Annotated in this window: 46 protein-coding genes and 1 pseudogene (2 of these 47 cut by a window edge); 29 read left to right on the top strand and 18 right to left on the bottom strand. The window is 73.4% G+C overall.

The window, feature by feature from the left end; translation table 11 throughout:
- Positions 1–793, bottom strand: the 5' portion of a protein-coding gene (locus ACFYWM_RS08445) for an SMP-30/gluconolactonase/LRE family protein (protein WP_389910633.1). 95 nt of this gene lie to the left of the window's left edge; only the first 793 of its 888 coding nucleotides appear in the window; its start codon is at positions 791–793; the stop codon falls past the left edge of the window.
- 34 nt (positions 794–827) lie between these two features.
- Between ACFYWM_RS08445 and ACFYWM_RS08440 the strand changes: the two genes are divergently transcribed.
- Positions 828–1,268, top strand: coding sequence for an Lrp/AsnC family transcriptional regulator (locus ACFYWM_RS08440; RefSeq protein WP_389910631.1), 441 nt, complete (start codon positions 828–830; stop codon positions 1,266–1,268).
- 285 nt (positions 1,269–1,553) lie between these two features.
- Here the strand turns inward: ACFYWM_RS08440 and ACFYWM_RS08435 are convergent, their stop codons facing one another.
- Complete coding sequence (locus ACFYWM_RS08435) at positions 1,554–2,210, bottom strand: TetR/AcrR family transcriptional regulator (protein ID WP_389910628.1); 657 nt, start codon at positions 2,208–2,210, stop codon at positions 1,554–1,556.
- Between the two features lie 58 nt (positions 2,211–2,268).
- Between ACFYWM_RS08435 and ACFYWM_RS08430 the strand changes: the two genes are divergently transcribed.
- From ACFYWM_RS08430 to ACFYWM_RS08420, 3 genes are all read left to right on the top strand, one after another.
- Entirely contained in the window at positions 2,269–3,099 is an 831-nt protein-coding gene (locus ACFYWM_RS08430; protein ID WP_389910625.1) for an SDR family NAD(P)-dependent oxidoreductase, read from the top strand.
- Positions 3,100–3,358: 259 nt separating this feature from the next.
- Complete coding sequence (locus ACFYWM_RS08425) at positions 3,359–3,682, top strand: nuclear transport factor 2 family protein (RefSeq protein WP_389910622.1); 324 nt, start codon at positions 3,359–3,361, stop codon at positions 3,680–3,682.
- 156 nt (positions 3,683–3,838) lie between these two features.
- Positions 3,839–4,728, top strand: a protein-coding gene (locus ACFYWM_RS08420; RefSeq protein WP_389911114.1) for an IS5 family transposase whose coding sequence is annotated in 2 segments (ribosomal slippage) — positions 3,839–4,229 and positions 4,229–4,728 — 891 coding nt in all. Because the reading frame shifts where the segments join, the coding sequence is not laid out codon by codon here.
- On the opposite strand, the gene ACFYWM_RS08415 is transcribed toward ACFYWM_RS08420, so the two are convergent.
- Together ACFYWM_RS08415 and ACFYWM_RS08410 are read right to left on the bottom strand one after the other, a co-directional pair.
- A complete protein-coding gene (locus tag ACFYWM_RS08415; RefSeq protein WP_389910620.1) occupies positions 4,725–5,411 on the bottom strand; it encodes a response regulator in 687 nt (228 codons plus the stop codon). The genes ACFYWM_RS08420 and ACFYWM_RS08415 overlap by 4 nt on opposite strands.
- The gene (locus tag ACFYWM_RS08410; protein ID WP_389910616.1) at positions 5,408–6,727 is read right to left on the bottom strand and encodes a sensor histidine kinase; all 1,320 of its coding nucleotides are present in this window, start codon (positions 6,725–6,727) and stop codon (positions 5,408–5,410) included. The genes ACFYWM_RS08415 and ACFYWM_RS08410 overlap by 4 nt, the downstream gene beginning before the upstream one ends.
- A 132-nt stretch (positions 6,728–6,859) precedes the next feature.
- Between ACFYWM_RS08410 and ACFYWM_RS08405 the strand changes: the two genes are divergently transcribed.
- The 3 genes from ACFYWM_RS08405 to ACFYWM_RS08395 all read left to right on the top strand — a co-directional run bounded on the left by ACFYWM_RS08405 (position 6,860) and on the right by ACFYWM_RS08395 (position 9,338).
- Positions 6,860–7,330 (top strand): hypothetical protein, encoded by a 471-nt coding sequence (locus ACFYWM_RS08405; protein WP_389910612.1) that lies wholly within the window; start codon positions 6,860–6,862, stop codon positions 7,328–7,330.
- 207 nt (positions 7,331–7,537) lie between these two features.
- On the top strand, positions 7,538–8,311 hold the full coding sequence (locus tag ACFYWM_RS08400) for a class I SAM-dependent methyltransferase (RefSeq protein WP_389910609.1): 774 nt from the start codon (positions 7,538–7,540) through the stop codon (positions 8,309–8,311).
- A 196-nt stretch (positions 8,312–8,507) separates the two neighbouring features.
- Complete coding sequence (locus tag ACFYWM_RS08395; protein ID WP_389910606.1) at positions 8,508–9,338, top strand: NAD(P)H-binding protein; 831 nt, start codon at positions 8,508–8,510, stop codon at positions 9,336–9,338.
- Between the two features lie 69 nt (positions 9,339–9,407).
- On the opposite strand, the pseudogene ACFYWM_RS08390 reads toward ACFYWM_RS08395, so the two are convergent.
- Both ACFYWM_RS08390 and ACFYWM_RS08385 read right to left on the bottom strand, forming a co-directional pair.
- Positions 9,408–10,376, bottom strand: a pseudogene (locus ACFYWM_RS08390) (RNA polymerase sigma factor); the annotation flags it as partial.
- A gap of 553 nt (positions 10,377–10,929) precedes the next feature.
- On the bottom strand, positions 10,930–11,439 hold the full coding sequence (locus ACFYWM_RS08385; RefSeq protein ID WP_389910603.1) for a hypothetical protein: 510 nt from the start codon (positions 11,437–11,439) through the stop codon (positions 10,930–10,932).
- Positions 11,440–11,635: 196 nt separating this feature from the next.
- Here ACFYWM_RS08385 and ACFYWM_RS08380 point away from each other — a divergent pair, with 196 nt between their 5' ends.
- Both ACFYWM_RS08380 and ACFYWM_RS08375 read left to right on the top strand, forming a co-directional pair.
- The gene (locus tag ACFYWM_RS08380; RefSeq protein ID WP_389910600.1) at positions 11,636–12,925 is read left to right on the top strand and encodes a sensor histidine kinase; all 1,290 of its coding nucleotides are present in this window, start codon (positions 11,636–11,638) and stop codon (positions 12,923–12,925) included.
- Positions 12,916–13,560: a response regulator gene (locus tag ACFYWM_RS08375; RefSeq protein WP_389910597.1), complete on the top strand. Its 645-nt coding sequence runs from the start codon at positions 12,916–12,918 to the stop codon at positions 13,558–13,560. Before ACFYWM_RS08380 ends, ACFYWM_RS08375 begins: the two co-directional genes overlap by 10 nt.
- Here ACFYWM_RS08375 and ACFYWM_RS08370 read toward each other — a convergent pair.
- Positions 13,545–15,152 (bottom strand): serine hydrolase domain-containing protein, encoded by a 1,608-nt coding sequence (locus ACFYWM_RS08370; protein ID WP_389910594.1) that lies wholly within the window; start codon positions 15,150–15,152, stop codon positions 13,545–13,547. The genes ACFYWM_RS08375 and ACFYWM_RS08370 overlap by 16 nt on opposite strands.
- A gap of 448 nt (positions 15,153–15,600) precedes the next feature.
- Between ACFYWM_RS08370 and ACFYWM_RS08365 the strand changes: the two genes are divergently transcribed.
- On the top strand, positions 15,601–17,439 hold the full coding sequence (locus tag ACFYWM_RS08365) for a discoidin domain-containing protein (protein WP_389910591.1): 1,839 nt from the start codon (positions 15,601–15,603) through the stop codon (positions 17,437–17,439).
- Between the two features lie 87 nt (positions 17,440–17,526).
- On the opposite strand, the gene ACFYWM_RS08360 is transcribed toward ACFYWM_RS08365, so the two are convergent.
- The gene (locus ACFYWM_RS08360) at positions 17,527–18,387 is read right to left on the bottom strand and encodes an aldo/keto reductase (RefSeq protein ID WP_389910589.1); all 861 of its coding nucleotides are present in this window, start codon (positions 18,385–18,387) and stop codon (positions 17,527–17,529) included.
- Positions 18,388–18,496: 109 nt separating this feature from the next.
- Here ACFYWM_RS08360 and ACFYWM_RS08355 point away from each other — a divergent pair, with 109 nt between their 5' ends.
- A complete protein-coding gene (locus tag ACFYWM_RS08355; RefSeq protein WP_389910586.1) occupies positions 18,497–19,396 on the top strand; it encodes a LysR family transcriptional regulator in 900 nt (299 codons plus the stop codon).
- Between the two features lie 77 nt (positions 19,397–19,473).
- Here ACFYWM_RS08355 and ACFYWM_RS08350 read toward each other — a convergent pair whose 3' ends face one another.
- Together ACFYWM_RS08350 and ACFYWM_RS08345 are read right to left on the bottom strand one after the other, a co-directional pair.
- On the bottom strand, positions 19,474–21,429 hold the full coding sequence (locus tag ACFYWM_RS08350) for a serine/threonine protein kinase (RefSeq protein ID WP_389910583.1): 1,956 nt from the start codon (positions 21,427–21,429) through the stop codon (positions 19,474–19,476).
- Positions 21,426–23,372, bottom strand: coding sequence for a serine/threonine protein kinase (locus ACFYWM_RS08345; protein ID WP_389910580.1), 1,947 nt, complete (start codon positions 23,370–23,372; stop codon positions 21,426–21,428). Before ACFYWM_RS08345 ends, ACFYWM_RS08350 begins: the two co-directional genes overlap by 4 nt.
- A 230-nt stretch (positions 23,373–23,602) precedes the next feature.
- Between ACFYWM_RS08345 and ACFYWM_RS08340 the strand changes: the two genes are divergently transcribed.
- Entirely contained in the window at positions 23,603–24,490 is an 888-nt protein-coding gene (locus tag ACFYWM_RS08340; protein ID WP_389910577.1) for a helix-turn-helix domain-containing protein, read from the top strand.
- A 171-nt stretch (positions 24,491–24,661) separates the two neighbouring features.
- Here the strand turns inward: ACFYWM_RS08340 and ACFYWM_RS08335 are convergent, their stop codons facing one another.
- Entirely contained in the window at positions 24,662–25,336 is a 675-nt protein-coding gene (locus ACFYWM_RS08335) for a pyridoxamine 5'-phosphate oxidase family protein (RefSeq protein ID WP_389910574.1), read from the bottom strand.
- A gap of 241 nt (positions 25,337–25,577) precedes the next feature.
- Between ACFYWM_RS08335 and ACFYWM_RS08330 the strand changes: the two genes are divergently transcribed.
- The gene (locus ACFYWM_RS08330; RefSeq protein WP_389910571.1) at positions 25,578–26,555 is read left to right on the top strand and encodes a sugar phosphate isomerase/epimerase family protein; all 978 of its coding nucleotides are present in this window, start codon (positions 25,578–25,580) and stop codon (positions 26,553–26,555) included.
- A gap of 104 nt (positions 26,556–26,659) precedes the next feature.
- Here the strand turns inward: ACFYWM_RS08330 and ACFYWM_RS08325 are convergent, their stop codons facing one another.
- A complete protein-coding gene (locus tag ACFYWM_RS08325; RefSeq protein WP_389910568.1) occupies positions 26,660–27,238 on the bottom strand; it encodes an HAD-IA family hydrolase in 579 nt (192 codons plus the stop codon).
- Positions 27,239–27,605: 367 nt separating this feature from the next.
- Here ACFYWM_RS08325 and ACFYWM_RS08320 point away from each other — a divergent pair, with 367 nt between their 5' ends.
- Positions 27,606–28,016: a RidA family protein gene (locus ACFYWM_RS08320; protein ID WP_389910565.1), complete on the top strand. Its 411-nt coding sequence runs from the start codon at positions 27,606–27,608 to the stop codon at positions 28,014–28,016.
- Between the two features lie 60 nt (positions 28,017–28,076).
- On the opposite strand, the gene ACFYWM_RS08315 is transcribed toward ACFYWM_RS08320, so the two are convergent.
- The 4 genes from ACFYWM_RS08315 to ACFYWM_RS08300 all read right to left on the bottom strand — a co-directional run bounded on the left by ACFYWM_RS08315 (position 28,077) and on the right by ACFYWM_RS08300 (position 30,904).
- Entirely contained in the window at positions 28,077–28,619 is a 543-nt protein-coding gene (locus ACFYWM_RS08315; protein ID WP_389910563.1) for a hypothetical protein, read from the bottom strand.
- Between the two features lie 150 nt (positions 28,620–28,769).
- Positions 28,770–28,997 (bottom strand): hypothetical protein, encoded by a 228-nt coding sequence (locus ACFYWM_RS08310; RefSeq protein WP_389910561.1) that lies wholly within the window; start codon positions 28,995–28,997, stop codon positions 28,770–28,772.
- A 73-nt stretch (positions 28,998–29,070) separates the two neighbouring features.
- Positions 29,071–29,670, bottom strand: a complete 600-nt coding sequence (locus tag ACFYWM_RS08305) for a hypothetical protein (RefSeq protein ID WP_389910559.1) — start codon at positions 29,668–29,670, stop codon at positions 29,071–29,073.
- Between the two features lie 352 nt (positions 29,671–30,022).
- Entirely contained in the window at positions 30,023–30,904 is an 882-nt protein-coding gene (locus ACFYWM_RS08300; RefSeq protein ID WP_389910556.1) for a cation diffusion facilitator family transporter, read from the bottom strand.
- A gap of 69 nt (positions 30,905–30,973) precedes the next feature.
- On the opposite strand from ACFYWM_RS08300, the gene ACFYWM_RS08295 reads away from it, so the two are divergent.
- From ACFYWM_RS08295 to ACFYWM_RS08285, 3 genes are all read left to right on the top strand, one after another.
- Positions 30,974–31,627: an ArsR/SmtB family transcription factor gene (locus ACFYWM_RS08295; protein ID WP_389910553.1), complete on the top strand. Its 654-nt coding sequence runs from the start codon at positions 30,974–30,976 to the stop codon at positions 31,625–31,627.
- Positions 31,628–31,727: 100 nt separating this feature from the next.
- On the top strand, positions 31,728–32,525 hold the full coding sequence (locus tag ACFYWM_RS08290) for an ArsR/SmtB family transcription factor (protein WP_389910550.1): 798 nt from the start codon (positions 31,728–31,730) through the stop codon (positions 32,523–32,525).
- A gap of 53 nt (positions 32,526–32,578) precedes the next feature.
- On the top strand, positions 32,579–33,325 hold the full coding sequence (locus tag ACFYWM_RS08285; protein ID WP_389910547.1) for an SRPBCC domain-containing protein: 747 nt from the start codon (positions 32,579–32,581) through the stop codon (positions 33,323–33,325).
- Here the strand turns inward: ACFYWM_RS08285 and ACFYWM_RS08280 are convergent.
- Positions 33,315–33,989: a hypothetical protein gene (locus ACFYWM_RS08280; protein WP_389910544.1), complete on the bottom strand. Its 675-nt coding sequence runs from the start codon at positions 33,987–33,989 to the stop codon at positions 33,315–33,317. The genes ACFYWM_RS08285 and ACFYWM_RS08280 overlap by 11 nt on opposite strands.
- Before the next feature lie 117 nt (positions 33,990–34,106).
- Between ACFYWM_RS08280 and ACFYWM_RS08275 the strand changes: the two genes are divergently transcribed.
- Positions 34,107–35,090, top strand: a complete 984-nt coding sequence (locus ACFYWM_RS08275) for an AraC family transcriptional regulator ligand-binding domain-containing protein (RefSeq protein WP_389910541.1) — start codon at positions 34,107–34,109, stop codon at positions 35,088–35,090.
- Between the two features lie 159 nt (positions 35,091–35,249).
- On the opposite strand, the gene ACFYWM_RS08270 is transcribed toward ACFYWM_RS08275, so the two are convergent.
- Positions 35,250–36,107, bottom strand: coding sequence for an NAD(P)H-binding protein (locus tag ACFYWM_RS08270; protein WP_389910539.1), 858 nt, complete (start codon positions 36,105–36,107; stop codon positions 35,250–35,252).
- 116 nt (positions 36,108–36,223) lie between these two features.
- Between ACFYWM_RS08270 and ACFYWM_RS08265 the strand changes: the two genes are divergently transcribed.
- From ACFYWM_RS08265 to ACFYWM_RS08215, 11 genes are all read left to right on the top strand, one after another.
- Positions 36,224–36,643, top strand: a complete 420-nt coding sequence (locus ACFYWM_RS08265; RefSeq protein ID WP_389910536.1) for a winged helix-turn-helix transcriptional regulator — start codon at positions 36,224–36,226, stop codon at positions 36,641–36,643.
- A gap of 428 nt (positions 36,644–37,071) precedes the next feature.
- Positions 37,072–37,932: a DUF4132 domain-containing protein gene (locus ACFYWM_RS08260; RefSeq protein ID WP_389910532.1), complete on the top strand. Its 861-nt coding sequence runs from the start codon at positions 37,072–37,074 to the stop codon at positions 37,930–37,932.
- On the top strand, positions 37,929–43,079 hold the full coding sequence (locus ACFYWM_RS08255; RefSeq protein WP_389910529.1) for a DNA-binding protein: 5,151 nt from the start codon (positions 37,929–37,931) through the stop codon (positions 43,077–43,079). Before ACFYWM_RS08260 ends, ACFYWM_RS08255 begins: the two co-directional genes overlap by 4 nt.
- Positions 43,080–43,335: 256 nt before the next feature.
- Positions 43,336–44,547 carry an AAA family ATPase gene (locus ACFYWM_RS08250; protein ID WP_389910526.1) on the top strand — a complete coding sequence of 404 codons (1,212 nt, stop codon included), beginning with the start codon at positions 43,336–43,338 and terminating at the stop codon, positions 44,545–44,547.
- Complete coding sequence (locus ACFYWM_RS08245; RefSeq protein ID WP_389910523.1) at positions 44,544–48,587, top strand: DUF5682 family protein; 4,044 nt, start codon at positions 44,544–44,546, stop codon at positions 48,585–48,587. The genes ACFYWM_RS08250 and ACFYWM_RS08245 overlap by 4 nt, the downstream gene beginning before the upstream one ends.
- A complete protein-coding gene (locus tag ACFYWM_RS08240) occupies positions 48,584–50,653 on the top strand; it encodes a hypothetical protein (protein ID WP_389910520.1) in 2,070 nt (689 codons plus the stop codon). Before ACFYWM_RS08245 ends, ACFYWM_RS08240 begins: the two co-directional genes overlap by 4 nt.
- A 125-nt stretch (positions 50,654–50,778) precedes the next feature.
- Positions 50,779–51,207, top strand: a complete 429-nt coding sequence (locus ACFYWM_RS08235; RefSeq protein WP_389910517.1) for a nitroreductase family deazaflavin-dependent oxidoreductase — start codon at positions 50,779–50,781, stop codon at positions 51,205–51,207.
- Positions 51,200–52,309, top strand: a complete 1,110-nt coding sequence (locus ACFYWM_RS08230) for a winged helix DNA-binding domain-containing protein (RefSeq protein WP_389910515.1) — start codon at positions 51,200–51,202, stop codon at positions 52,307–52,309. Before ACFYWM_RS08235 ends, ACFYWM_RS08230 begins: the two co-directional genes overlap by 8 nt.
- 417 nt (positions 52,310–52,726) lie before the next feature.
- Positions 52,727–54,223 carry an FAD-dependent monooxygenase gene (locus tag ACFYWM_RS08225; RefSeq protein ID WP_389910512.1) on the top strand — a complete coding sequence of 499 codons (1,497 nt, stop codon included), beginning with the start codon at positions 52,727–52,729 and terminating at the stop codon, positions 54,221–54,223.
- A gap of 124 nt (positions 54,224–54,347) precedes the next feature.
- The gene (locus ACFYWM_RS08220; protein WP_389910508.1) at positions 54,348–55,757 is read left to right on the top strand and encodes a helix-turn-helix domain-containing protein; all 1,410 of its coding nucleotides are present in this window, start codon (positions 54,348–54,350) and stop codon (positions 55,755–55,757) included.
- A gap of 537 nt (positions 55,758–56,294) precedes the next feature.
- On the top strand, positions 56,295–56,467 hold the beginning of the coding sequence (locus tag ACFYWM_RS08215) for a hypothetical protein (protein ID WP_389910505.1). 3,238 nt of this gene lie beyond the right edge of the window; only the first 173 of its 3,411 coding nucleotides appear in the window; it begins with the start codon at positions 56,295–56,297; its stop codon lies beyond the right edge, outside the window.

The following is a 56,467-nucleotide window of genomic DNA, read 5'->3' as shown; positions in this document are numbered from 1 at the left end:
AGGTCTTCTCCGGAAGCCGGAGCCTGCCGATCAGGGTGCCGTCCGGGGCGAAGCAGTGCAGCCCCTCGTGCGTCGCCGCCCAGATCCGGCCGGTGGTGTCGAGCCTGATCCCGTCGATGCCGCCCGCCGAGCACTCCAGGAGCACCCTGCCGTTCTCCAGCGCGTCGCCGCGCACGTCGAAGACCCGCAGATGCTTGCGCTGGGTGTCGGCGACGTAGAGCAGGGACTCGTCCGGTGAGAAGGCCAGGCCGTTGGGGCGGGCGAAGTCGTCGGCCACCGCCGTGACCTCCCCGGTGGCTGGGTCGAGACGGTAGACCTGGTCGTTGCCGATCTCGCTCTCCGCGCGGTGCCCCTCGTAGTCGCTGAGGATGCCGTAACGGGGGTCGGTGAACCAGACGGAGTCGTCCGACCTGACCACCACGTCGTTGGGGCTGTTGAGACGCTTGCCCTGCCAGCTGTCGGCGAGGACGGTGACGGAACCGTCGTGCTCGGTGCGGGTCACCCGCCGGTTGCCGTGCTCGCAGGAGACCAGGCGGCCCTGCCGGTCGAGGGTGTGACCGTTGGTGTAGCCCGCGGGGGCGCGGAAGGGGCCCACGTTCCCGGTCATCTCATCCCATCGGAGCATCCTGTCGTTGGGGATGTCGCTCCACACCAGATAGCGGCCCGCCGCGACGTAGGCGGGACCCTCGGCCCACCGGCACCCGTGGTGGATCCGCTCGATCCGCTCGTCGCCCCCGACGCCGGCGAACCGCTCGTCGAACGCCTCGAACTCCGCTGCTATAGATTCAGTCACGCAATCCTCCTTGATAACAGAATATGATACGGCGATGGACAGGATTGACAAGATGCTGATCAGCCTCCTTCAGGTTGACGCCGGTCGGCCCTACGCCGAGCTCGGGGCCGCGGTGGGACTGTCGAGCGCCGCCGCGCACGAGCGGGTGCGCAAGCTGCGCGAACGCGGGCTGATCCGGAGGACGACCATCGAGGTCGATCCCGTCGCCGCGGGCCGGGGCGTGCTGTCGTTCGTTCTCGTGGAGGGGAGGGCGTGGATGGGCGCGTCGGGCGAGGCGCTGCTGGCGATTCCCGAGATCGAGGAGGCGCACGTCATCGCGGGCCCGGCGTCCCTGCTGGTGAAGGTGCGCACGGCGAGCACGCGAGAGCTGCAGGAGGTGTTGCGCAGGATCTTCGAGATCGAGGGGGTGGCCGGCACGCGGACCGTCATGGTGCTGGAGAGCTTCTTCGAGCGCGGCCTGCATCTCCCTCACTAGGGTGCCGCGAACACCGGGACGCGCGAACACCGGGACGCGCGGGAGCCGCGAAGGCCGGACGACCGCCCGGTCCGGGGCCGGGAGCGGTGTCGGCTACCAAACCGCGGGCCGGTGCCCCGGCCTTCGGGCCGGGGGTGAAGGCCCGCGCGGGAAGGCCCCCGGGGCCTGAGCGTGCCCTAAGGCCTGTCTGACAATTCAAACCAAGTAGCGCAGCGGCACATCCGGGCGGGGCCGCGCGTCCAGAGCGACGAGGTCGTGCGGCCCCTCCAAGGAACACCGCGTGCGCTAACGGGCCAGGCGGTCCAGCAGCTCGCCGAGCAGCGCGCGTTCGCCAGGGGTGAGGTCGCCCGGGTCGTTGCCGACCAGCGCACGCAACGTCAGTGCGGCGCTCGCACGGGTCGCGGGGGCGTCGGCGGAGGGCGTGTGCAGGACTCCGGCCAGCGCGGCCTCGCGGACGCGTCCGGACAGCCTGAAGTCCGGCTCCGGCTGGCTGATCAAGGTGAGCGTGATGCCCACGTTGGCGGCAAGCACCTGTTCGGCGGCTTCGTCCGCCGGCACCTTGAGCAGGCCCTGGGCGGCGGCGGCGGTCAACCGCTCGCGCAACGCGGCGTGCGCGGGAGCGGTGATGGCGCAGGGCTTTCCCGGCTCGGCGCGGCCGTAAAGCAGCCCGTAGAACGACGGGTGCTCCAGCCCGAACCGCACGTGCCTGTCCCAGCCCTCGCGCAGGTCGTCCAGCGGGTCGCCGGAGCTCTCGACCGCCGTGTACTGGGTGAAGCCGTGGTTCAGCACGGCGTCGATCAGGCCCTGCTTGCTGCCGAAGTGGTGGTACAGCGTCGGGGCCTGCACCCCGGCGCGTTCGCACACCGCCCTCGTGACCACCGTGCCGCCGCTCCCCAGCAACTCCGCCGCGGCGAGCAGGAGTCGATCCCGTGCGTTCTGCATGGTTGCTATAGTAGCTTATATAGCGCTACATTGCCCGCTATAGCGAAAGGAGAAGTCCATGAGGACTTGGTTCGTCACCGGCGGGACACCCGGAGGGTTCGGCCTGGTCTACGCCGAGGCTGCATTGAAACAGGGCGATCAGGTGGTGGTGACAGCGCGTCGACCCTCTGAACTGCAGGAATGGGCTGAACCGCACGGCGACCGCGTGCTGGTTCTCCAGCTCGATGTCACCGATGCCGAGCAGGTGCGTGCGGCGGTCAAGACGGCGGAGGAGCGGTTCGGCGGGATCGACGTGCTCGTCAACAACGCGGGCCGTGGCTGGTTCGGCTCGGTCGAGGGGGCCCCCGACGAGACGATCCGCCGCACGTTCGACCTCAACCTGTTCGCCGTGGTCGAGGTGATACGCGCGGTCCTGCCAGGTATGCGGGCACGCGGCGACGGCTGGATCGTGAACATGTCGTCGGTGGCAGGCCTCGTCGGCGCACAGGGGTTCGGCTACTACTCGGCGGCGAAGTTCGCGCTCGAAGGACTGTCGGAGACGCTGCGCCATGAAGTTGAGCCGTTCGGTGTGCGCGTGCTCGTCGTAGAGCCGGGAGCGTTCCGCACCAAGGCTTTCGCCGGCTTCCAGAACGAGCCCGTCAACGAGACCGTCGACGCCTACGTGCCGATGGTCGAGGGCGTCAAGGCGGCGTTCGTGGAACACAACGGCAAGCAAGAGGGTGACCCTGAACGCGGAGTGCAGGCCGTGATCAGCGCGATGAACGCACCCGTTCCGCCGCAACGGATCGTGCTCGGCAACTCTGGCTACGACGTCGTTGTCGCGATGCACGAGAACGCACTCGCGGAGCTGCGCGCGAACGAGAAGCTCTCGCGCGGCGCGGACTTCTAAGCCTGTCGCCAGAACGTGAGGAGCCTCGCCGGGGTGGATTGAGCTACCACACACAACCGACCCGACGAAGCCTTCATCAGTATGCGCCCCGCGCATGTCTATGCCGACCTGACCCCTGCTCGGCACCTCGAGCCGGTCACCGCGCTGCACGGCCCGTGGCGGGTCGCCGCCCGCATCGTCATCGTGCTGCCGAGGTGCTGCAGGGACATACCAGGACGCGCGCCCGCGTCCTGGCACCCGAGAAGACCGGAGAGCGGAAATGGACGACATCACCCTTCCCAAGGCTGTCGAGAACTTCATCGCGGCCACCAACGCGCACGACGCGAACGCGCTGGCCGCGGTCTTCGGCGACGGGGCCACCGTGCGCGATGACGGGACGACCTACGCCGGCGAGGCCGAGATCCGCGAGTGGATCCAGGGGCACCTGATCAACCCCAAGATCGTGATCACGCCGATCTCATTCGCGGGCGACCGTCTGGTGGCCTCCGGGGACGGTGAGTTCCCCGGCGGGCCTCTGTCCTTCGCGTTCGTGTTCGGCATCAAGGACGGCCAGGTCACCGACCTCGCGATCGCCCCCGTCTGACTCATCACCGGCAGGGGCGGCCTGAGGGCTGCCCCGGCCATGAACAGGGGACCAGCCATGGGCACCATGGACGAACTGATCAGCCCGACAGTGGTGACGCGACTAAGGCCTGCCTGACAAATGATCACGGTGGATGCGGTTGGATAACCGTTCGTGGTGCGACGAGGCGAGCTGACCGGCAAGGCCTGGCAACGGGTCGAGCCCCTGCTGCCCGCGATGGACGGCAGGGGACGCCCTTGGCGTGATCACCGCGAGGTCATCAACGGGATCTTGTGGCGGTTGCGAACCGGATCGCCCTGGCGTGACATCCCCGAACGCTACGGCCCCTGGCAGACCTGCTACGAGCGGTTCAAACGCTGGGACGAGGACGGCACCTGGGCCGGAAACCTGGAAGATCTACAGGTCAAAGACGACTCTCTCGGCACGGTCGAGATGACCGTCAGCATCGACTCCACCATCGCCCGCGCCCACCAGCACGCCGCCGGAGCCCGAAAAAGGGGGACCACGACGAGACGATCGACGCGAAAGCCTCCCAAAGACGACAAGCCCTCGGGCGCTCCCGTGGCGGACTCACCACCAAGCTCCACCTGATCACCGAACCCCGCGGCCTGCCGCTGACCGTGCATCTGACCGGCGGCAATGTCGTGGACTGCACCGCCTTCGAAGCAGTGATGGCCACCTTCCGGCCGCGTCGCCGCATCGGCCGGCCCCGCACCCGCCCCGATCGCCTGCTGGGCGACAAGGGCTACTCCTCCAAGAAGATCCGCCTGTACCTGCGACGGCGTGGTATCCAGGCGGTCATCCCCGAACGCAGAGACCAGATCGCCAACCGCAAGCGCAAGGGCAGCAGGGGAGGCCGCCCTCCCGCCTTCGACGCGATCACCTACAAAGACCGCAACCTGGTCGAGCGGTGCTTCGCCAAGCTCAAGCAGTGGCGAGCCATCGCCACCCGCTTCGACAAGCTCGCCAGCCGCTACCTCGCGGGCGTCACCCTGGCATCCATCATGCTCTGGCTCCGCCACGCCGAATTGTCAGACAGGCCTTAAACCGGGCGGTTTTGCCGCTGGCGGGGGTTCTTCCCGGTGTCGAGCCCGGAGCGGTGGGCGATGACGGCCAGCGCCGTGCGGTCTCGCGCGTCGAGCTTGGTCAGGATCCGGCTGACGTAGGTGCGTACGGTGGCCGGGCTGATGAAGAGCGCGGCGGCGATCCTGTCGTTGGTCTCGGCGTGACCGATGCGGGCCAGGACGGCGAGTTCCCGTTCGGTCAGGGTGGCCAGCCGGGGGTCGGGCTCGGGCGGTTTCGGGGCCTGGGCGAGACGTTCCATCACGCGCCGGGCGATGGAGGGGGAGAGCACGTTCCCGCCCTCCGCGGCCGTGCGCACCGCCTTGCGCAGGTCCTCCGACGGGGTGTCCTTGAGGAGGTAACCGGCGGCGCCCAGGGTGACGGCCTCGACGATGTCCTCCTCGTCGTCGAACGTGGTGAGGATCAGCACCCGCGAGCCCGTCAGGGAGTCGTCGGCGCGGATGGCCGCGGTCGCCTCCAGCCCGTTCATGCCGGGCATGCGGATGTCCATGAGCACGACGTCCGGATGGAGCTCCCGGACGAGGGAGAGCGCGGCCCGTCCCTCCGCGGCCTCGCCGACGACGGTGATGCCCGGATCGTTCTCCAGGAGCGTCCGCAGTCCCGCGCGTACGAGCTCCTGGTCGTCGACGATGACCACGCCGATCATGACGCCCGCTCCAGCGGGAGAACGGCCCGGACCGCGAACCCCTCGGATTCGCGTCCGGCTGTCAGGGTGCCACCAAGGGTCTCGGCCCGCTCGCGCATCCCGGCGATGCCGTGACCTGTACCGATGCCGCGGCCCGGGCCGATGTCATGGCCTGTGCCGATGGGGTGGCCCAGAGCGGCGCCGTGACACAGGCCGACGCCACGACCCGGGCCGACGCCACGACCCAGGTCAGCGCCACGACCTGGGCCGATGCCGTGGTCCCGGTCGCTGTCGCGGCCGTCTCCGGGGCTGTCTCCAGGGCCGTCTCCGGGGCCGTCGTCGACGACGGACAGGCGCAGGACCGACCCGTCGTCGAGGGCGGTGATACGGGCGCGGGTGCCGCGCGAGTGCTTGACGATGTTGGTGACCGCCTCCTGGACGATCCTGAACGCGGAGGCGTCCACCGTCGCGGGAAGCTCGGCGCTGACGCGCATCTCGATGTCGATCTCGATTCCCGCGGCCGCGGCGCTCTCGCGGAGCGCGCCGACGCCCGACAGCGAGACGACCGACCGTGCGCCCTCGTCCGGGGTGCGGAGCAGGGCGACGGTTCCGCGCAGCTCGCTCATCGTACGGGTGGCGGTGGCCTTGATCAGGTCGAGGGCCGCCCGGGTCTGCGACTCGTCGCGGCCGAGGGCCTCGCGGGCGACGTCGGCGTGCAGGGAGATGACGGAGGTCGTGTGGCCGATCGAGTCGTGCAGATCCCGGGCGATGGCCAGGCGCTCGGTGTGAAGCCGGGCGTCCGCCTCCTGCCGGTACCGCTGGGCGGTGAGCTCGGCGATCCGCCTCGCTCCGGCCTGCGCGTTCCGCCGCGATCTCAGGCCGTCTCCCAGGGCGATCGCCGCGGCCATGAGCAGGATGTGCCCGGCAAGCTCGTAACCGACGACGAACGAGAAGTCCTGGCCCTCGACCAGGCGGAAGAACACCGAGACCGTGATCACGACGGCGGCGGTGACGACGGCGTGGGGGAGACGGCCGAACTCGGCCGCCGAGAACAGCGCCGCGGCGACGGGGACGGCGATCCCGACGGCCGGGTAGCCGGCGGCGTAGTAGGCGAACAGTCCCAGGGCGGTGACGGCGAGCACGGTCACCGGGTGGCGCCGCCGGGCGAGCATCAGCGCCCCCAGCCCCACCGCCCACAGGTGGGCGATCGCGTCCGGGCCCTGCCGTCCTCCCTGGCCGGCGGAGATGACGATCGACACGACGAGGGTGACACCCGCTCCGATCAGGGCGTCGACCGCCCAGGGCGGGAGTCTCCTTCGCGCTCGATTCTCGATCATGAGTTCACCCTACGATGTCGCTCCGTCGCGCCGCGTCCCGCGTGAGGCGACGCCGGGAGTCGCCTTTCGACGTACTCGGGCCGAGACCGGACACGGATGTGCCACGCCCGCGACGCTTCCTAGCGTGAGGCCATGACCTCACGAAACACCCGACCGCGCCACCCGGTTCTGGGGCTGCCCATGATCGCCGTGATCGGGCTCGCGCTTCTCGCGGCACCCCGGATCGTGCTTCACGACCTGGACGTCATCCACGAGGGTACCTTCGTGAACGCCCTGTTCGTCTTCGTGCCGCCGATCGTCTGGATCGCGGTCGTCCTCTGGAGACGGGTGCCCAACCCCTTCCTCACCCTCCTCGTCACTGGCCTGTTCTACGGCGTGCTGCTGGCCGTGGGACACCAGTTGCTGTGGGACGCCGCTTTCGGCGACAACCCGCCCAAGATCGGTGGGAACCTGAGCGGCCTCGACCCGACGGCGCAGTCCGTCATCCTGCGCCTCTTCGCCACGATCAGCAGTGTCTTCACCGGCGTCATCGTCGGGGCGATCACCGGCCTCGTCGCCTGGGGGCTCGGCAAGCTCCTTCCCACCGGTTCCCGGACGCCCTGAACGGGAGGCGCCCTTTCCCGCCCGGTCCCTCGGAGACCTTCGGGGTGCCTCGAAGCCGGGTGCCTCGAAGGCTTTTCCGGTGTCCCGAAAGCCTTTCCGATGTCTCGGACGGCCCGTGGCGGACGGCGTCCTCTCCCCGGTCAGGGCACCCCTACCAGCCCGTCAGCGGTCTCCGGTTTCCGAAAGAGCGTGTCTAGACTGGTTCTCATGATCTCTCGGAGCGAGCTGTTCGCGGGTGCCGCCACCTACTACGCGCGTTACCGGCACGGCTACGAGACAGAGATCATCGACTACATCGCGGACACCCTGGACCTCGACGACCGGGCACGGGTGCTGGACCTCGGGTGCGGGCCGGGCACCCTGGCGATCCCCCTCGCGGCACGGGCCGGGGAGATCCTGGCCGTGGACCCCAGCGAGGAGATGCTCGCCGAGGGGGCCCGGTGGGGCACTCCCGGCATCCGCTGGCTGCGCGGCGACTCGTCGACGCTCGCGGAACTGTCTCTCGGCCCGATCGACCACGTCGTCATGGGCCGTTCCTTCCACTGGATGGAGCGCGAGCGGCTGCTGCGACACCTCGACGACGTGCTCCCCGCGCACGGCGCGGTCGTCCTCGCGGGCCCCACCACCGATCCGGTCGATCCGCCCTGGGAGCCGGTGGTGCAGGCCGTACGGCAGGTGTTCGGGCTGGAGTGGCGGGCGAACAGCGAGGAGTACGCCCAGAGCGGGCGGCACCACGACGAGATACTGCGCGAGTCGGCGTTCCACCGGCTGGAGTCCCGGTGTTTCGCCCGTACGGTCCGGCAGTCCGTCGACGACATCGTGGGACTGCAGCTGTCGTTCTCCTACTCCTCGCCCGCGCGCCTCGGCGAGCGCGTGCCCGCCTTCACCGAGGCGGTGCGCGAGGCACTGGCCGAGGCGAACCCGTCGGGGGAGTGGCAGGAGGAGGTCGTCACCGAGATACTCGTCGCGCGCAGGCCCTGACGCGGGTCATGGCGCGTGCGGAATTAAATCCGAGGCGTTCGGTGCGCCTTCGCCGGTACGCTCCCCGGGTGTCTTCCCGCCGTCGGTGACGGCCCGCCCGCGAAGAACCGGTGCGGGACCGGCCCGGAGCCGGTGGGAGACCGCGGGAGGGGCGCGGGAAGGCCGCGAGACGCCGCAGGAGAGAAGAGGAACATCGTTGACCAGGATCGCCGTAACCGGTGTCACGGGCAATCTCGGCCGTCTCGTCGTGGAGGACCTGCTCACCAGGGTCTCTCCCCGCGATCTCGTCGCGCTCGCCCGCACCCCGGAGAAGGCGGGAGACCTGCCGGACCGTGGCGTCGAGGTGCGGCACTGCGACCATGACGACGCCGCGTCCGTCGACACCGCGCTCGCGGGGGCCGACGTCCTGCTCCTGGTGTCCGGGCCGGACCTGACGCCCGGGGTCCGCGTACGGCAGCACCGCACCGTCATCGACGCCGCCGTCCGGGCGGGGGTGCGCCGCGTCGTCTACACCAGCGGCGCGGGCGCGGAGGACGGCCGGGGTCCCGTCGCCGACCACACGGCGACGGAGAAGGCGCTCCACGAGGCCGAGCTCGCCCGCACGGTGTTGCGCAACGCCCTCTACTCCGAGGCGTTCCTGGGGGTCGCGCTGGCGCAGGCGGGGCGGAGCGGTGAGATCACCTCCTCCACCGGTGGGAGGCCGCTCAACACCGCGAGGTTCCGTGACCTGGCGCTGGCGGCGAGCGCGGCCCTGACCGGCTCCGGGCACGAGAACGCGACCTACGAGCTGCGCGGCCCGCTCTGGACCTATCCGGAGCTCGCCGAGGTCCTCACCCGCGTGCTGGGCAGGTCCGTCGAACACCGGGAGATCACCGACGCGGAGGCGGGCTGGCTGGGGGGCGTGTTCCCGGCGGTGCGCGCCGGAGCCCTCGCCGAGACCGGCCCCGACCTCGCGCGCCTGCTGGACCGGCCGCCCTCCGGGCTGGAGGAGACGGTCGGCGCTCTCGTCGCGCGTACGGCCGCCTGAGCGGCACCGACCGGGCGGCGGCAACGGCCGAGCGGTCCGGATGACCACCGGCGGTCGGCCGGGCGCCGATCAGGTCAGATAGTCGCGCAGGGCCCGCGAGCGCGAGGGGTGGCGCAGCTTCGTCATGGTCTTGGACTCGATCTGCCGGATGCGCTCGCGGGTGACCCCGTAGGCGCGCCCGATCTCCTCCAGCGTCTTGGGCCGGCCGTCGCCGAGCCCGAACCGCATGGCCACCACCCCGGCCTCGCGCTCCGACAGCGCCTCCAGGATCGTGTGCAGCTGCTCCTGCAACAGCGCGGAGGCCACCGCGTCCTCGGGGGTGATCGCCTCGGAGTCCTCGATGAGGTCGCCGAACTCGCTGTCGCCCTCGGTGCCTAGCGGGCTGTGCAGGGAGATCGGCTCCCGTCCGTATCCCTGGACCTCGACGACCCGCTCCGGGGTCATCTCCAGCTCCACGGCCAGCTCCTCGGGGGTGGGCTCGCGGCCCAGGTCGGTCGTCATCTGCCGGTGCACGCGCGCCAGCTTGTTGATCACTTCGACCATGTGCACGGGGATGCGGATGGTGCGGGCCTGGTCGGCGAGCGCCCGGGTGATCGCCTGCTTGATCCACCAGGTGGCGTACGTGGAGAACTTGAATCCCTTGGTGTAGTCGAACTTCTCCACGGCGCGGATCAGCCCCAGGTTGCCCTCCTGGATCAGGTCCAGGAACAGCATGCCCCGGCCGGTGTGGCGCTTGGCCAGCGACACCACCAGGCGCAGGTTGGCCTCCAGCAGGTGGTTCTTGGCCCGGTGGCCGTCCTCGGCGAGCCATTCGAGCTCCGCGCGCACGTCGGGCTGGAGCAGGTCGCCGTCGTTGAGCCGTTCGGTGGCGAACAGCCCGGCCTCGATGCGCCTGGCGAGCTCGACCTCCTGCTCGGCGTTGAGGAGGGGGATCCTGCCGATCTGCTTGAGATAGTCCTTGACCGGATCGGTGCTCGCTCCGACGGTCGCCTCCAGGGCTGCGGGCACCTCGTCGTCGTCGGTCAGGACCAGCTCTTCTTCCTCAACCTCGACAACCTCAACGGTGCCTTCCACGGTGGCGGCTTCCATGGCGTTCACACCTTCCCCAGGTCTGGTCAGATACAACAACCCGTGCAGTTCAAGGTACGTCCCGCGACGGTGTGCTGCGGCGCCTGGCTCGCCGTCGCCTCCTTCGCTGGAAGCGGAGAGCCCCGCCATGGGGAACGGACGGCCCGGCCGCCGGAAGCGGAGAGTTCGACCGATGGGAACGGAGAATTCGGCCGTAGGGAGCGGGGAGTTCAACCGTGGGGAGCGGGAAGCGCGGTTGCGGAGGGCCGGGAGCGCGGTTGCAGGGGAGCGGGGAGCGCGGTTGCAGGGGAGCGGGGAGCGCGGTTGCAGGGGGCGGAAAGTCCCGTCGCCGGGGGCTCTCCGGAAGGAGACGGCCGTCCCGCCCCGCCGCCGGGTGGCCTTTCCCAGCTGGGGAAGGCCACCCGGCGGGTCCTCCGGCGACGCTGCGGGCGTTGCCGTGCCGGTGGGCGTACGGGGGAGGGGGAGGGGGACGGGTCCGGGGATCTCGCCGGACCCCCGCGGATCAGGCCGGGAAGTCGTTCGGGTTGACGCCGGTCGTCCGGGCGTTGCCGCCCCTGACGGGGTTGAGGGTGAGGGTCCAGATGGTCGAGCTGGTCGCGGTCGTGGTGAACTTCAGCCGGCTGGTGAAGCGCTGGTAGGAGGGAGAGCTGGTGAACCTGCCCCGGGGGGTGCTGAACCGGTGGCCGGAGGTGAAGAAGATCGTGTAGGTGCCGTCCCTGACGTCGCGGACGGAGGCCGTCGACCGGGCGCGGATGTAGACGCTGATCGCCTTGGACCTGCCACGGACCAGCGTGACGACGGCGTCCCTGCTGGTGCCGTTCTTGACCTTCAGCGTGCCTCGCCCACCGCTGATGCGGTCGTAGAGGATCTTGCCGTTACCCGGTCGCGCGGCCGCCTCGGTCGAGGAGACGGCGACGGTTTCCCTGGTCGAGGCCGCCGCGGGGGCGGCGACGGAGCCGGTCAGCAGGATGGATGTGAGGATCGCTCCCGCGAGGGGACGTAGACGAATCATTGCGCAAATATGTCCAATTCTTGGTGGCCGGTCAACGTGAATTCGTGCCCATGGCAGCCTTCCAGGCGTTTTGCGTAGGTATTCGATTCTCTGGTGATCGCTCGGACTCCAGGCCGCGGGGATCCGTCCGGTTTCGGCGGTCAATACCTTTATTGGGGTTTTCCGGGGCCGAAGAAAGGTCAATACAATTCGTCTGATGTCGACGACACCCAGGACGAACGCCATGCCGGGACCGGTGCCCCGGCCCGCGCGGGCGGGGGCACCGGTCGTTCGAGCAGGGGCACCGGTCGTGCGGGCCGCCCGGCGCGCCGCCGGCCTGGCGGCGGGGGGCGTGACGGCCGTCGTCGAGCTCGGCTTCCTGTGCCTCACGGGCGGGCTTCTCGCGGTCCTGGCGGTGTGGCCCGCGGGCCGCCGCGCCGCCCGGCGGTTCGCGGAGGCCGGAACGGCACGGCTGGTCGCGCTGGAACGCGCCCGGCTGGCGGCGTGGTTCGGCCACGACACCGGCGGGATGGCGGTGTGGCCGACGCGGAGCGGGTACGGCTACCTCGCGCTGCGGGCGACGTTCGGCACGCTCGCGAGCTGCGTGACCTTCGCCGGTCTCTTCCTCGGGCTGCTGTTCCTGTCCGGCGGCGTCGGGGAACTGCTCTCCGGGGAGTCGTCCCCGGTCCCGCTGCGGTACCCCGGCGTGCGCCTGACCGTCGACAGCGGGCCGCTGGGCGCCGCGTACGGGCTGGTCCTGCTGGGACTGTCCGCGCTGTGGGGCGCGGCGACGGTGGCCGCGGAGCGGCGGCTGGCCGCGTACTTCGCCGGTCCCGGGGAGCGGGAGGCGATGCGCCGCCGCATCGCGGAGCTGACCGCCACCCGCAGCGGCATCGTGCGAGCCGTCGACGACGAGCGGCGGCGCATCGAGCGTGACCTGCACGACGGCGTCCAGCAGAGGGGGGTGGCCCTGGGGATGCTGCTGGGCCGGGCCCGGCACGGCACCGACCCGGCCGCGGTCGCCGCCCTCGTGGACCAGGCGTACGCGGAGTCGCGCCGCCTCCTCGACGAGCTGCGCGGCGTGGCCTGGCGGATCTACCCCGCCGCGCTGGACGAGCTGGGCCTGCGCGACGCCCTGGCCGGGGTGGCGGAACAGGCGGGCGTGCGGGTGACCATCCGGTACGGCCTCGCGGAACGCCCGGTGTCCGAGATCGAGACGGCCGTCTACTTCGTGGCCCGCGAGGCCATCGCCAACGCCGCGAAACACGCGGACGCCCGGAGCGTCCTGGTGGTCCTGAGCGAGGACGGGAACATGACGACCGTGGAGATCACCGACGACGGCCGGGGCGGGGCGGATCCCGCCGGTGGCGGGCTGTCCGGGCTGGAGCGGCGGGTCCTGGCGCTGGACGGCGCCTTCGAGGTGGACAGCCCTCCCGGCGGCCCGACCAGGATCACGGCGAGGCTGCCCCGCGGCGGGTCCGGACGCCGGGAGCCGTCATGCGGCTGATCCTCGCCGACGACTCCGTGCTGTTCCGCGAGGGCCTGGTCCGCCTCCTGGAGGAGGCGGGTCACGAGGTGGTGGCGGCGGTGGGCGACTCCCCGGGGCTGCTTCAGGCCGTGGACGAGCACCGGCCCGACGTGGCGATCGTGGACGTGCGCATGCCGCCGGGCCAGGCCGGTGAGGGGCTGCGGGCCGCGCTGACGATCCGGGAGCGCCGCCCGGAGGTGGGCGTGCTCGTGCTGTCGCAGTACGTCGAGACGGCCTACGCCGCACGGCTGCTCGCCGGGACCCCCGAGGGGCTGGGCTACCTGCTCAAGGACCGGGTGACCGAGCTGGGCGAGTTCCTGGAGTCGCTGGAGCGGGTCCGCGCGGGCGGGGCGGTCTTCGACCCGGAGGTGGTCCGGCGGCTGCTCGCCCGCACCACCCGCACCGACCCGCTGGGCAGGCTCACCCGGCGGGAGTCACAGGTGCTGGAGCAGCTGGCCCAGGGGCTCGTCAACGCCGCGATCGCCGAGCGCCTGCACGTGTCGCAGAGCACGGTGGAGAAGCACATCAACGCGATCTTCGACAAGTTCGGGCTGTCCCGCACCCCCGGCTACAGCCGCCGCGTCCTGGCCATCCTGCGCTACCTGGACGGCTGATCCTCGATGCCAGGCTTTCGGCGCGCCCGTACCAGGTGGCCGATCCGGACGAGGACCAGGGCCGCGCAGGCCCCGGTGGCGAGGACGAGCCAGATCATGAAGGACAGGTAGAGGTAGGTCACGTGCAGCCAGGTGGTGTCCTTCCCCCTGGCCAGCACCGCGAAGACGTCGGTGATCGTCAGGCACAGCAGCCCCGGCAGCGCGTACGGCAGCAGCCGCGCCGCCGTGTGCCACGCCGGGCGACCGGCACGCCGCGCCGCCCACCGGCGGGAACGGGCCAGCCCTCGGCCCGCCAGGAGGAGCGTCACGAGGGCGGCCAGGGCCATGGTGACGTCGACGGCCAGGTTCGGGGAGATCGAGGGGGGCGCCTCGGGCTCCTCCCCCTCGGCCATGGCGACCAGCGCGTCCGCGACGGCGTCGCTGTCGGCGTACGCCGTGCCGGTGTTGGCCATGACCACGATGCCGTACCCCGACCGGGGCAGGAGCGTCTGCTGGGCCGTCGCGGTGTGCAGGTCGCCGCCGTGCCCGACGACCGGTGAGCCCTTCCGGGTCGTGCCGATCGCCCAGCCCAGGGCGTAGGAGTCGTTGATCCTGGACGGGGTGCGCATCTCCGCGACGCTCGCGGCGGAGACGACGCGGACGCCGCCGGGACCGGCCCCCTCGCCGTTCTGCATGATCATCCATTGGGCCATGTCCCGCGCGCTGCTGATCACCCCGCCGGAGCCGTTGCCGAACCCCGGGGGCTCGGGAAGGGCGAGCGCGGCGCCGAGCAGGTGGAGGTGGCCCCGCGCGCTCGCGGGGAGGTCGCGCTCGGTGTCGATGGTGGTGCTGTTCCGCATGCCGAGCGGGCCGAACACGTGCGTGCGGAGGTAGGCGGCGAAGGGCATGCCGCTCGCCACCTCGACCAGCCGCGCGGCGACCTGGAAGTTGGTGTTGTGGTAGCTCCACCGCGTGCCGGGGCCGGCGGCCAGCCTCGCCCCCCGCAGCCGCGCGACGGCCTCGCGGAGCGAGCCGGGCCGGGGCTGGCTCCTCTCGGGGAAGGCCTCGTCGGCCATGCCCGAGGTCTGGTCCAGCAGCTGGCGTACGGTGACGCGGGCCGCCCGGGGATCGGCCATCGCGAACTCGGGGAGCCGGACGCGCACCGGCTCGTCGAGCCTGACCGCTCCCTTCTCCACCAGTTGCATGACGGCCAGGGAGGTGAAGGACTTGCTGAGCGACGCGATCGCCATGGGGGTGTCCGCCGTGACGGGATCGCCGGAGGCGGTACGGCCGTAGCCGGCGACGTGGACGACCCGGTCCCCCTTGGTGACGGCGACCGCGACCCCCGGCAGCCCGGTCGCCTCCCGGTAGGCGTTCACGAAACGGTCGACGGAGGCGGGATCGATCTCGCGGATGGCGTGGCCCGCTCCCGCCGATGCCTTAGTCGGCTCCACCGCGAGCGGGGCCGACGCGAGGGACGCCGACGCGAAGGACGCCGACGGGAACGCGATCACCGTCAGGAGGGCCGCCGCGAGCGTGGCGGCGCGGGCCCCCGGGCGGCCGGTGGCGAGGCGCCGGGGGAGCGGACCATTTTTGATCTTGAATTCAGGCACCAGTCGACGTTATGAAGACCGCCCCGCCCGGACCATTGGGAGATCCCTCCGCGTTCCCCTGCGAAAAACCACAGGTTCCCCCGGCGTCGGGGCGCCCCGCCGCGCCGTGCCTCTCGATGGCGGCAGGCGGTCACCGGCGGTGAAACCCCTCGCGGCGGGAAAACATCGGACCGTTCCAGGTGGTGTGTCGGCCAACGGCCTCTGCCCAACCCTGCTGTCGCCCTCTGCCGGTCGATCTATCACGCAAAGCCGCTCGACAGGCATATTTTTGCGAAAAGAAGTAGAAACATTGCGGACACCTGGTTGCCATCTTATGGTGTGCACAACGCCGTTCGCCGATCTCCCCGGTGACGGCGGTAGCCTCTCCGCCCCCCACCCGGCTGGATCGTGATGACCGCATACCCCGCCGGCCGCGGCGATCCGGCCCCGCGTGACGAAGGGTCAGCCGATGAAGACATCCGATCAATCTGCCAGCCGCTTACGCCATACCGGGCGACGCGTCCAGCTCGTCCTCGCGCTCCTGCTGGCCGCCCTGTGCTGGGCCGGAGCCCAGGCGCCGCTCCCGGCGCGCGGCGCGGCCGTCCCCGAGCAGTCTTCCAACGTCCACCTGTTCTACTACTCCTGGTACGGCAACCCCCAGACGAGCGGTGAGTGGCGGCACTGGCAGCAGGGCGGACACACCCCGCCCGACGGCGTGGGCGCCGACCTGTATCCCAGCCTGGGCGCCTACGACTCGGGCGACTACGCGGGCGCCGTCACCCGGCACATGCAGTGGATCAAGCAGGCCGGGGTCGGCGTCATCGTCTACAGCTGGTGGGGCCGCGACAGCTTCGAGGACAGGCTCACCCAGGGCGTGATGGACGCCGCCGCGCAGTACGGCGTGAAGGTCGCCTGGCACCTGGAGCCCTACGGCGGGCGCACGGCGGCCTCCACCGTCGAGGACATCCGCTACATCAACACCCGCTACGGTTCCCACCCCGCCTTCTACCGTGACGCCGAGCACGGTAACAGGGCGGCGTTCTACGTGTTCGAGAGCCTGAGGATCACCGACTGGGCCGCGCTCGACCAGGTCACCGCGGGCAACATCGTGCTCGCCCAGACCACCGACACGTCGAAGATCGCGCACTTCTCCGGCATGTACACCTACGACGGGATCGCCGGCGCCACCGCCCCCGGCTGGGCCAACGCGGGCGCGTACGCCAAGCAGCACAACCTGATCTGGGCGCCCTCGGTGGCCCCCGGCTACATCGACGACCGCGCGGTGCCCGGCAACACCACCCCGACCCTGGGCCGCGCCAACGGCGCCACCTACGACCTGGAGTGGTCCAACGCCCTCGACCCGGCCAAGGGCGGCCTGCCGACCTGGGTCTCCATCACCTCGTTCAACGAGTGGCACGAGGGCAGCTCCATCGAGCCCGCCGACTCCACCCCGCCCGCAGGGTTCGGCTACCAGACGTTCGAGGGCGCGTACGGCAAGACGGGCGCCGCGGCGGAGAACGCGTACCTGGACCGGACGAAGTACTGGGCGACGGAGTTCGAGACCCGCAGGGCCGGCGGCACGCGGGACACCCAGCCCCCGACCGCGCCCGGCGCAGCGCGCGCCGTCCCGGCGTCCGGCACGAGCATCACGGTGGGCTGGAACGCGGCCACCGACAACGTCGGGGTGACCGGCTACGACGTCTACCGCGAGGCGGGCGCCACCGACGTCAGGGTGGGCAGCACCGCGGGGACGTCGTTCACCGTCACCGGTCTCACGCCGTCGACCTCCTACAGCTTCTACGTGGTCGCCAGGGACGCCGCGCAGAACACCTCGCCGCCCTCCGGCACGGTGACCGCGACGACCGGGGCCCCGCCCGGCTGCTCCCCGGGCGTCGGCGACCTGGCGCGGAACAAGGTGGTCACCGCGAGCAGCACCACGCAGAACTACGTGGCGGCCAACACCGTCGACGGCAACGCGAACACCTACTGGGAGAGCGCCAACCACGCCTTCCCCCAGTCGATCACCGTCGACCTCTGCGCGCAGACCCCGGTCGGGCGTCTGGTGCTGAAGCTGCCGCCGTCCAGCGCCTGGGGCACGCGCACCCAGACGCTGTCGGTGCAGGTCTCGCCCGACAACCACTTCGAGACCGTCGTGCCGTCGCGGGGCCACGTCTTCAACCCGGCCACCGGCAACACCGTGACCATCACCTTCCCGGCGACGACGAAGAGGTACGTGCGGCTGAACATCACCGGCAACACGGGCTGGCCCGCCGGGCAGCTCTCCTCGTTCGAGGTCTACTCCTCCTAGCGATCCCCGTATGACGCGCCCGGCCGGCCCGGCACCGAAGCGGTGCCGGGCCGGCCGGAGCGCTTTGAGGTCGGACCGTGTTCGAGGTCAGGCCGCGTCGAGGCGCGACAGCTCCTCGGCCGACAGCTTCACGTCGACCGCGCCGGCCGAGTCGCGGATGGTCTCCGGGCGCGAGGAGCCCGGGATCGGGATCACCACCGGCGCCTTGGCGAGCATCCACGCCAGGCACACCCGCTGCGGGCTCACCCCGTGCTCCCGGGCGACGTCGGCGAACACGGCGTACCGCGAACCCAGCTCGCCGGCCTGCGAGATCCCGCCCAGGGGGCTCCAGGGCAGGAACGCGATGCCCAGCTCCGCGCACAGCTCCAGCTCGGGCTCGCTGGAGCGGAACGAGGGCGAGAACTGGTTCTGCACGCTCACCAGCCGCCCGCCGAGGATCTCGCCGGCCAGCCGGATCTGGTCGGGGTCGGCGTTCGAGACGCCCGCGAAACGGATCTTGCCCGCGTCCAGCAGGTCGCGGATCGCCCCGACCGACTCCGCGTACGGGACCTTCGGGTCCGGCCGGTGGAACTGGTAGAGGCCGATGGCCTCGATGCCGAGGCGCGCGAGCGACGCGTCACAGGCCCGCTTCAGGTGGTCCGGCGAGCCGTCCAGCGTCCAGGAGCCGTCGCCGGGACGCACGTGGCCGCCCTTCGTGGCGATCAGCACGTCGGACGTGTCGCCGCCGTAACCGGCCACCGCGCGGGCGATCAGGGACTCGTTGTGGCCGACCTCGTCCGCGCCCACGTGGTAGGCGTCCGCGGTGTCGATCAGCGTCACGCCCGCCTCCAGCGCGGCGTGGATCGCCGCGACCGAACGCTGCTCGTCGGGGCGCCCCTCGATCGACATCGGCATGCCGCCGAGACCGATCGCACTGACCTGGACGTCGCCGATGCGGCGTGTCTGCATGGGAGTTCCTCCTCGGGGATCGGTTGGTACGGCCTTCACCCTCTCCTGCCCCCGATTAAGCTGTCCAATAGAAGAAACTGATGTCTTTGAGCGGTCCTGGTGATGAATCGTGGAGCTACGCCAGCTGGAGTACTTCGTCGCCGTCGCCGAGGAGTGTCACTTCACGCGGGCGGCCAACCGGCTGCGCGTCGCCCAGTCCGGCCTGTCGGCCTCGATCCGCTCGCTGGAGCGCGAGCTGGGCGCCGCGCTGTTCCTGCGCAGCACCCGGCAGGTCGAGCTGACCCCCGCGGGAAGGGCGCTGCTGGTCGAGGCCCGCCGGGCGCTGTCGGCGACCGACGCGGCCAGGGACGCCGTCGCGGCGGTACGGGGCCTGCTCCGCGGCAGCCTGGCCATCGGCTCGCTGCAGTGCCTGCACGCGGTGCACCTGCCGGCCGTGCTCGCCCGCTTCCTGGCCGCCTACCCCGGCCTGGAGATCCGGCTGCGCCAGGGAGGGTCCGGCGAGCTGGTCGAGCAGGTGCGCGCCGGACGGCTGGACCTGGCGTTCGTCTCCCGGCCGTCCCGCCGCCCCGACGACGTCGTGGTCGGGCCGCTCGCGGACGAGCCGCTCGTGCTCGCCTGCGCGCCCGATCACCCGTTCGCGGCCAGGGAGAAGGTCGAGGTGCCCGAGCTGCGGGCGGAGCGGTTCGTGGACTTCCAGCCAGACTGGGGCACCCGGGACCTGGTCGACGACGTGTTCGCCGCCGCGGGCGTCGAGCGCCACGTCTCGCTGGAGGTGAACGACGTGCACTCGCTGCTCGACCTGGTCACCTTCGGGCTCGGCGTGGCGCTCGTGCCGCGCTCGTTCGCGCTCAAGACCGACCGGGTGCGCTTCGTCGGGCTCGCCGGGGCCGTACCGGCCTGGGAGACCGTCACGGTGACGGGCGATCCGACGAGCGCGGCGGCGGCCGCGCTGCTGCGCGAGGTCCACGCGGCGAGAGGCGGCCCGATCACGGCGGAGGCCGTCAGCTGAGTGCGCGGCGGAACCTGCCACCTGAGTGCGCGGCGGAAGCCGTCACCTGGGGGTACGGGAGGTCGACCGCTCTCCCCTCACTTGAGCGTGTAGTAGAGGCTGACCTTGCTCAGCTCCGTGGTGGGGCCGTCCGCGAGGACGCGCACGACCTTCCCACGCAGGTCCAGCAGGACGACCTTCATGGTCTTCCCCTCGGTCACGGTGCCGAGGAAGTGGCGGTCGCCCATCCAGCCGCTGAAGGTCGTCCCCTTCCGGATCGGGACGACGGCCTCGCGTTTCGCCGTGGCGGCGTCCCACACACAGACGTCCTGGGGCTTCTCATGGCAGCGGGTCGTGAAGACCGTCCCGAGTGGGGTGGCCCGGACGTCGTTGATGACCAGCTTGCCCAGCTTCGGGACCGTCCGCAGCAGCGTGCCGTCCAGGCGGTAGAAGCGGACCGACCCGTCCGGCCCGGCGTGGACGACCGAGGCCGCGTCGGCGCCCCAGATGTAGTCGGAGCGGTGGTCGTCGTCGCGCACCCGGAAGACGCGGGCCGTGCGCGAGGCGGCGTCCACGATCACGAAGCCCCTGGAGCGCTGCTCATCCTCGAATCCCTCGTAGATCGTGAGCAGGATCCGTCTCCCGTCGCGGTCCCAGTGGGGGCTGGAGGTCATCAACGGGGTGTCGACGGTCCTGATCTGGACCTCCGGCTCTCCCTTCGGATCCACCAGCCGGATCAGGTCGAATCCCTCCAGCATGAACTTGTTGTCCGGGTTGACGACGACGCGCGCGCCTCCCGGAGCGGCCACGGCGGTCATGAACGTCCCCAGGAACCTGAACTCCGCGGTGTCGTCCCGGCGGAGGAAGACGGGGGAACCGCCGGCGTTCTCGCGTGAGTCCCGGTAGGTGGTGACATGCTCCGTGTCCGAGGGGTTCTCCCTCAGGGTGATCTTCGTTCCGGGGATTCGCAGGTCGGACGTGGAGGTGGTGGGCATCGTCCCGATCGGCGGTCTCGCGGGCGCGGAGGGGGTGCCCCCCGTACCGCCCGCGACCACCTTCGCGGGCTCCTGCGTCCCCGCCGTCCGGACCGCGAGGACCGCGCCGCCGGAGACCGCCGCGAGCGCGAGCGCGGCGAGGGCGGCGACCACCGGGCGCGAGGCGCGCCGTTGGGCCGGCGGGGGAGCGGCCTGCTTGCGGCCCTCACCGAGCACCTCGTGACCCGATTCGTACGACGGCCGCTCCGCCGGATGGCCCAGCAGCCGCAGCAGCGCGGGCATCGCCGCCGGGCGCGTCCGCGGGTCCTTGGCCAGGCACTCGGTCACCAGCTCGCGCAGCTTCTCGTCCATGGAGTCAGGGGAGCCGAGCGCGGGCTCGGCGTTCAGGATGCGGTGGATCACCGCGGGCACCGGGCTCGTCCCGAAGGGCGGTTCCCCCGTCGCCGCGCACACCACCGTCGACGCCCACGCGAACAGGTCGGCCGCCGACCCCGCCTCGCGCCCGTCGAACTGCTCGGGCGCCATGTACGGAGGGGTGCCGACCAGGTGGTCGGAGGCCGTGGAGACGGCGTCCAGCGCGCGGGAGATGCCGAAGTCGATCACCCGGGGGCCGTCGCGGGCGAGCAGCACGTTCGCGGGCTTGAAGTCGCGGTGCACGACGCCCGCCCGGTGGATGGCGGCCAGCGCGGTGACGGTCCCGACCGCGAGCCTGCGCAGCTCCGCCCCGCGCAGCGGCCCCCGCTCGTCGATGACCTGGGCGAGACTGGGCCCGTCGACGTACTCGCTGACGATGTACGGCATGCCGTCGGCCTCGCCGTGCTCCAGCACCTGCGCGGTGCAGAACGCCTCCACCCGGCGGGCCAGCTCGATCTCGCGGTGGAAGCGCGCCAGGGTCTGCTCGCCGCCGCCCCTGCCGAGCACCTTCACCGCGACCCGGGCCCCGGCGGGGGACTCCGCGAGGTACACCGTCCCCTGCCCGCCGCGGCCGAGCCTGCCGGTGACCCGGTGCGGCCCGATCCGGTCGGGATCGCCCGGAGCCGGAGGAAAGAGCCTGGTCATCCGGCCGTCACGGTGAAGCTCAGGAGGGCGGTGTCGCCCTTCTTGAGGTCGGCGAGCACCCGGACGGACTTGCCGTACAGGTCGAACACCTCGATCTTGGAACCCTTCTTGACGGCGTTCTGGAGGAGCAGGTGGTTGTTGTTGAACCAGCCCACGAAACGGGTCTCCTCCTTGATGTCCATCGTGTAGCGCCGGTGGCCGCTCACCGTGTCCCACACGCACACGGTGTTTCCTTTGGGACATATCGTGGCGAAGAGCGCGCCCGAGGGGGAGAACCAGGTGGTGTTGCGCGGCTGGCCGACCCAGTGCATCGTCCGGGTGGCCTGGCCGTTCGGGCCGTAGAAGTCGACCCCGTGGCTCTTGCCGTCGTAGTATCCCCGCGCGACCGAGCCGTCCGGCGCGAACGTGGCGGGAAGCGTGTCGGAGCCGACGGACTCGGTGCGCACGTGGGTGGCCCTGCGCGCCGCCACGTCCACCACCACGAACCCGTCGGACCGCTCCTTGTCCTTGTCCCGTACCGACAGCAGGATCTTGGAGCCGTCCTTCGACCACACGGGGTATTGCCCTTCCAAGGGCCGTTCGACGGTCGGGACGTCGAACTGGGTGCCGTTCCTCAGGTCGTGGATCCTCAGGAAGTCGAAGGAGGAGTCGGCGAACTTCCCGATCGGGTTCAGCGCCACCAGGTCGCCCTGCGGCGACAACACCGGCTGCAGGGTGCTGGCCACTTGTTTGAACGTCTCCTTCCCCTTCTCCCTGGCGAACGAGGCGAAGGGCGCCTTGATGTTCACGTAGCCGCCCAGCTTGACCGGGTCCTTCGGGTTCTCGTGCAGGGTGATGCCCGTCCCCGGCAGCTCGATGTCCTTGGTGGCCTTCTCCACCGGCTCCCAGGGCGCCGTGGTCACGTTCGGGCTGAGCTGAGGCTGGGGGGTGAAGGCCGGGGCGAGCGCGCCCGGCGCGGTGCTCCGGGCCGGGCGCGGAGCGGCCACCGGCTCCGGGTCCCCCGACAGCGCCAGATAGACCGCGCCACCGGAGACGAGGGCGACGGCGAGCGCGCCCGCGACCAGCAGCACGGGCCGGGCGCGCCGCCCCAGCGGCCGGGTGGAGGGGGTCCCGGGCACGGGGGGATCGGGGGGCGCCTGGTCGGAGGTGAGGAACCCGCCGACCAGGCGGAGCAGGGCGTCGCTCGCGGTCGGCCGCGGCGCGGGATCCTTGGCGAGGCAGGCCGTGACCAGCCCGCGCAGGTCGTCGGGGAGCGCGCCGAGGTCGGGCTCGTCGTTGACGATGCGGTTGACCGTGCCCGACATCGTCCCCGCGTCGAAGGGGGAGCGGCCCGAGGCGGCGAAGACCATCGTCGCCCCCCACGAGAACAGGTCCCCCTCGGGCCCGGGGGAGGTGCCCAGGAGCCGCTCCGGCGAGCTGTAGGCGGGTACGTCGACCTTGCGGGTCGTGCTGGACGCGGTCGCCTCCAGCGCCCGCGCCATACCGAGGTCGATCACCCGGGGCCCGTCGGGGCCGAACACCACGGCGCCGGGACGCAGGTCGCCGTGGACCGTACCCGCCTGGTGCAGGGCGACCAGCGCGGTCATCGTCCCGACGGCCAGCCGGTGCAGCGCGGCCGCCCCCAGCACGCCCTCGGAGGCCACCGCCTCCTCCAGCGTCGGGCCGTCGACGTACTCGCTCACGATGTACGGCCTGTCGCCGTCGGCCCCGCCGTTCAGCCCGCTGTCCAGGACCTGCGCCGTGCAGAAGGCGGGTATCTCGCGCAGCGGCTCCATCGCCTCCCGGAACCGCTCGGGACTCACGTCCGCGGGGAGCAGGCGCACGACCACCCGGTCTCCCGAGGGGGCCGTGGCGAGATAGACGTCCTCCCCGAGGCGCCCCACGATCTGGTACTCGTCCACGCGTTCGGGATCCCCCGCCCGTACGGGGGAGATATCGGGCATGATCTGGCTTCCTCTCCGAGGAGTCCATTTGAGATCACTAATTATGAAGATTTACTCGCCTAAAGTGGAGAACTCTGGAGAAGAGATGCGGACTTCTCCGCTGCCGCACACCGGCTCGCCACGCGGAGTGCGCGTCTCACTGCGAGGAATGACCCGGACGTGAAAAGCTTGCACACTCACAGGCCGGCCGGTCGCGGTTGAAGGGAAAGAACTTGCGCATTGTTCAGGCGATGGGCGAACAAGCCGATGGTCAGAGCCTGGATCACCGGCAGGCCGGGCCCACCGTGGTCCGCATGCTGGTGGGTGCGCAGCTCCGGCGGCTGCGGGAGAACGGTCACATCACACGCGAGGAGGCCGGCGAGGCGATCCGCGCGTCGCATTCGAAGATCAGCCGTCTGGAGCTGGGGCGGACCGGCTTCAAGCAGCGCGACGTGGCCGACCTGCTCACCCTCTACGGGGTCGTCGCAGACGCCGAGCGCGAACCGCTGCTGGCCCTGGCCGCGGAGGCCAACCGGCCCGGCTGGTGGCACGCCTACGGTGACGTGGTCCCCTCCTGGTTCGACGCCTACCTCGGGCTCGAACAGGCCGCCTCCCTCATCCGCGGCTACGGGGTCCAGTTCGTCCCCGAGCTGCTGCAGACCGAGGAGTACGCCCGCGCCCTCATCCGGCCCGCCTGCGCGGGCGCCCCGGAGCCGGAGATCGAGCGGCGCGTCGCCCTGCGGATGGAGCGCCAGCGGCTCCTCACCCGGCGGGAGCCCGCCACCCTGTGGACCGTCGTCGACGAGGCGGTGCTGCGCCGTCCTGTCGGGGGCTCCAAGGTGCTGCGCGCCCAGCTGCGGCGCCTCACGGAGATCGCCGAGCTCGGCCACGTCACCCTCCAGATCATGCCGTTCAGCGCCGGAGCGGCCGCCGCCGCGACGGGCCCCGCGACCATCCTGCGCTTCCCCGAGGGCGGCCTGCCCGACGTGGTCTACCTCGAACAGCTCACCGGCGCCCTCTACCTCGACAAGCTCACCGACGTCGAGCGCTACTGGCGCGTCATGAACCGCCTGGGCATCGAGGCCGAGCAACCGTCCGCGACGACGTCCTTCCTGCACCGCATCCTCAAGGAGACCTGACCTCCCGTGCGCGGGCGCCGCCGCGTTCCCCGAGCGGGAGGAGACGTTCCGGGAAGCTTCGCCGGCGGTACGGAGGAGACGGTCCGCGAAGCTTCGCCGGCGGTACGGAGGAGACGTTCCGGGAAGCTTCGCCGGCGGTACGGAAGAGACCGTCCGGGAGGCTCCGCGACGTCACGGGTTGCGCCGGATGCGACGGCCGGTGATCTCGGTGGCGGCGATCCTCACGTACAGCTCCCGCTCACCTCCCGCCCACGGCCGGACGCCCAGCGCCGCCAGGGCCGCGCGGTCCTCCTCGGAGGAGACGTGGTGGATCCCGCCGCGCACCAGCACGCTCCAGCCCTCGCGGCCGGCGTCGTCGATCCGGTCGACCTCGAAGGCCACCTTGGACTCGACCCCCTGGCCCCCGGTGCGCAGGGCGTCGTCGAGCGGGCCGCCGAAAGCGGTGCGGAAGATCACCGAGGTGCCGTGCAGGGCGTAGTTGACCGGCAGGATCACCGGCCCGCCGATCTCCTCGAAGGCGATCCGCCCCACCCCGCCGGGGGTGATGAGCCGCAGGCACTCGTCGCGGTCCAGCTTCTCCAGCTCGGGCCGGAAGCCCGGCCGGCCCCGGCCGGGCGGCAGGTCGGCGTACCCGCCGAGCAGGTCCTCGGGCCTGGTGTCCAGGGCGGTGGCCACGCGGTTCACCGTGCCGGTGTTCGGCGAGGCCACGGCGTCCTCCAGGTAGGCCAGATAGCCCGGATCGATCCCGGCCCGCCTCGCCAGCTCGTCCCGGGTGAGGCCGAGGTCCTCGCGCCGCCTCGCGATCCGGCGGCCGAGGTCGCCCGGGGCCGATACGCGTCCAGTCATGGCAGTCTCCAGCTGAGAAGATCGATGTCGCTGCGAGTCCGGGGCTCCTCCGGCTCCGCGTCCCTCGATCGGCATCACCTGATGACTCCCCGCAGTCGCGCGCCGCTAATCCGGTGGGGTGGACGGCCCGTTCCATGGCTTCACCTGCGGGAACACCTCGCCTTGGCGCGTGCGGGGTGGCGGGGCGGCTACGATGGACCACCTCGGGAAGCGCTTTCCGAGCAGTGGTGAGGGAGCCTCGATGAAGCTGGCGTTCAGCACGCTCGGCATGCCCGGACAGGGCCTGCGCGAGGCCGTCGCGACGGCCGTGGAGTACGGGTGCGCCGGTCTCGAACTCCGCCTCCACCCCGACACCGGTATCCACGCCGGGCTCTCCCCGGCACGGCGCGCGGAGGTCCGGGCCTTCCTCGCCGGGGCGTCGGAGGGTCACCCGGCAGCCACGGGGGCGCCGGGTGCCCACCGGGGGGACGCCGGTTCGCCGGGCGGCACGTCCGGAAGCGGTGGGTCCGGAAGCGGCGTGCCGCTTGAGAGCAGCGCGTCCAGGAGCGGTGTGTCCGGGAGCGGTGTGTCCGGGAACGGCGTGCCGTTTGAGAGCGGTGCGTCCAGGAGCGGTGCGTTCGGAAGCGCCCGGCCGGAGGTCTCCGCGCTCGCCGGGTATGTCAAGATCGCCATGGCGGGGCCGGACGAACCCGTCGTGCGGGCGCTGCGGGACGACCTGGCGCTCGCCGCCGACCTGGGCGCGCCCGCCGTGCGGGTGTTCCCCGGAGGGGACGACGTCGAGACGGGTGCGCGGAGGCTCCGCGCGGTCGCCGACCTGTGCGTGGAGTCGGGGGTGCGGGTGCTGGTGGAGACCCACGACGCGATGCCGACCGGCGCCGCGGTCGGGCGGCTGCTGGACGCGGCGGGCGTTCCCGAGGCGGCGGGCGCGCTGTGGGACGTGCTGCACCCGTGGCGTCACGGCGAGGAGCCCGCGCGGACCCTGGCGGCGCTCGCCGGCCACCTGGCGTACGTGCAGATCAAGGACGCGGTCTCGGCCGCCGACACGACCCCGGTGCCGATGTGGACGGGCGGGGTTCCCCTCGACGAGTGCGGCGAGCTGCTGCGCGGTTTCGAGGGCTGGGTCTCCCTGGAGTGGGAGCGCACGTGGTACCCGCACGTGGCGCCGGTGGAGGAGATCCTTCCCGGCGCCCGCGAGTGGGTCGCCCGCTTCTCGGCGTGACCGTCCGCCACGTCGTCCCGCCACGTCGTCTCTCGCGATGGACCCGTCGGTTCGGCGTGCCCGTCCCTGTCGAGCCGTCTCTTCCGGTGACCCCGTTGAACCCGTCAGTCCGTGCGAGGGGAGGCGGGCCACTCCGGGTAGAGGAGGGCGTTGATGCCGAGCGCCGCCGCGGCGTCGACGTTGACGGCCCGGTCGTCGAGGAAGGTGACGTCGCCGGGGACTGCGCCGAGGTGGCGCAGGACCTCCTCGAAGATGGCGGGGTCCGGCTTGGACAGGCCCAGGCGGCAGCTGTAGAAGCGATGCTCGAACGCCGCCGCCCAGGGGGCGTCGTCGATGGCCGCCGCCAGCGGCTCGGGGGCGTTGGACAGCAGGGCGAGCCTGTGGCGTCCCGCGAGATCCTCTATGCCGCGCAGGGTCTCCGGGTTCAGGTGGAGCCAGCTCTCGACGTCGGCCGCGTCGAGCTTGGCGACGAGCGGATCGTCGTCGGCGAGCGTCCTGCCGAGAACCGCGCCCCAGTACAGGTGGGAGGCCTGGCCGCGGTCGTAGGCGTCGCGGTGGTGCCAGTAGCGGTTGCGGAAGGTCGCCTCATCATGGCCCATGAGCTCGGCCATGGTCGCCGTCGCGTCGGACGGCTGCGCCACGGAGATGACCTCGCCGTAGTCAAGCAGCATCCAGGTGGTCACGGGCTCTCCTCGGGACGGTCCTGCGCCGACGGCTCCGGTGTCACCCCCGACGCGGCGGGCAAGGCCCCGCTCGCCCGGGCCGGGCGCGTCTCGCGCTCGGTGGAACGAGGGTGATCGACGATCGTTCGGGGCCCTTCCGGAACTCTTTCGTGTTCATTCGATCGTACTTCGTGTTTGATTTCAAGACGTAGATCTCGGCCGCCACGGTGAACCACGGCGAGAACGGGTTCCCGGCCGCGCGTCTCGCCGGTCAGTCGCCGTCGTCCCGGTTCGTCGCGCGCCGGTGGCTCACGGCGCGTCCGGGGGCCGGGGGCGGGAGGATGGGCGCGGTCATGTGACGCACGACGCCGTACGACGAGGAGAACCGATGATCCGCCGCTGGAATCCCCCCGGCCCGGCCGCGCCGCTCGGCCGCTACAGCCACCTGGCCGCCGTGCCCGACGGTCACGAGCTGTTGATGATCTCCGGTCAGGTCGGCGTCCTGGAGGACGGCACCCTCGCGGGCCCGGACGCCGAGTCGCAGGCACGTCAGGTCTTCGCCAACATCGAGAGTCTCCTCCGCTCCGTGGGAGCCGGCCCCGAGCATCTGGTAAAGCTGTTCACCATGCTCTCCGGCACCGAGCACCTGGCGGGCTCACGCGCGGCGCAGGGCGAGGTGTTCGCCAGGTGGTACCCGCGGGGAGACTTTCCCGCGCACTCGCTGATCGTGGTCGCCGCGCTCGCCGCTCCCGGCCTCTTCATCGAGGTCGAGGGCGTCGCCGCCGTCCCGCGAGGCTGATCCCGGGTCGCCCTCCGGCCCGCTCCCACCGTCCGGGCCTCGGGTGCTCCCCGGCCGGTCTCAGGTGGTGGTGATCGTCAGGTCCGCGCGGGCGCGGACGTCGTCGCGGGTGTGGAAACGCTCCTCCTGGGCCGCCCAGCGGTCCCAGTGCGGGGCGTAGAGCTCGCCGTCGCGCTCCAGCGCGCGGGCCTTGCGCACCTCGTCGGCCGCCTCCAGCCACAGCAGGCCGCTCAGGTACGGCGCGGCGGCGAGGGCGCCGGAGCCGGTGCCGTCGAGGACCAGGATCCCCGTGTCGGGGACCTCGTGCCACTCCGCGTGGGCGCCGTCCGCCCAGTCGTAGCGCCGCCACCGCGCGGGCAGGTCCAGGCTGAGCGGCCGCAGGACCTGCTCGACCAGCGCGTCGACCCCTCCCAGCAGGCCGTCCCACCCCGGATAGAGATCGTCCATCCGTACGACGGGCGCGGCCAGTTCCGCGGCCACGGCGGCGGCGAAAGTGGACTTGCCCGCCCCCGAACGCCCCTCGACCGCCAGGACGCGGGTACGGCCCGCACGGGCGGGGCGGGCGAGCAGCCAGCGCGAGACACGCCGCGCGTGGCCGTTCACGTCGGCGTCACGGGAGGCTCCGGGAGGCCCTGCGGCGTGGTCCGGGCGGTCTCGTCGCGTGGTCCGGGCGGCTTCGTCGTGTGATCCAGGAGGTCTTGTCACGTGGTCCGGGCGGCTTCGCCGTGTGGTCCGGGCGGCCGGAGAGCGCGGTCACGCGCTCCGGCGGGTGCGCCAGCGGGTCAGGATCTCGCGGTCGGAGTCGCGCTCCTCGACGTCGCGGCGGCGCTGCTCGTCCTCGTCCTGAGCCAGGGCGAGCCATTCGGAGTACTCGGGGTCGTCGCGGGCTATGTCGCGGGTGCCGTCGATCTTGGTGCCGTTGTCCAGCGTGGTCGTCGCGGGGACGCGGAGGGTGCCTCCCGGCAGCATGGTCACGTTCATGGCGTGGCCTTTCCGTCGTCTCTCTGACCGCTGTTCGCCCAGCATAGCTCCGGGGGTCGTGGCACGCCCACGGTCAGCCGATGCCGTACTGCCCGGACAGCTGGTGGTACACCCGTTCGGCCTCCGCCTCCGCGCCGATCAGGTGGAGCAGCCGGGTCGCCCTGCGGGTGAGCACGCAGGCGAAGGCCTCGGCGAACAGTTCGGTGACGTCGTCGCGGTAGGGCGGCCGGAGATGGACGCGGGTGCGGGCGTGCAGGCCGGTCCAGAACGGGGAGTGCGAGGGCAGCCGGTCCATGTGGTCGGTGGCGTGGCCGATCTCGTGCCCGCACACCGACACCGAGGGCGAGGGGGCGCTCCCCACCCCGATGCGCCGCCACCGGGGGTCGTAGACGCCCGCGCTGCGTTCCCAGAGGCCTGCCTGCAGGGGCAGCGCGACACCGCGCAGCCACTCGAAGCCGGGAAGGTCGGGCACCGCTCCGGGCCCCACCACGATGCCGCCGCTCAGGTGGGTGGTCAGGCGGGTGGCGAGGGCCTGCGGCACGGCCGCCAGCGTCAGTATCGCGAGGAGCGTTTCCGCCGGTGGGAACGTGCCAGGTTCCCAGGTGCGCGTCAGCCGCGCCTCCAGCGGGCCGACGTGCAGCCAGCCGGGTCGTCCTCTGCCGTGGTCGGCCAACGCAGCCGTTTCTCCTGGATCGGGGGGTGGTCCGCCACGGCTCGCGGGCCGGGCCGGGCGATCGGCGATCCGGTCCGCGGGCCGCGACGGTGATCATGTGAGACTACCTCTCCCGCGCCCCGGCCCGTGCGGGTACGCGTCCGCGGGGGCCGTCCAGGCGTGACCCGGCCGCGTGCCCCGCTTCCCGGTCCCGCTTCCCGGTCCCGCCTCCCGGTTCCGCTTCCCGGTCCCGTCTCCCGGTTCCGCTTCCCGGTCCCGTCTCCGGCTCCGTCGCCCGGTTCGCGGGCGCAGTCCCGGGGGGCGCCGGGGGGCGTCCGTACGGCGGTCGCGCGGTCTTCCCCCACGGCTCGCCCTACCGATGTCCGGCCAGGACGGCGTGGTGGTCGGCGCCCTCCCGGCCGTCGGGGTCGGCGTGCACGGTGGCGGCGCTCAGCCGGGGCAGGTGGTGGATCAGCCGGTGCTCGGCCTCCACCGCCACGGCGTGCGCCTGGAGCAGCGACAGGTCCTCGCCGACCACGATGTCCACCTCGGCGCGCAGCGCGTGGCCCACCCAGCGCAGCCGCACCGATCCCACCCGCCGCACGCCGCCGGTGGCGGCCAGGACGCGCTCCGCGTGATCCACGAGTGCCGGATCGACCGCGTCCATCAGCCGGTGGTATATCTCGCGGGCCGCGTCCTTGAGGACGAGGCAGATGGCCGCCGTGATCAGCAGGCCGACGATCGGGTCGGCGATCGGGTAGCCGAGTGCCGAGCCGCCCGCGCCGAGCAGCACGGCCAGCGAGGTGAGGGCGTCGGTACGGGCGTGCAGCCCGTCGGCGACCAGCGCGGCCGACCCTATCTGGCGCCCGACCCCGATCCGGTAGCGGGCCACCCACTCGTTGCCCGCGAAGCCGATCACGGCCGCCGCGGCGACCCAGCCGAGCGCCCGTACCTCCTGGGGGTCGACCAGGCGCCGTGCGGCCTCGTACCCGGCGAGCGCGGCGGAGGCGGCGATGACCAGGACGATGGCGATCCCGGCCAGGTCCTCGGCCCTGCCGTAGCCGTAGGTGAACCTGCGGGTGGCCGCCCGGCGCCCGAGGGAGAAGGCGATCGCGAGCGGGAGCGCGGTCAGCGCGTCGGCGACGTTGTGCAGGGTGTCACCGAGGAGGGCGACCGAGCCGGAGAAGACGACGATCACCGCCTGGACGGCGGCGGTCACCATGAGCACGGCGAAGGAGACGGCGAGTACGCGCATCCCGCGACTGCTGGACTCCAGGGCGGTGTCGGTCCTGCTCGCGCTGTCGTGACTGTGCGGGGTGAGGGCGTGGCCCGCTCGCGAGAGCAGCCTTCCGAACCGGCGGCCCGCGGGACGGCGGCCTTCGTGACCGTGACCGTGACCGTGGCCGTGCTCATGACCGTGTTCATGACCGTGGCCGTGTTCGTGTTCGTGTCCGTGGGTGGGTTCGGGTTCGTGCGGCGGGTCGTGCGCGGTCTCTTGGTCCTGACCGCGGGGGGAACGGGGGCCGGCGGGTTCGTCGGGGGACGGAGAACCGGCGTCCTGCTGGTCGGACATGGCTACCTCGTTTGCTACCGGTGCCCTTTTCCCGGAGTATATGTAGCCATGTATGCACGCGACAACGCATCAGGTACCAACTCGTCGCAGGAGCAACCCACTGGCGCCCAGGTGGAGGCCGCCATCGAGGCCTTCCGGATGCTCAGCGACGCCACCAGGCTGCGCCTGATGTGGCTGCTGTCGTCGGGGGAGTACGACGTCGGCTCGCTCGCCGAGGCCATCGGGGTCGCGCGCCCCTCGGTCTCCCAGCATCTGGCGAAACTCCGTCTCGCCGGGCTGGTGCGCACCCGCAGGGACGGCCGCCGCGTGCTCTACCGGGCCCGCGACGCCCATGTCCGCGCGCTCATCGGAGAGGCCCTGTTCCACGCCGACCACGAGGTCTCCGGCATCCCGCGCCACGACTGACGAGAGCGCTCGACCGGCGTACGCCGGATGACGGGGGGCTTCTCGAAGCCGGGTCCGGCCGTGATGCCAATTGACAAATTAATTTGTCCAATGGTTCCATATGAGCGTGCCGGCGACCGAGATGACCCTCATGGACGAGCCCGACCGTCTGCGTGTGGCGCTCACCCCGATCCGCCGTCGGCTTCTCGGCCGCCTGCGCGAGCCCGCTTCGGCGGTCCAGCTCGCGGCCGAGTTCGACCTGCCGCGCCAGCGGGTCGGATACCACCTCAGGGTGCTGGAGGAGGCCGGGCTGGTCGAGCTGGTGGAGGAGCGCCCGCGACGCGGTTTCGTCGAGCGCGTCATGAGGGTCACCGCGAACGCCTTCCTCGTCGATCCCGGCGTGCTCACCTCATCGGGTGAGGGTGACGGTGAAGGTGAAGGCGGCGGGGCCGAGGAGGCCGGTGACGGGGCTGCGGAGGTGGCGGAGGGGTTTCGTCGTGTCGCCGACCAGTACGCCGCCGAGCATCTCGTCGAGGTGGCCGCCGGCACCGTTCGCGACGTCACCCGCATGGCCGCCGCCGCCGACCGGCAGGGGGTCCGGCTGCTGACGTTCGCCCTGGAGGCACAGGTGCGCTTCGCCGAGCCCGGCGACGTGCACGACTTCACCGACGCGCTCGCCGACGCCTTCTCGCGGGTCGCGGCCCGCTTCGACACCCCCGGAGGACGGCCCTACCGCCTCGTCGCCGGTGGGCATCCGGCTCCCGGCCCGCGAGGCGCCGGCGAACACCCCGCTCCCGGTCCGCGAGGCGCCGACGGGCCCCCCGCTCCCGGTCCGCGAGGCGGCGGCGAGCACCCGGGTTCCGGTGCGACGGGAACCGGTGGAGACCCGGTTTCCGGGATGCCGGAGAACGGCGATTGACGACATCCCCTTCCCGGGGCCCGGCCCCGGGGTTCCCGTACCGGAGGCGTTCCATGACAGACGAGCCGTTCTATTTCGAGGTCACCATCGCCGCGCCCGTCGGCGACGTGTGGAGCGCGCTGCGCGATCCCGAGCTGATCCGGCGCTGGCACGGCTGGCACTTCGACGGCCTCGACAAGGAGATCGAGGTCATCTACCAGCAGGACGTCGTGGAGTCGGCCTCCGAGCACCGGCTGGAGATCCAGGGCGGGGACGTGTTCGAGCTGGCCGACCTCGGTGACCGTACGCGCCTGCGGGTGACCCGTGCCCCGCGCGGCGGCGACCCCGACTGGGACGCCTACTACGACGACGTCACCGAGGGCTGGATCACCTTCGTCCACCAGCTCGCGTTCGCCCTGGAGCGGCATCCGGACGCCGACCGGCGCACGGTCTTCCTCTCCGGCGTGTCGGCCACTCCGGTGCTGGAGGCCGCCGTCCTCGACGCGGTGGCCGGGCTCTCCCCGGGGAGCCCGTACGAGCTGGAGGTCCCCGCCGGGGAGACGTTGCGCGGCGAGATCCGGTATCGCTCGGCCAACCAGGTCGGCCTCACCGTCGAGGGCTGGGGCGACGGCCTGCTGGTCGCGGCACGGACGCGGCCCTCGCCCGCCAACCCCGGCGGCGCCGCCATGATGGTGCTCAGCACGTACGGCCTCGACGACGCCGCGTTCGCCGATCTCGAATCCCGCTGGAGCGCGTGGTGGGGACGGAACCTCCCCGAGCCCTCCGTGAACGGCCAGGACGCGGAGGCGTCTAGGGAGTGAGGCCTTCGGCGGAGCACAGGCCGGGCAGGAAGAACTCGAAGTTGCCGACCTCCTCGATGTTGTGGCGCAGCCAGGCGGCGCCCTTGCCTCCGGGGAAGATCCGGTCGCGCAGCGCCTCGTTGACCGGGCGCACCAGCCGCGCCCGGCGGCCCCGGCCGGGGAGGCCGAGGGTGAGCGAGTTCTCGTAGCGTGTGCCTCCGGCGACGCGCGCGAAGGTGTAGTCCATCCGCGCGACCGGCAGCCCGTGCGTGCGCGGCCGGTGGGCGAAACCGCCCTCGTCGAGCCGGGTGACGCGGGTCAGGACGTCGACCCGCCGGTCCGGGTCGCGGCCGAGCACCTCGTGCAGGTGGAAGACGGCCCCGGGCCCCGCGCCGCCCGGTGGGAGCGAGTGGTAGCGGAACCCCACGTGGTCGAGCGGGTGCCAGACCCGGTAGCGCGGCACCCGCCGCCCGAGCAGTTCCATGTCGCCCTCCACGTTGCGGAACCACCACACGAGCATGGCGGGGCTGACGCCGTGGACCAGGTCGTGCCGGATCCACAGGTGCAGCCGGCCGTCGTCCAGGATGTCGGCCCCGGACTCGGCCGACGTGACCGGTTTCATGGTCCAGGGGACCTCCAGCGGTTCGGGCAGGGCCGGCGTGGCGGGTTTCAGGATGGTGGTCACGGTGTTTCTCCTCTCCCTCCCGAACCTAGGGCGGGCGGGGGCGGCGGCCCATGACCGCACGCGACAACGACGTATCAGGGGACGCCACGCCCGGCACGGAGCCGGTAGGGTCGCGCCGTGCCCGCTCCCACCGTCCTCGCGGCCCTGACGATCGGCCTGGTGGAGGCCGCGCGGGCCGAGGGCGTGGAGATCGGGGAGATCGGGGCGGACCTGCCCGCCGATCCCGACGCGCGCGTCCCCCTTCTTACGCACCTGGAGGTCTGGGAGGCCGTCGCCCGCCGTCCCGTGGGGCTGGCGGTCGGTGCCAGGCTGGGCCTGAACGGGCTGGGTGTGGTCGGTTACGCCATGCCGTACGGGGCGACCGTGGGGCAGGCGGTCGCCCTGCTGGGCCGCACCCGCACGGTGGTCCACCCCGACGCCGTCCCCGACCCGCGACGGCGCGGGGAGGAGCTGGTGTTCGCCCAGGTGATCCCGGCACCCTTCGCCCGCCTGGTCGAGCCGGTCGACGCCCAGGCCGCCGCCACGCTGGCCGTGATGAAGGTGCTCGCCGGAAGGGAGACCCGTCCCCTCCGGGTCGCCCTGCAACGCTCCCGGCCCGGGGACACCTCACGGCACGAGAACTACTACGGCTGCCCGGTCTCCTGGGGCGCTCCCGCCCTGGAGCTGGCCTTCGACGCGGCGGTGCTGGACCGGCCGCTGCCCCGTACCGACCCCCGGCTGTTCGGCTACCTGTCGCGCCGGGCCGCCGACCTGCTCGGCGGTCTGGCCGCCGGTTCCGGGGTGGTGGAGCGGGCGCGCCGGGAGATCGGCCTGGCGCTCGTCGGCGGCGAGCCCGACCTCGCCTCCGTCGCCCGGAGCCTGACCCTGTCGGCCAGGACCCTGCAGCGGAGGCTCGCGGCCGAGGGTACGACCGTCGCCGAGCTGGTGGAGGCCGCCCGCCGCGAGCGCGCGTTCGTCCTGCTGCGCGATCCGGAGCTGAGCGCGGCGCAGGTGGCCTCGCTGCTCGGCTACTCCGAACCGCCCGCCTTCTTCCGCGCCTTCCGCCGCTGGACCGGCCTCACCCCGAGGCAGTGGAGGTCCTCCCCGGGGCAGGTGCCCTGAGCTCGTACGCCGTCTGCGACCGCACCGCCACCGTCGCGAGCCGTCGCGAGCCCCGAGCCGGCCGGTGCCGTTCCGTCGCGTGGGTTCGGGCCCGCTTCAGGGGCCCTGTCGTGAGGGTTCACGCACCACGCCGCCGGACGGCGGCCTCGTCGCGGAGGCTCACGCCTCCTTCAGGATGGCGGCCACCGACTCGCGCAGCGGGGTGGTCGGACGGCCGATGAGGGCGCCGAGCTCGCCCGGGGTGGGGGACAGGGCGCCCTCGGCGATGTCGAGGTCGATGCCGGCGAACAGGGTCGCCGCCGGCTCGGGCAGGCCCGCGTCGAGCAGGGCCTGCCGGTAGTCGGCGTGCGGGAGGTTCCGGTAGACGACCGGCCTGCCGGAGAGCGCCGACGTCTCGGCGGCCAGATCGGGCAGGCTCCACGCGGTGTCGCCGGAGAGCTCGTAGACCCTGTCGCCGTCCTCCTTGCCGGTGAGCGCGGCGACGGCCGCGGCCGCGTAGTCGGCCCGGGACGCGCTGGCGACGCGGCCGTCCCCGGCGGCGCCGAGGATCACGCCGTGCTCGACGCCCCGCAGGACGGACGCCGCGTAGACCTCGGTGTACCAGCCGTTGCGCAGGAAGGTGAACGGGATCCCGGAGGCGCGGATGTGCTCCTCGGTGCCCCGGTGGTCGGCGGCCAGCGCCAGGGGCGTGGTGTCGGCGTGCAGCACGCTGGTGTAGACGATGCGGGCGACCCCGGCGGCCCTGGCCGCGTCCACCACGGCCCGGTGCTGCCCGAGACGTCGCCCGACGGCGTCGCCGGAGATCAGCAGGACCGTGTCGCCGGGGGCGAAGGCCCGCTCCAGGGTCTCTGGTCGCTCGTAGTCGGCCTCCCTGATCTCGACGCCGCGCGCGGCCAGGTCGGCGGCCTTGCCGGGATTCCGTACGGCCGCCGCGATGCGGTCGGCGGGCACGCTCTCCAGCAGGCCGTCCACCACCAGGCGGCCGAGCCGGCCGGTGGCACCGGTGACAACGATCATTTCGCTTCTCCTCGTTCGAAGGGGTCGCCGGTCAGGTTAGTACTAACTAATCCACAGCGCCAACTAAAAGTTAGTGCTTTCTTCTGGTGGGCGCGGCGAGAAAGTAAGGTGGACGGATGGACGACCAGGCCGCGATCCCGCTGGACGAGTTCAGCCAGCTCACCTTCGACGTCTTCATGCGCGGATGCGTCTCGCGCGAGACGATGGAGCACATGACCGGCCGCTGGGGCATCCTGGTCATGGTCGCGCTCCACGAGGGGACCTACCGATTCAACGCCCTGCGCCGCCGGGTCGACGGGGTGAGCGAGAAGATGCTCGCCCAGACCCTGCAGGCTCTGGAGCGCGACGGCCTGGTCCACCGCGAGGCCGAGCCGACCATCCCCCCGAAGGTCGAGTACAGCCTCACGCCGCTCGGCGGCCAGGCCGCCCGGCGCCTGCTCGACCTCATCGAATGGCTGGAGGGTGAGATGCCCGCGGTCATGGAGGCCCGCGCACGCCACGACCGGGCCAGAGAGATCCAGGCCGGAGAGAGCTGAGCCGGAGAGCCAGGCCGGAGACGGTCGGGCGAGAGGCGGCGTGGCCGGAGAGATCCAGGCCGGAGACGGTCAGGCGGGAAACGGTCGGGCGAGAGGCGGCGTGGCCGGAGAGATCCAGGCGGGAAACGGTCGGGCGGGAGACGGCGAAGCCGGAGAGGGCTGGGCCCGAGAGTCGGGCCGGAGACGCTCGTACTGGAGAGGGCCAGGCCGGAGACGGCGAGCCGGAGGTGAGCGCCGGATGGCGTAGGCACGCCGCCCGCGCGCCGGAATTCGGCCCTCTCGCGGCGATTCTGGTGCCGTGTCGGGGGGCCCGCGCCGCCGAGTACAGGTTTGTCGGTCCGGGGCGTTAGCGTTCCGCGCATCACGGTCGCGGGTGACGAAATCCCCGCGTGCTTCGGCGATCCTTCCATGGTGAAAGGCGGGACCCTTTGGGCTGGCTGGCGGCGGGAGACGGATACGAGGTCGCCCTCGTGGAGGGCCGGGTGGCCGCGAGGGCCACCACGGGCCGGGCGGCGGGACGGCAGCTGAAATCGCTGCCCAAGCAGGTGCGCGAGCACCCCGAGGTCGAGCGGCTGCGCCGCCTGGCCGAGTGGCTCGACCGCCACGAGGCCACCTGCGTGGCACGGGTGGACGCCTGGATGGTGTCGTCCCTGCCGGTTCCCACCGGGCTGGTGGCCCGGGTGTGGCCGGACGAGGCGTGGCGGTCGGTGCTGCGCGACCTCGTGGTGGTCGGCGACGACGAGGCGGGCTTCCTGCGGGACGTCACCGGCTCCGGCGAGCTGCGTACGGTGAACCTGGACGGCGAGACGGTCCGGATGTCCCCGGAGACCGTGACCCTGCCCCACCCGGTGCTGCTCCCCGACCTGGAGGAGCTGCGGGAGTTCGCCGCGGAGCTGGGGGTGACCCAGCGCGTCGAGCAGATCCACCGGGCGACCTGGGAAAAACCCGCCGAGCACGCGGAGAAGGCCACCGAGGTGACGGAGTTCGCCGGAGGGAAGTTCGTCTCCCGGTTCGGTCTCGCCGCCCGCGCCACCTCGCTCGGCTACCGCGTGTCGGGCGGCTACGCCACCTGCGCGGTGCGCGACGCCGGGCGGAGCGCCGAGGCGTCGGTCTGGATCGGGGAGCCCTACTGGGACGGTGACACCGAGACCGGCAACCTGACCTGGCACGACCACGACGGCAGGCGGCTCCCCCTGCGGGAGGTCGGCCCGGTGGCCTGGTCCGAGGGAATGCGCATGGCCGCGGCGCTGTACGCCGGCCGCGACGTCGAGGAAGGAACGAACACGTGAGCGGCGCCACGTCGTCAGCGGGCACCCCCGCGCTCCGGCCCGTGCCCGAGGGCCACGACCTGCCCGAGACGGGCGACGGAGCCGGGACGCACGAACCGTCCGGGCAGGGCGGCGGGACCACGGCACCCGGGACGCGGGAGACCACGAGCGCAGACGAGGCGCGGGAGGCCGCGGGTAACGCCGAGGCGGGAGTTGCCGAGGTGAGTGTTGCCAAGGCGGGCGTTGCCGAGGCGGGCGCCGACGAGGTGCGGGAAGCCGCGAGCACCGCCGAGGCGCGGGAGTTGCTGGAGGCCGGGGCGGTCCTTCCCCCGGGCACGGACGGCGGCGAGCGGGCGGTGCCGCTGACCGCGCGTGCCTACCGGCACCCCGGCCTGGACGACCGGGTGGTGGTGCGCCTGGTCGCCGAGGAGCTGGGCGCGGCGGAGGACGCCGCGGCGGCCTTCCTCGGGCTGGAACCGGACGGCGAACCGGCCGTCGTCGGGGTGGGCCTGCGCCGCTCGCTCGGATTCCCCGAGTGGGTGCTCGTGCACCACCCCGAGGACGGCCACCACGCGCTCGCCCTGGTGCCGGAGCTGGACCGCGCGGGCCGGCAGGCGAAGTCCAAGCCGAAGGCCGCCCTCGACGCCTACCAGCGGCTCGCCACCCAGCTGGCCGGGGCCGTCCCGCACTTCCTGCCGACGTTCCTCGAACAGGCGGGCCGGGTGTTCCTCTCGGTGGAGAACGCCACCTACGCGGCGCAGATGTTCGTCCAGGCGCGCAAGGCCGAGACCGAGCACGGCCTGCCCGTCGACGAGGACCGGCTCGACGCGGTGTTCCTGGAGTTCGCCCTGGCCGGAGCCCTGCCGGTGAAGGCGCTGTCCGTGTACGCCAAGGAGCTGGCGGGCCGGGTGCCGGCGGACGAGGCCCTGCGCAGGATCCACCGGCTGTGCGTGCGCCGTACGGCGGGCGGGCTGTCGCCGTCCGCGCAGATGGCCGTCGAGCTGCGCCGCCTGGCCAGGGCCGCCGGGCGCGACGCGGACGCCGAGGAACAGTCGTACCTGGTGGACCTGCTCGCCCTGCCCGCCACCTCCGGGGCGCCGCTGGGCTGGTGGAAGGCGCACCGCCAGGCCCTGGTGGCCCGCGGCGGGCTGGAGCCCGCCTTCCGCGGGACGCTGCTGAACACGATGCCCGCCAACGGCGACGACGACATGCCCGCCCTCTGGCTGGAGGTGCTGGAGGAGTCGGGCGCCACCGCGGGCCTGGGAGAGGCCGGGGTGCCCGAGCACGAGCGTCCCGCCGACGGCACGGCGGGCTGGCTGGAGCGCTTCCTGGCCATCTGGAACCCCGGCTGGCGGGGAGACGCGAGGTTGCCCGGCCTGTACGCGCTGGTCGAGCGCGTGGCGGCACGGCTGCGCGCCGAGCTCGCCGCGTCGGGCGGGACCGTGTCGTTCAAGCCCGACCCCGACCTGGTCGACCTCCTGCTGTCGCTGGACGTGCCGGTCGCCGATCCGGGCGACGACGCGCGCCTGCTGCTGGAACCCTGGGCGCGGGCCAAGGAGGGGCGCGACCTGGTCGCGCTGGCCGCCGACCCCCGGTTCCGGCCCGCGTTCCACCGCGCCGCCGACGCGTTCGGCGACGACACCGACGGGCACCGGGCCGCGCGCCGCCTGGCCGCCTCGCCCGGCGGCCGGACGATGCTGGCGGAGTGGGTGGCCACGGTCGCCCGGCGCTCGGCCGCAACCGGCCTGCCGCAGCTGCCCGAGGCCCTTCGCAGGCTGACCTGGCTGCCCGGCGAGGCGCTGGTCCTCGCCAGGGAGGAGGTCGCCGAGGCGGTGCGGGCCGACCTCGCCGCCGAGCTCGCCAGGACGCTGCGCGGCGGGCTCCTCGACGAGCTGGGCTGGCCCGCCTGGGAGGAGGCGGTCGCCGGCCTCGTCGACCAGCGGAAGCTGGACGACGTCGAGACCGCCGACGCCTGGCCGAACCTGATCGTCTCCGGCCCCTCCCAGGCCAGGGTCATCGGCCCGGAGGGGACCGTGCTCGTCCACGACCTGCGCCCCGCGCCGGACGGCGTCTGGGGCGACCCCGACTTCCAGTACGTCGACGGCGAGCTGCTCGTCTACTGGGGCACCCATGGTGACGGGCTGCGCGGATACTGGCACTCCTCCGCCGGGAGGGTCCTCTCGATGGAGGGGGAGATCAGCTGGTGGAGGCAGGACGCGGGCACGGTCACCCTGCCGCTGCCCGGCGGCGGGCGGGCCACCGGCGAGGGGGTGCTGCACCCGGGTGACACCGCGGTGCCCGCCAGGCGCGCCCTGATCGGTGACGGGACCTCGTTCTGGATCTGGGACGGCGAGGCCAAGGGCTGGCGCGAGCACGACCCGGCCACCATGACGAACGGCAGGCTGAGCATGCCCGGGTTCCTCGCCGACGCGCTGCGCTCGGCACCGCCGGGCAGCACCTTCCTCGAGGGCTGGGTGCTGCCCGCCTTCTCCGGCGAGGCCGGCCCGGCCGGCGTCCCGGTGGACGGCCTGCTCGGCTGGCGGATGGTCGAGCTGCCCGACGGATCGCTGCGCGGCGAGGACCTCGCCGGGCGCGCCGTCACCCTGCGCGGCGGCCCGGACGGGCACGGCCGGCCGGTGCGCGCGGTGACCTTCCCCGCCGACGAGCGGCCGCGTGCAGTCGTGATGGGCTACCGCGAGGTCAAGCTCGTCGACCCGGAGGGCGTCGTCGTCGCGACGGCCTCGCTGCGGGACAGGCCGGGGACCTTCGCCGAGGGCACCGCCCTGCTGCCGCCGGTTCGCTACTGGCACCACATGCGGCCCCGTGACCCGGAGGGCTCGTCGGTCCTGCGCCGGATCGACGGGGAGACGGCGGCGGCCCTGCTGAAGGCCGCCGCGTCCGTCGAGTCCGTTGAGTCCGCCGCCTCCGGGAAGCCCCCGCGCTCGGCGCGGGAGGAGCTGCGCGACCTGGTCCGCTCCCTGCTGCCCGGGGTCACCCACGACGAGCTGATCGCCGGGATCGCCGGGGTGGTGGCGTTCGCCGCCGCCCAGCGGGCCACCCTGGACGCGGCGGCGGCCAGGCTCGCCGCCGCCCTCGCGGGCGAGGGGGAGGAGTCCGAGCCGGAGGGTCCCGGTGACCGGTTGCTCGTCGAGGCACTCAACGGCCTCGGTGCCGTGATGCCCTATTGGGGGTGGCGGGAGACGTCCCACGGCGCCTTCCAGCAGCTCCGGACGATCGGCCACGAGAGGCGGACGCCCTCGGCCGGGGCCTTCCGCGTTCATCTGGAGGGGCCGCGGCTCGCGGACTCGTTCCTGGAGTGGGAGCCGCTGCTCGACCGGTCGGCCGCGCTGGCCTACCGGACGGCGACGGCGTCCGACCCGGTCCAGGCGGGCGCGCTGCGCGAGCTGCTCTCCGAGTTCGAGGCGCTCGGGCTGGCCTCCTCGGCGGAACCGTCCTCGTGGCGCCGTCTCGTCCTGCACCTCGACGGCGTCTGGGTGGACAACGCCCGCGACAGCCGCCCCGGTGGCCGGCACAACGTGCTCCCGCTGGAGGACGGCGCCCTCATCGCGTTCCTGACCTCCGAGTCCGACGGCGGCGGCTACCGCTTCACCGCGCTCTTCCACGACCCGGCGGGCCGTTTCGCCGTGCCCCGGCCCTACACCGTGCGCTCCTCGGGCCCGGTCGGCGAGGCGAGGCGGGCGGGCTGGCTCGGGGAGTTCCTCACCGAGCTCGCCGGACGCGGCCCCGCGCCCTGGCGGCCGGAGAGCGCGGAGGAGTTCGCGCGGCTCACCGGGGTGACCGGGACGACGGCCCGGCTGATCGTCGCGGGATTCCCGTACGTGGACACCTACGAGCGCGGATTCCTGCCCGCGGAGCTGCGGGCCGCCCTCGGGGTGAAGGCGACCGACGCCGCCGTGGCCAAGGACGAGCTGCGGCAGCTCGGCGCCGACGTCCGGCGGGAGGTCGTCGGCGCGCTGCTGCCCGAGCGCCCGGCCGAGCTGTGGACCGAGGGCCCGGACGTCGTCGCCGCCGCGCGCGTGTGGAACGCCAGGGTGGGGCGGCGGGCCGCCGTCCCCGAGTGGCTCGTCGGGGAGGCGACCCGCGCGGTGCGCGCCGGGTGGGAGCCGAGCCGGGCGCTGCCCGCCCTGCTCGACCCGGCCTCCGCGCCGGAGCTCAGCACGGACCTGCGCTGGCAGGTGAAGGGCGACCGCGTCCGCCCGGCCGAGGGCGACGACACCGGGTTCACCCAGTCCACGCTGGTCTCCACGATCGCGCTGACCGCGTGGCTGGCCCACCGGCTGCCCTCCGGCGATCCCGTACGGGCCGCGCTGCCCGCGGTGCTGGCCGCGGTCAGGAACCGGCTGGCCAACCCCGACCTGCTGCTCGACCTGGGCGACTACGTCGACCTTCCCGAGTTCCGCAAGGTCGCCGGGGCTCCCACCGAGGTCGCCGAGGGCTGGGAGCGCCACGGTGCCGTGATCATGGCCACCTATGACGACCGGCCCGCGCCGGGCCTGCGGGTCGCCCTGCTCGACGCGTCGGGCGGCGACCCCTACCTGCCGGCCCTGCGTGCCCTGACCGGCCACCCCGAGCGGCCCTTCTCCGCCGAGCTGGCGCTGCGCACCGCCCGCGACCCACGTTTCGAGGCGCTCCTGGCCGATCCAGGGGACCCGGCGGCGGGGGAGCGGGCGGCCGACGGCACCTGGTGGCCGCAGGACCCGTCCCGTTCCGTGCCCGAGCTGCTGTCCCAGGTCGCGGGGGAACACCACCTGGGGCGGGACGCCGCGGCGCTCTACCTGGCGCTGCTCTCGATGCCGGACCCCACCGACAAGAACGTCACCCGGTGGACCGGCTGGAAGCCCGCCCGGTTCAAGGCGGCCCGCGCCGAGCTGGCCGCCACCGACCTGGTGGTCGAGGCGACCCGCACCCGCGCGGGCCGCTCCCTCTTCCTGCCCGGGGCCTGGACCGAGCTCAGGGCTCCGAACGTCCCGCTCGAACGCTGGAAGCTCCCCCTGTTCGACCTGGTCGCCGGGGAGGGCGCGGTGCTCGGGGTGATCGTTCCCGCCGAGCCCGCCGCCGCCCTCCACACCAGGGCGTGGCAGCGGGTACGCGACGGCGACGTCCCCCGCTTCGAGGAGCTTCGCGTGCGGCGCGGCAGACGCCGCTGACGAGGGCGCCCTCTCCCCGGGAGCGCGCTCGCCGTGGGGGCTCCCCACCAGGCCCGGTCCGGCCGGGGCGCGGGCTCGTCACGCGTCCCGGCCGGACCGGGCAGTCCCCGGGCAGTCCCCGGCCGGACCGCAGTCCCCGGGCAGTCCCCGGACCGGATCCCGGCCGGGCCGGGCGGTTTTCAGAACCGGGTCCCGTCGGTTTCCGTAGCGGACACCGACCGGACCCGGCAGTTTCCAGAGCAGAAGGACCCACCCGATGACCATGACCGAACAGGCGGCCCCCGCGGCCCTTCCCGACCGGCGTACGCTGCCGGCCGAGGAGCAGCACGCCACCGAACTCGCCTTCCTCGCCGCCCACGACGACGGCCCCCGCCCGCCCGGCTGGGCGCTGACCCCGCGCGCGGTCGTCACCTTCGTCTGCGGCAGCGGGGGCGAGACCCTCGAACTACCCGGATCCCGGCGGGCGAAGGGCGGTGGAGGCGCCGGTGGAGGCACCGGTGGCGGCGACGCGCCGCCCGCCCGGCTCGCCATCGCCCCCAAGTTCGTCGGCGAGCGCTCACTGGTGGAACGCTGCGTGGTCACCCTCGCCGGCGAGCGCGGCCTGCTGCTGGTCGGCGAGCCGGGCACCGCCAAGTCGATGCTCTCCGAACTCCTCGCCGCCGCCGTCTGCGGCACGAGCGCCCTCACCGTGCAGGGCACCGCGGGCACCACCGAGGACGCCTTCCGGTACGGCTGGAACTACGCCCTGCTCCTCGCCCAGGGGCCGAGCCGCCAGGCGCTGGTCGACTCCCCGGTGCTGGCCGCCATGCGGGCCGGGCGGGTCGTCCGGATCGAGGAGATCACCCGCTGCCTGCCCGAGGTGCAGGACGCCCTGGTGTCGATCCTGTCCGACCGGCGCCTCAGCGTGCCCGAACTCGCGGGCACGCCCGACGCCCTGACGGCGGCCACCCCCGGTTTCACCGTGATCGCCACGGCCAACCTGCGCGACCGGGGCGTCTCGGAGATGTCGGCGGCGCTCAAGCGCCGGTTCAACTTCGAGACCGTCGCCCCCATCGCCGATCCCGCCGCCGAGGCCGCCCTGGTGCGCGGCCAGGCCACCGCCGTGGTGGGGCGGGCCGGTGCCGCCTTCGGCGTCGACGACGCCGTGCTCGACGCGCTGGTCACCGTCTTTCGCGACCTGCGCTCCGGTCGTTCGGCCGAGGGCTGGGACGTGGAGCGCCCGGGAACCGTGATGTCGACGGCCGAGGCGGTGCAGGTGGCGGCCTCCCTCGGGGTGGCGGCGGCCTACCTGCCAGGCGGGGACGTCCTCGACCTCATCCCCGGTCACCTGCTCGGCGTGGTCCGCAAGGACGACCCGGCCGACCACGCGCGGCTGCTCGGCTACTGGGACGGCCCGGTGCGACGCCGCGCCGAGGACGGCTCCGCGATGTGGCGCCGCCTCTGGGACCTGCGGGAGAACCTGCGGTGACGAGCGACCGACAGGCGAACGACCCCGGCATCGGGGACGCGGACGCGAACGACGACGGCACCAGGGTGACGGCCCGAGGAGGTCCAGGCCGCCCGGCGCCCTCCTCGTCCGGCTCGGACGCCCCTGGCGACGGAGCCCGGGGGGCGGCCGGGCACGACTCCGGCGCACCCGGTGACGACGTTCGGGACGGTGGCGTCCGGGCGGCGGCCGATCGTGGTCCCGGCCGTCCTGGCCGTCCCGGAGGGGACGTCGGTGCCGATCCCCGGGACGCGGTGGACGCGCTCGCCGCCACGGGTGGCGGGCGGCCCTACCTGCTCGGCGTGCGCCACCACAGTCCCGCGCTGGCGGCGGTCGTCCCGGCCCTGCTCGACGCCGCCGGGGCCGAGGTGGTCTGCGTCGAGCTGCCCGCCGACTTCCAGCCGTGGCTGCCCCACCTCGCGGATCCGGCCACCCTCGCCCCGGTCGCCCTCGCCGGTACGGGCGGCGACGGGCGGCTCGGCTTCTACCCCTTCGCCGACTTCTCGCCCGAGCTGGCCGCCGTCCGCTGGGCGCGCGAACGCGGGGCCGAGGTTCTCTGCTGCGACCTCCCGCTCTCCGACCCCGCCTGGTCGAAGGACGATCCGGCCGGGTCCGGCACGGAGACGCCGCCGTCCAGGGCCTTCGCCGACGGCCTCGCCGCCTCCGCCACCGGCAGGGAGGGGGACGACATGTGGGACCGCGCCGTCGAGGTCCTCGCCCCCGGCTGCCCGCCCGAGGCGGTACGCCGCGCGGCGCTGGGCGTGGGCTGGGCGCTGCGGCAGGACGCGGAGGCCTCCGGGGGAGTGCCGCCCGGCGACCTGGCCCGCGAGGCGTACATGCGCGAGGCGCTCGCCGGGGCGGCCACCGGCGGCCGGCGGGTCGCCGCGGTGATCGGCGCCTTCCACGCTCCCGCCCTGCTCACCCCGGATCCGGTCACCCGCGATCCCGCCATCCCGGCCTCGGACGCGTCCGGCGCGGGCGCCGCCCGCGCCACCCCGGTCCCGGACGCGTCCAGGGCGGTCCCGCCGGAGCCCGGGACCCCGGTCCACGACACCCCCGGCCGGACCGCTCAGGGGCACCTCTCCCCGGACAAGGGCACCGCGGCACGCGGCCCCGCCGCCGGGCCGGGCGCCGGAGGTCCCCCGCCCGCCACGTCGCTCGTCCCGTACGCCTTCGACCTGCTCGACTCCAGGTCCGGCTACCCGGCGGGCATCCGTGACCCGCGCTGGCAGCAGGCGGTCCTCACCGCGGGCGGCGATCCCGGGAGGATCAGGGACGCCGCCGCCCGTACGATCACCGAGATCTGCCGTGAGCTGCGCGCCGCCGGGCACACCGCGGGCACCGGCGAGGCCGTGGAGACGCTGCGGCTCGCCTGTGACCTGGCCCGGCTGCGCGGGCTGCCCGCGCCGGGGCGCGGCGAGCTGCTGGAGGCGGTGACGACCGTGCTCGGCCAGGGCGAACCCCTGGGGCGCGGCCGGGCGCTCGCCCGCGCCCTCGAAACGGTCCTCGTCGGCACCGGGCGCGGCAGGACCGCGCCGGACACCCCCCGCTCCGGGCTGGGCCCGGCGGTCGAGGCCGAGCTGGCGGAGCTGCGGCTGCCCCACCCCGGCGACCCCGGGTCCCGGGAGGTCCGCCTCGACCCGCTCCGCTCGGACCTGGACCGCCGCCGCGAGATCCTGCTGCAGCGCCTGCTGGTGTGCGGCACCGGCTACGGCCGGCCGGCCGAGGTGACGGGTACCGGGGACGGGACCGCCCTCACCACCCGGTGGCAGCTCTCGTGGACGCCCTCGGCCGCCGCCCTGCTGGACCTGGCGGGGGTACGGGGCGTCACCGCGGCCCTGGCCGCCGAGGGGACGCTGCGCGAGACCTTCCGCAGGGAGTCCGCCGAGGGCGGTCCCACCTGCGAGCTGGTCCTCGCGGGGCTGCGCGCCGCGGCCGCCTGCGACCTGCCGGACCTGGTCGCCGACCGCCTGGAGGACGCCGCCTCCGTGCTTCCCGCCACCGCGGGGCTGCCCGACCTGCTCCAGGCCCTCGACCTGCTGGAGGCGCTGCGCCACGAGCACCTTCCCGGCACCACGCCGCGGAGCCGGGACCGGGCGGCGGAGCTGGCGGGCACCCTGCTGGAGGCCGCGGTGCGGTCGCTGCCCGGCCTGACCGGCAGCGACCGGCCCGAGGACGCCGCCGCCCTCATCGCGCTCGTCACCCGCTCCGCCGAGCACCGGCTCGGCCTGGGGCTCGACGACGCGCTGGACACCCTCGCGCGCACCGGTTCCCCGCTCGTCCAGGGGACCGCGCTCGCGGCCCGGGTCCTGCTCGACCTGGACGCTCCGGACGAGCTCGGAGCCCGGGTCGCGGGATGGATCGACACCGCGACCGGCCCGGCGGGACGCCACCGGCTGTCCCGCCTGCTCACCGGCCTGCTGGTCGCCGCCGGCCCGCTCCTGCAGTCGGCCGCCGGGGCCCTCGACCCGCTGCTCGACCGCGTTGACGGCCTCACCGACCAGGATTTCCTCGACCGGCTGCCCGCGTTGCGCGGCGGCTTCGACACGCTCGCCCCGGCGGCGCGCGATCGGCTGCTGCGGGCCGTGACCGACCGCCTCGGTGACCGGCTCGACCTGGCGCTGAGCGCACCGCCCGAGCTCCTGGCGCTCTGGGCCGCCGCGGACGCCGCCGGGCGGGCCGCCCTGACCGGCCTGCGGCTTCCGGTGCCCGGCCTCTCCCTCCCGCCGGACGGGCCGGGGGCGCCCGAGCGGCCCGCGACACCCGTCCAGGACCGGCCGTCCACGGCCGCAGGGGAGCCGGATCCCTCCGCCGTGCCTTCCGGGGAGACGAGGGGGGACGAGCCGGAGCCTCCGGCCGCCGTACCGGGAGAGGACGTACCGGACAGGGAGGCCGTTTCGCGGCGGCTCGCCCCGGCGGACCGGTGGCGACTGCTTCTCGGGAGGGAGACCGGGCGGCTGCCCGCCGGAGCCAGGCGCTACGCGCACGCCCTGGACGAGCTGTACGGGGCCGGCCGGGGAGAGGGGGCGGGCGACTTCGGGCACGGGCCGGGCGACGGCGGAGGGCAGGGTGCCTCCTTCCCCTCCGCCCGCGAGTGGGCCGAGGAGCTCGACGCCCTGTTCGGGGCGGAGGTGCGGGAGGAGGTGCTGGCCGGTGCGGCCGGTGCCGGGCGGACCGACGTGCTGTCCGAGCTCGACCCCGACTCGGTACGCCCGTCGATCGACCTGCTCACCTCCGTGCTGTCCCTGGCGGGAGGGCTGCCCGAGCAGCGGCTCTCCCGGCTGAGGCCGCTGGTCCGCCGGCTGGTCGCCGAGCTGGCCAAGGAGCTCGCCACCCGGCTGCGTCCCGCGCTGACCGGCCTGGCGACACCGCGTCCGACCCGGCGTCCCGGAGGACGGCTCAACCTGCCCGCCACCCTCAGGGCCAACCTGGCGCACACGCGCCGGACAGACGACGGCAGGCTCCTCGTCGTGCCGGAACGGCCGGTCTTCACCACCCGGGTACGCAACGAGGCCGACTGGCGGCTGGTCTTCGTGGTCGACGTGTCGGGCTCGATGGAGGCCTCGGTGGTCTGGTCCGCGCTCACCGCGGCCGTACTGGGAGGCGTCCCCACGCTCTCCACCCACTTCCTGGCCTTCTCCACCAGCGTGATCGACCTGACGGACCGGGTCGCCGACCCGCTGTCCCTGCTGCTCGACGTGCGGGTCGGCGGCGGTACGCACATCGCCGCCGGGCTCGCCCACGCGCGCTCCCTGGTCACCGTGCCGAGCCGCACGCTCGTCGTGGTGGTCAGCGACTTCGAGGAGGGCTACCCGCTCGGCGGGCTTCTCGGCGAGGTCCGCTCCCTCGTCTCCTCCGGCGTGCACCTGCTGGGCTGCGCGGCCCTGGACGACAGCGGGGCCCCGCGCTACTCGGTGCCCGTCGCCCAGCAGCTCGTCGCGGCGGGCATGCCCGTCGCCGCACTCAGCCCGCTCGCCCTCGCCCGCTGGGTGGGCGACCGTCTCCGAGGAGAAACCCGTTGAACCCCCCAGCCTCCGACGTCCCCGCGGGGCAGCTGCCGCCGGTGGAACCGCACGTGGTCGCCTCCGCGGTGGAGGAGCTCACACCCCGGCTGCGCAAGAAGCTCGACGCGGCGATCGAGCGGTGCGCCGGGCTCCCGGCCGTCGCCGACGGCCGGAGCGTCTCCGTCAGCTGGGGGGAGGACGCGGTGGTCACCCTCACCCCGGGTGCGCGGGGCACGATCGCCGACCCCGGCGACGTCCGGTGCAGCTGCCTGCTCGCGCCCCGCTGCCTGCACCGCGCGGCCGTCCTCGGCGCCTGCCCGGTCGTGGACCCGGCCGTGCCGATGACGTCGGACGTGCCGGTGACCTCGGACGTGCCCGAGGCCGAGGATCCGGGCGCGGGGACGAGCCTCGCCGCCGCTCCCCACCCAACCCCCGCCCCCGCCCCCGCCCCCGCCCCCGCCCCCGCTCCCGCCTCCGGTCCCGGTGCCGGGCAGAGGGCCGCCGCGGAGGGGTTGTGGAGCGCCGCCGCCGGGGTGCTCGCGGGCGGGGTGCCCGGTGCCGGGGCGGTGCCCCAGGCCGAACTGCTCCGTGCGGCCCACACCGCCCGGGTGGCGGGCCTGCACCGGGCCGAGGCCGCCGCCCTGCGCGTCGTCCGCGAGCTGCGGGCCGCTCGCGCGCGCCATGACGGCCACCGCCTCGCCGACCTGGTCTCCGCGCTCCGCGAGCTCCTGCTGACCGCGGGCAGGCTCGCGGCGGCCGACCCCGACCCGGCCCTGATCGGGACCGCGCGCCGCGTCTACCGGCGGGGCGAGGGGCTGAGGGTGTACGGGGTCTGCAGGGAACCGGTGATCAGCGCCACCGGCTACGGCGGGGTGGTCACCCACCTCGTCGCCGAGGACGGCCGCCGGTTCTCCGTCGCCGACGTCAGGCCCGGCGGGTCGGCGAGGGCCCGGGGCGCCGCCACCGCCACCGTCGCCCTCGGCGCGGCGGCCCTCGACCACGCCCAGCTGGCACGCGGAGGACTGCTGATCTCCGGCGCGACGATCTCCCCGGACGGGCGCCTCGGCGCGGGCCGCGGCGTGCGGGCCAACCCCGTCGCGGGACTGTCGTGGGGGGAGGGGCCGCTGGCGGCCCTGTTCACCCGGCCGCTCGCCACGGTGGCCGACGCGGTGTTCTCCGGGACCTCGTGGGGCGATCCGCAGGACGCCGGGGAAGCGGAACAGCCGGTCGGATGCGACCTGGAGATCGTCGGCGCCGAGGGGGACAGGGTGCTCGCCCGGGAGCTGCCGGCCCTCGCGGAACGGGGAACGGAACGGGAGCGGGAGGGGGCCGGATCGGCCCGGCCTCCCACGGCCCCCGATGGTTTCGGCGCCGCTCCTCCGCCCGGACGGGTTCCCTCCGGGCCCGGACGGCTTCCTTCCGGACCGGCGGACGGGACACGGGGACCACTGATCCGGCTCGTACCGGCCGATTCCCATCCCGAGCTGGCCCACGTCGCCAACCTGCGGCAGCTCGCGTCCAGGCCGGGGTTGCGGGTGCGGGTGATCGGCCGGTTGGACCCCGGACGGGCCGCCACCCTGCGCCCGCTCGCGGCCGGGCCGGTTCCGGGCGCCGGGCCCACGCTGCGCCTGCCCGCCGAGTGGCTGGGCCGCGCCGACCTCGGGTACGACCGCCTGCAGGGGTCCCACCTCCCGCCCCGTGACGCCTGCCCGCCCCGGCGAGGGGAAGCCGAGGTCGCGGACCCGGTGGCGAGCTCGCCCCTGTGGCGGGCGGGACGCCTCGTCGAGCTGGCCGTCTCCGGCGGGCGGCGGGCGGTCGCCGAGTCCGCCCGCGACGGTGACTCCCTCGCCCAGCGGGTCCCGCTCCGCCGCGCGGGCTTCGAGACCTCCGCGGACCTCGTCGCCGCGCTCGCCGAGGAGGCCGACCGCCGCACCCGCGACGTGTTCGGCCGCCTGGTCGACTCCGGTGACGACCGGTACGCCCGGGCGTGGCTCGCCGCAGCGGTCCACCTCGCGGCCGCCGAACGGTCCCTGGTCCAGGCGTCCTGGCACGACGGCCGGACCCGCCGCGACCCCGGCGAGTGAGGAGGACCGTCAGCCACGCGACCGGAAGCACCGGAAGCACCGGAAGCACCGGAAGCACCGGGATTACCGGGATCGTCGCGAGAAACGGATCAAGAAATGTCACCGGAGGCCTATAGCGTGGCGGCATGAGCGACGAGATCATCGATTCCCCCACCGGCTGGGTCTCCAAGCACCTCCGCGACTACGTCGAGTCGGACGGCGCGAAGGGCCACCTCTACTACGGCAGGCCCACCCTGCTGCTGACCACCGTCGGCCGCAGGTCCGGGCTGAAGCGGCGAACCCCGTTGATCTACGGCCGTGACGGCGACGACCACGTGGTCGTCGCCTCCAACGGCGGGGCCGACGACCACCCGCTGTGGTACCACAACGTGCTGGCCCTGCCACAAGTCGAGGTGCAGGTGCGGGCCGAGGTGTTCACCGCCGTCGCGCGGACCGCGACGGCGGAGGAGAAGCCCGCCCTGTGGGAGCAGATGGTGGGGATCCACGGCGAGTACGCCGGCTACCAGCGCAAGACCGCTCGCGACATCCCGGTGGTGATCCTCACCCGTGCCTGAGGTGCTGACCCGGCGCGCGCTCAACCGGGCGACCCTGGAGCGGCAGTCGCTGCTGGAGCGGTCGGCGCTGCCGGTGCCGGAGATGGTCGAGCGGGTCGCCGGGCTCCAGGCGCAGACACCGCACACGTGGTACGTCGGCCTGTGGTCGCGGATCCGCGACTTCGACCCCGAGGCGGCGGCCGGGCTGCTGGAGGACCGGACGCTGGTGAGGATCGCCCTGATGCGGTCGACCATCCACCTGGTCACCGCGCGTGACTGCCTGCGCTGGCGGCCGCTGGTCGAGCCGGTCATCGGGCGCGTCACCCGGGGCGCGTTCGGCAGGCACCTGCGGGACCTCGACCTCGACGCGGTCGCCGCGGCGGGCCGCGAGATCCTGGACGAGCGGCCGCTGACCTTCGGCGCGCTGGGCAGGGAGCTCGCCTCGCTGTTCCCCGGCCGCGACGCCGCCGCCCTCGCCCAGGTCGTACGGGCCAGGGTCGCGCTGGTCCAGATCCCGCCCCGCGGCATGTGGGGCCGGAGCGGCCCGATCGCCCACACCAGCGCCGAGCGCTGGCTCGGCGCGCCGCAGGAGGCGAACCCCTCCGTCGAGGACTTCGTGACCCGTTACCTCGCCGCGTTCGGGCCCGCCACCGTCAAGGACGCGCAGGCCCACTGCGGGCTCACCAGGCTGCGCGAGGTGATGGAGCCGATGGGCCTGCGGACCTTTCGCGACGAGGAGGGCAGGGAGCTGTACGACCTGCCGGACGCGCCGCGGCCCGCCGAGGACATCCCGGCCCCGGTCAGGTTCCTGTACGACTTCGACAACGTGCTGCTCTCCTTCGCCGACCGGAGCCGCATGGGCACCCTCGATCCCGAGCTGGTCAGGCGCGCCTGGCCCGAGCACGGCCCGGTCCCCGGTTCCGTTCTCGTCGACGGGACCGTCGCGGCCACCTGGGCGACCGCCCGCGAGCGCGGCACCACCGGCACCACCGTCCTCACCGTCACCCCCTTCACCGCTCTCACCACCCGTCACCGCGACGAGACCGAGGCGGAGGGCGCGCGGCTCCTGCGCCTGCTCGCCCCCGCCGACACCCACGACGTCCGCGTCACCGCCCCCTGGTGAGCACCGCCCCTCGGTGAAAGGCCCTCTCGCCTGATCTTGACCTCGCCGGGGGGCACGCGTGAGGGGCGTACGGGACGGAGCCGGACGCCCGGGGCGCGCGGCGGCACGCCCCCTGACACCCCCGTCCCCATAACCGGACACGCCGTGGCGCCGGGGGTGTCCCGGCCGGGGCCGCCGGGGGAACCGGGCGCCGACACGCCGGGAAAAGCCTGGTCGTAGCATGAGATGGCCGCCGGTGGTCGTCGTACGACGTCGGCCGGATGGGGCGGCGGTGCGGGGCGACGGCTCCGAAGGGGGGTCCCCGGATCTCGACGCGAGCCGGTCTCATCCCGAGGGTCGTGGCGGGGAGCCGGGTTCCGTCCCGGTGGTCGCGTCAGGGAGCCGCCCCGCGCGGGACGCGTGGGATTGGAGGCACTCATGGTGCCGTTCGACACGGATGTGCTGGTCGTCGGTGCCGGTCCGGCGGGTCTGCTGGTCGCCGGCGACCTCGCCGCGCAGGGTGTCGCCTGCACGGTCCTGGAGCGGGACCCCGAGCGTTCGGCGCTCGCCAGGACCTTCCCCCTGCACGCCCGTACGCTGGAGCAGCTCGACGCCCGGGACGTCGCCGACGAGCTGATCGCCACCGGCACGACCACCGAGACGGTGCGGCTGCTCAACGGCCTGGATCTCGATCTGTCCCGCCTGCCCTCGCGGTTCCCGTTCCTGCTGTGCACCCCCCGGCACAACGCCGAGCGCGTGCTGGAGGAGCGCGCCACCCGGCTCGGAGCGGAGATCGTGCGCGGCGCCGAGGTGGTCGGGCTGTCCCAGGACGCGGCCGGGGTGGACGTCGACGTGCGCGCCGACGGCATGATGCGCACCTGGCGCGCCCGGTTCGCCGTGAGCGCCGACGACCTGCGCAGCGTCGTGAGGGACGCGCTGGGCATCCCGTTCCCGGGGCGTTCCGCGGTGCGGTCGGTCATGCAGGCCGACGTCCGCCTGGGCGAGAGGCCGGAGCGGGAACTGAGCTTCGTCGCCAACGAGGAGGGCTTCTCCTTCCTCTCCTCCCACGGCGACGGCTGGTACCAGATCGTCGCCTGGGACCGGCGGCGGCAGCTCCCCGACAGCGCCAAGATCAGCCTTCGTGAGGTGAGCGACGCCACCCGGCGCATCATGGGCAGGGACCTCGGCATGCACGACGCCCGCCGGCTGCTGAGGACCCACAACGACGAGCGGCAGGTGCTCCGCTACCGCGTCGGCCGGGTGTTCCTGGCCGCCGACACCGCGTACGTGCACTCGCTGGCGTGCGGGCAGGGCACGAACACCGGCCTGCAGGACGCGGCCAACCTCGGCTGGAAGCTGGTCGCCGAACTCCAGGGGTGGGCGCCGGACGGCCTGCTCGACACCTACCACGCCGAGCGGTACCCGGTCGGCAGGCGGGCCCTGCGGATGAACAGCACCTTCCTCTCCGTCGCCATGGGCCTGACCCGGCGGTCGCGGGCCGCCCGCTCCGTGTTCCCGGCCGCCGCGAACCGGATCCGCCCTCTCGGCCGACGGCTGGCCGAGACCATGTCGGGCCTGAGCATCTCCTATCCCGCCCTCCCGGGAGCGCACCGGCTGGCCGGCCAGCGGGTGCCGGACATCCACCTGGCCGGAGAGCCGGTCCGGCTGTACGAGGCGCTGCGGGCCGGGCGTTTCGTGCTCCTGGCCCCGGCGGGCGATCCCGCGGAGGCGGCGGGATCGCCGTACGGGGACCGGGTGGTCCACGCCGTTCCCGCGTGCGCCGACCTCCCCGTCCTGCTGATCCGCCCGGACGGGTACATCGCCTGTGCCGTCGACGAGAGGAACCCCGCCTCCCTGGAGATCGCCCTGCGCGCGGCCCTGGCCGGATGGTGCGCCGCCCGCCCTCCGGTGGCATCCACCACGAAACCCGGGTGAAACGGTCCGCCGCTGCCGCCCCGCTGGCCACGAAGAGCAGTACGATCTACTGTAATTGACAGTAAACCGTGCGTAAGGAGTGGGACGTGGATCTCATCGTGCCGCCGACGGAACGGCTCTGGTGATGGCCGGTCAAGCAACCATCGGTGACCGCATCCGTGGATTGCGGTTGAGCAGGCACATGTCCCAGGCGCAGTTGGCCGGGCCAGACCTGTCTGACAGTTACGTTTCGCTCATCGAGTCCGGGAAGCGGACCCCCACCCCGGTCGTCACCCGCCTGCTCGCCGACCGGCTCGGCTGCGGCATGGAGTTCCTCCTCCACGGGATCGAGCCGCACCAGCGCGTCGACACCGTGCTCGCCCTGCGGCAGGCCGAGCTGGAGCTGTGCCACGGGGACCCGGCCGCCGCGGCCGGGCTCTTCGAGGCCACGGCCAGGGCCGCGGGGGAGGAGAACGCCTCCCTCGCCGCGCAGGCGCGCTTCGGCCAGGCGCGCGCGCTGGAGGTCCAGGGACACACGGAGCGGGCGGTCGAGGCCTACGAGCTGCTTCGCCGCGAGGCCGCGGCGCGCCCCGAGCGCCTCGCCGACCTCCCGCTCGTGGTGGCGCTCTGCCGGTGCTACCACCGCGCCGGTGACACGCTGCGCGCCAGGGATCTCGGGGCGGAGGCCCTGGCCCAGGCCGACCGGCTCGGGCTCGACCGGGGCGACCTCGCCCTCGACCTCGCCGCCGTGCTCGCCGAGGTGGAGACCGACCTCGCGTACGTCGAGCGAGTGCTGGCCGCGGCCCCCCTGCCCGAGGCCGTCGACCGCGACGCGGAGGTCCTCGGCCTGTGGCGGGCCAGTACGGCCGCGACGGAGAAGGACCCCGCGCTCGCCGCGCGGCTCGCGGCGGACGCCGTCGCAGCCGGCCGGCCCGCGCGGATGGCCGTCCGCTACGCCCGGAGCGCGATGCGCTGGGCGTGGACCGCCACCGTGCGTCCCGAGGACGCCGGCCTCGACCGGGCGGGCGGGTTCGCCGCCTCCGCGGCCGAGATCCTCTCGCGCCTGTCGCCGGGGACGATCGAGCACGCCCGGAGCCTGGTCGTGCTCTCCCGCGTGCGGTCGCGCTCCGGTGACGCGGACGCCGCCGCCGAGCTGGTCGAACAGGCCGTCGGCCTGCTCGCCGGAGTGCGCGGGACGGTGCCGGCGATGGCGTACGTGGTTTCGGCCGAACTCGCTCTGGCACGCTCCAAAGACGGCGGCCCGGCGCTGGAGAAGGCGCAGGAGCTGCTCGCCGACCCGGTCGCCCGGGCGGCACCGGCGGCCTCCTTCGTCGACCGGGAGTCGGCCAGGCTCTGGCGCGAGATCGGTGACCTCTGGGGCCGGGCCGGGTCGCCGGAGAGGCAGACGAACGCCTATCGCAGCGCGCTCGAGGCCGTGGGGATCAGCTCGCGCGCGGAGCCCCCGGCCGGCTCTACCCTGCCCGAGGTGGCCGTCCCGGCCGTCCTCGCGGTGCCGGCACACCTCGACGTCTCGCACGAGTCGAGGGCCGGGTGACGTCCTCTCCCTGACTCCCCGCCCGGTCCGAGGGTGACCGGGCACGGCGGATCGACCCCTGGCGCCTCCACCGGCCGGGGGTCGTTCCCGTTGCCACGGCCATCCGTCGGGAGGGGCGGAAAGGGCGGCCGGCGACGCGACGAGGATACGAAGGTTTGGCACGTTCCGGTCGACGGGCCTGAATTTGGACCGGGGGGTGACGGATAACGTCGTGCAGGTAAATGAAACCGCTTCAAAGGCCGCCCCCGGCATCCGGTTCCGCCTTGGCGGGCCAATCGACGGAGGCCCGTGGCGGGAAATGACGAACGCCGTCCGATGAATTCGTTGATTCTGGACATCGGCACAGCTCATGAAGGCAGGAAAAACCGATGGGCAAAGTCGGATTCCGCCCCCGGGCAGGGGTAGGCGAATGAGTCTCATGGGTAATTGCGGAGAAAATCTCGCCGTGTTACAGCTCTGAACTTCGGGCTTTCCGGAATGTCGCGCACGTCGTTATTGTGTGGCAGTCGAGCGGAGAGTCAAGCGAAAAGGGGCGTAATGGCTGATGTGCTCGTGGTTCCGGTACGTCTGGCGGCGCTCTATCTGGAGGACGAGGTCGGGGTCGTCGAGCCGGTGGACTTCACCCGGCTGCCGTACGTCGATCCCATCACGAAACGGGACGTGCGGCCAGGCACCCCGTACATCAGCGAGGAGATCCTCCCCGACCCCTT

The organism is Streptosporangium sp. NPDC002721 (assembly GCF_042888905.1).
Classification (GTDB): domain Bacteria; phylum Actinomycetota; class Actinomycetes; order Streptosporangiales; family Streptosporangiaceae; genus Streptosporangium.
This window is presented reverse-complemented; position numbering and strand designations above follow the sequence as displayed.

Excerpts from the sequence above, each read along its gene's own strand:
- ACFYWM_RS08440 (WP_389910631.1), top strand. The coding sequence starts at position 828 with ATGGACAGGATTGACAAGATGCTGATCAGCCTCCTTCAGGTTGACGCC.
- ACFYWM_RS08435 (WP_389910628.1), bottom strand. The coding sequence starts at position 2,210 with ATGCAGAACGCACGGGATCGACTCCTGCTCGCCGCGGCGGAGTTGCTG.
- ACFYWM_RS08430 (WP_389910625.1), top strand. The coding sequence starts at position 2,269 with ATGAGGACTTGGTTCGTCACCGGCGGGACACCCGGAGGGTTCGGCCTG.
- ACFYWM_RS08425 (WP_389910622.1), top strand. The coding sequence starts at position 3,359 with ATGGACGACATCACCCTTCCCAAGGCTGTCGAGAACTTCATCGCGGCC.
- ACFYWM_RS08415 (WP_389910620.1), bottom strand. The coding sequence starts at position 5,411 with ATGATCGGCGTGGTCATCGTCGACGACCAGGAGCTCGTACGCGCGGGA.
- ACFYWM_RS08410 (WP_389910616.1), bottom strand. The coding sequence starts at position 6,727 with ATGATCGAGAATCGAGCGCGAAGGAGACTCCCGCCCTGGGCGGTCGAC.
- ACFYWM_RS08405 (WP_389910612.1), top strand. The coding sequence starts at position 6,860 with ATGACCTCACGAAACACCCGACCGCGCCACCCGGTTCTGGGGCTGCCC.
- ACFYWM_RS08400 (WP_389910609.1), top strand. The coding sequence starts at position 7,538 with ATGATCTCTCGGAGCGAGCTGTTCGCGGGTGCCGCCACCTACTACGCG.
- ACFYWM_RS08385 (WP_389910603.1), bottom strand. The coding sequence starts at position 11,439 with ATGATTCGTCTACGTCCCCTCGCGGGAGCGATCCTCACATCCATCCTG.
- ACFYWM_RS08380 (WP_389910600.1), top strand. The coding sequence starts at position 11,636 with ATGTCGACGACACCCAGGACGAACGCCATGCCGGGACCGGTGCCCCGG.
- ACFYWM_RS08375 (WP_389910597.1), top strand. The coding sequence starts at position 12,916 with ATGCGGCTGATCCTCGCCGACGACTCCGTGCTGTTCCGCGAGGGCCTG.
- ACFYWM_RS08365 (WP_389910591.1), top strand. The coding sequence starts at position 15,601 with ATGAAGACATCCGATCAATCTGCCAGCCGCTTACGCCATACCGGGCGA.
- ACFYWM_RS08360 (WP_389910589.1), bottom strand. The coding sequence starts at position 18,387 with ATGCAGACACGCCGCATCGGCGACGTCCAGGTCAGTGCGATCGGTCTC.
- ACFYWM_RS08350 (WP_389910583.1), bottom strand. The coding sequence starts at position 21,429 with ATGACCAGGCTCTTTCCTCCGGCTCCGGGCGATCCCGACCGGATCGGG.
- ACFYWM_RS08345 (WP_389910580.1), bottom strand. The coding sequence starts at position 23,372 with ATGCCCGATATCTCCCCCGTACGGGCGGGGGATCCCGAACGCGTGGAC.
- ACFYWM_RS08340 (WP_389910577.1), top strand. The coding sequence starts at position 23,603 with ATGGGCGAACAAGCCGATGGTCAGAGCCTGGATCACCGGCAGGCCGGG.
- ACFYWM_RS08335 (WP_389910574.1), bottom strand. The coding sequence starts at position 25,336 with ATGACTGGACGCGTATCGGCCCCGGGCGACCTCGGCCGCCGGATCGCG.
- ACFYWM_RS08330 (WP_389910571.1), top strand. The coding sequence starts at position 25,578 with ATGAAGCTGGCGTTCAGCACGCTCGGCATGCCCGGACAGGGCCTGCGC.
- ACFYWM_RS08320 (WP_389910565.1), top strand. The coding sequence starts at position 27,606 with ATGATCCGCCGCTGGAATCCCCCCGGCCCGGCCGCGCCGCTCGGCCGC.
- ACFYWM_RS08310 (WP_389910561.1), bottom strand. The coding sequence starts at position 28,997 with ATGAACGTGACCATGCTGCCGGGAGGCACCCTCCGCGTCCCCGCGACG.
- ACFYWM_RS08300 (WP_389910556.1), bottom strand. The coding sequence starts at position 30,904 with ATGCGCGTACTCGCCGTCTCCTTCGCCGTGCTCATGGTGACCGCCGCC.
- ACFYWM_RS08290 (WP_389910550.1), top strand. The coding sequence starts at position 31,728 with ATGAGCGTGCCGGCGACCGAGATGACCCTCATGGACGAGCCCGACCGT.
- ACFYWM_RS08285 (WP_389910547.1), top strand. The coding sequence starts at position 32,579 with ATGACAGACGAGCCGTTCTATTTCGAGGTCACCATCGCCGCGCCCGTC.
- ACFYWM_RS08270 (WP_389910539.1), bottom strand. The coding sequence starts at position 36,107 with ATGATCGTTGTCACCGGTGCCACCGGCCGGCTCGGCCGCCTGGTGGTG.
- ACFYWM_RS08265 (WP_389910536.1), top strand. The coding sequence starts at position 36,224 with ATGGACGACCAGGCCGCGATCCCGCTGGACGAGTTCAGCCAGCTCACC.
- ACFYWM_RS08250 (WP_389910526.1), top strand. The coding sequence starts at position 43,336 with ATGACCATGACCGAACAGGCGGCCCCCGCGGCCCTTCCCGACCGGCGT.
- ACFYWM_RS08235 (WP_389910517.1), top strand. The coding sequence starts at position 50,779 with ATGAGCGACGAGATCATCGATTCCCCCACCGGCTGGGTCTCCAAGCAC.
- ACFYWM_RS08225 (WP_389910512.1), top strand. The coding sequence starts at position 52,727 with ATGGTGCCGTTCGACACGGATGTGCTGGTCGTCGGTGCCGGTCCGGCG.
- ACFYWM_RS08220 (WP_389910508.1), top strand. The coding sequence starts at position 54,348 with ATGGCCGGTCAAGCAACCATCGGTGACCGCATCCGTGGATTGCGGTTG.